We start from the raw sequence: 55903 nt of genomic DNA on the forward strand, positions 1-55903 counted from the left end.
CCTCCCTGCAGAGGTCACGCCAGCGACCTCTGCCATCGCCTCGGCAATGTTGGAATAGGCGCCGCAACGGCAGAGGTTGCCGCTCATGCGTTCGCGCATTTCCATGTTGGTGGCCCGGGGGCGTGCGCTGACATCCGCCTGCACATGGCTGGGCACACCCCGCTTGATCTCGTCCAGTACCGCCACCGCCGAACAGATCTGCCCCGGCGTGCAATACCCGCACTGGTAGCCATCATGCTTGATGAAGGCGGCCTGCATCGGATGCAGGTCATCGGGGGTTCCGAGGCCTTCGATGGTGGTGATGGCATCGCCCTGGTGCTGCACCGCCAGGCTGAGGCAGGCATTGATGCGCTCACCGTTGACCAGCACGGTACAGGCACCGCATTGACCGTGATCGCAGCCCTTCTTGGTCCCGGTCAGCTTCAGATGTTCGCGCAGGGCATCGAGCAGCGTGGTCCGGGTGTCGAGTTCAAGCTCCCGCCGCTTGCCGTTGACGGTGAAGGCCACCGTGCTGATGACCGGCGGCCTGGGCGGCGGGGGCGCGGCCAGTTCGGCGGCGAGCGATGATGCCCCCGGTGCGGCGGACATTGCCACGGTCGTGACGCCGCCGGCGATCACCTGGCGACGCGTCAACTTCATTCCTTCATCACAACTTGGCACAGTGACCTCCTGGCGTTCGGGGAAACCCCGTGGCTGGATGGACGCGCTCACACTACCGAAGGGCCACTATGCCCATCTGCGGGGTACAGATCTGTGAAGTCGGCGAAATGTACGACCCTACCGAGGCAGGCAACCAGCCTGAGTGCCAGAAGAACATGTTGTAGCAAGTCCGAAGAAATCGACTGCATCCAGCCCTTTCAAAGACACCCGGACTCATTCCCAGCCTGCAGGCCAACTACGGCGGGCTTGTCTGAGTTGCCACTTCCCATGGTCGAGCATGGCTCGACTCTACAGAGGCGAAGCCTGCGGGCCGACCCGCACATGCACCGCATGGCTGACGCCACGATGGAACATCTTGGCGTATGGGCAGACGCGTTCGGTGTTGCGAACGAGTTCGCAGGCCAGGTTCTCATCCATGCCGGGAAGATGTACCACGATCTCGGCCGACAGCAGGTACAGCCCATCTGCTGGATCACGGGCGAAGGTGACCGCCACTTCGATGCTGGGGTTGTGCAGCAGCAGGCCGGCGCGCGCGGCCACCAGCACCATGGCGCCGTGGAAGCAGCCGGCATAGCCCGCAGCCAGCAGCTGCTCGGGATTGGCGCCGCCGCCAGGCCCGCCGAGCTCCGGCGGCAGGCGCAGGTCCACCGCCAGTGCACCGTCGTCCGATCGCACGACGCCGGACGCCCGCCCATGCTGGGCCTGGCCTCCGCTCACCCGCACGCGGCCGGTGTACAGCGGCTTCACGTCGTCGCCCTGGTAGCGGTCCAGCATGGCAGGCGAAGGCGGCTTCAGCTCGGTCATTGCACGGCTCCATCAAACGCAGCTGCGGCAGGCGATCGATTCGCCGCTCAGGCAGGCTGCCGCTGCAACAGACCGGACTGCTGCAGCCAGGCTTCGAAATCGACCTGCCCCAGCCACGCGTGGCCCGCGGGCACCAGCGTCTCGGTCTGCAGCGGCGCGCCGAAGTACAGTGCATCGGCGTCCGCCACCACCTGCCGGGAATCACCCGTCAGTTGCAGATAGCGCCTGGCCAGATCCGCCATCGCGCTGCGCTGCGGCCCGGCGATCTCCAGCACTCCATTGGCTGGCGCCTGCTGCGCGATGCGTGCCACCGCTTCGGCAACATCCTCGGCGGCAATCGGCTGCACGTCGGCGGCCGGCAGCCGCACGGCCGTCCCGTCGCCGGCGGACTGGATGATGCCCGGCAGGAACTCGAAGAACTGCGTGGAATGGATGATGGTGTACGGCAGGCCCGAGTCGCGGATCAGCCGCTCCTGGGCGATCTTGCCGCGGAAGTAGCCACTGGCGGCAAGCTTGTCGGTGCCCACAACAGAAAGCGCGACATGGTGGCGCACGCCGGCACGGGTGGCGGCCGCAAGTATGTTGTGGCCGGCGGTCACGAAGAACGAAAGCACTGCTGCGTCTTCGAACGAGGGCGAGTTGGCCAGGTCCACCACCACGTCGACGCCGTCCATGGCGGCATCCAGGCCCTCGCCGGTCAGTACATCCACCCCGGTGGAGGGCGCTGCCACCACGACCGCATGCCCGGCGACACGCAGGCGCTCCACCACCTTGCTGCCGATGCGGCCGGTACCACCGATGACGAGGAACTTCATTGCGTGTCTCCTGGTATGTAGAGGGGCTGCCGGGTGTGGCCGGGCGCAGGCATCGTAGGTGGCGCGGGCGCGAGGCAGTAGGTCCGTGACCGGCCGCGCACTGTTGCCCGGCACGCACCAGTACGCTCAGGCCAAGGCAGGCTGTGCGCCTGGCTTCAGAGGGGTGGCCTGCTGGCGTGCTTCCCAGTGCGAGATCACATCCAGTTCGAGCGCGCGCACCCGCTGCGTGCTGAAGTCGATGAAGGCACGCACGCGCTTGGGCAGCTGGCGGCGGCTGAGGTAGCACAGGTAGTGGCCGCGATCGAGCGGCGCATGCCGATCCAGGCAGGTCACCACCCTGCCCGCCCACAGCGCTTCACGCACCTGATAGCTGGGCAGCTGGGCGATGCCCAGCCCGTCGATGACGGCCTGCAGGGCCAGGTCGGCATCGTTGAACACCAGTGCAGCAGGCGGCTGAAGGTGTACTTCGGCACCGTCGACACGGAATTCCCAGGGCTGCATGCGTCCGCCCGGCAGGCGCCGCCCGATGCAGGCATGCGTGGGCAGCGTGTCCACCGACGCGGGAAGGCCGTGCACCTGCGCGTACGCCGGTGATGCACATACGACCAGCTGCATCGGCACCAGCTGCTTGGCAATCACTTGGCTGTCTTCCAGTAGGCCGTCGCGAAACGCCACGTCGATGCGATCACCGGCCAGGTCGGGGGCCTGCTCGTCCAGCAGCAGCTCCACGGATACCTGCGGGTACTCGGCACGGAAGGCTGCCAGCAAGGGCGCAATCACCCGACGGCCGAAGCCGTGGCTGGCACTGATGCGCAGGTGCCCGCGCGGCGGGCCCTCGCGCAGGTCGCGCATTTCCTCCAGCGCCTGCAGGATGCAGGTCACGCCCGGGTTGCAGCCCTCCAGGAACAGCTCGCCTTCGCGGGTGAGCGTGGTCGAGCGCGTGGTGCGCAGGAACAACCGCACGCCCAGCTGGCTTTCCAGCTTCTGCACGCTGCGGCTGACGGCCGAGCGGCCGATGCCGAGGCGGTCGGCCGCGCGCGCGAAGCTGCCCTCGGACGCCACTGCAATGAAGGCCAGCACGCCGGCGTAGCTGGTGGAGAAGGACGCATTGAGCGCATCGTGGCCGTCGCTGGCCAGGCGGGGCGTTGAGGCGTTCATGGGTGGCCTGGCTCCGGGCGGGCACGTTGTGCGTGCAGGTGGCTCCGCGCCAGCTTCAACCGTTGCCTGCACGCGGCAAGATCGAGCCCCAGCAGGGGCACGATGTCCTCGAATCCGGCACCCAGCACGTCGTGCAGCAACAGTACCGCACGTGCATCGGGCGGCAGTTCGCGCAATGCGGTGAGGAAGGCCTGCCAGACCTGTTCGCTGGCAGGGCGCGATGCGGTGCGCAGGTGCGATGAGGTGTCCATGCCCGGCAGACGGCCGAGCATCGGCCGCTGTGACAGGACATTGGTGCTTTTCATGCAACAGCGTGCGGCCCGGCCCCCGCCTACCGGCATTGCGAATGCAGGCCTAGCCTCGCTGTGCCCTTCACACGCTACAGGAACACACCATGACCGCACGCCTGGATTACGCCGCGCAATCCCCCGAATTGTTCAAGAAGCTCGGCCTGTACTCGCATGCCGCCCACACCGCCTCGATCGAAGCGGCCATCATCGATCTGGTCAACATCCGTGCATCGCAGCTCAACGGCTGTGGCTTCTGCCTGGACATGCACGTGAAGGAAGCCACCCTGCGCGGCGAGCGTCCGCTGCGCCTGCATCACCTGGCGGCATGGCGTGAATCAACGCTGTTCAGCCCGCGCGAGCGCGCCTGCCTGGCCTGGACCGAAGTACTGACCCAGCTGCCGGCGCAGGGCGTGCCCGACGAGCTGTACGCACGCGTGCGCGGCCAGCTGTCCGATCAGGAAATTGTCGACCTGACCCACGCGGTGATGGCGATCAACGCCTGGAACCGCGCCAACGTTGCCTTCCGTACCACGCCCGGCACCCTGGACGCAGTCTTTGGCCTGGAGAAGGCCGGCCTGGCCTGATCCTTCCGCCGCTGCCCCATGCTGCGGCCCTGCTCTACCGCTTTGGAGACCTGCCATGCGTCGTTCTGTTCTGGCCCTGTTTGCGCTGCTGCCACTGTGCGGCGCTGCCGCCACCCCGCCCTCTGCTGCGCCCGAGCCCCTGGTGCGCGAGGTGATGACCCGCGCCCTGCCGGAGCAGCCCGGCAAGGAAGCGCTGATCCTTACCGTGGAGTATCCGCCGGGTGGCGCCGATCCTGTCCACCGCCACGATGCCCATGGCTTCGTCTATGTCCTGGAAGGGCGGATCGTGATGGGTGTGGCCGGCGGCAAGGAAGTCACCCTTGGCCCGGGCGAGGCCTTCCATGAAGGCCCGGCCGATCTGCACACCGTAGGCCGCAACGCCAGCGCCACCGAGCCGGCGAAGTTCGTGGTGTTCCTGATCAAGGACATCGGCAAGCCGGCGGTGCTGCCGCCGCACTGATCGCACGTCCGGCGCTGGCACCAACGACAGGTTCCCGGGTGTCACAATCCGGGGACCTGTCCCGTCTACGCTGGCATGGACGAATCCACTGCGCTGTTCTCACGCCTCCGCCCACGCCTGTTCGGCGTGGCCTACCGCATGCTTGGGTCTTCGCACGAAGCCGAAGACGTGGTGCAGGATGTCTGGCTGCGCTGGCATGGCACCGACCAGTCACAGATCGAGAATCCGGAAGCCTGGCTGGTGGCGACCACCACCCGTCGCGCCATTGATGGCCTGCGCCTGGCCCGGCATGCGCGCGAACACTATGTGGGCATGTGGTTGCCCGAGCCGCTGCTGACCGATGACACCGCCACGCCCGAGTACGTGCTGGAAACCGCCAGCGATCTGTCGGTCGCCTTCCTCAGTGTGCTGGAACGGTTGGCCCCGGATGCGCGTGCGGCTTTCCTGCTGCACGATGTGTTCGATCAGGATTACGCGGTGGTTGCGCGCACCCTGGACAAGACAGAGGCCGCCTGCCGGCAGATCGTGCATCGCGCGCGCCAGCAGCTCAGGCAGGAGCGCCCGCGCTACAACGTCCCGCAGGACGTGCACCAGAAACTGCTGCGCCGCTTCGCCGAGGCTGCATCCAGTGGCGATTTCCGCACGATGAAGGCGTTGATGGCCGAATCGGCCGAGCTGGTGGGTGACGGCGGCGGTATCGTCACCAGCTTCCCAGGGCCGATGGTCGGGGGCGCACGCATTGCCCAGCTGCTGTATGCCCCGCACCTGCGGCGCAGCGCGCAGTTGCGGATGGTACCGGCCATGCTCAACGGACGGCTGGGACTGCTGCGCTATTTCGATGGCGAGCTGGAGGCGGCGATGGCCTTCGAGACCGATGGCGAGCGGATCACGCAGGTTCTGGTGCAGCGCAACCCGCGCAAGCTGCAGCGGTTGGCTCGCCCTATCGCCATCCAGTAGTTCCACGCCAGCCAGGGATGGCGTCCGTTGCCGGCCGCCCTTGCGGGATTCGAGCGGGGCGCCGATGCGCCCCGTCGAAAACTTCTGCTTGCGCTGTATCCGCAGGATCCGATCAGAAGTCCCAGAACACCGGCACCCAGCGGAAAGTCTCGCCCTCCAGCGACACCCGGCCCACTGACGGGAACGGAAGATGCGTGGCCACCAGCATTTCACCGGTGCCGGCCAGTTCCTTCAGCAGAGCAATGCGAACGCGTGCGGATTCCTCCGGGTCGTGCTCGAAGCCGTTGTGCCAGTTCGGCTGGTCGAAGCCGACCGCGAACACCGCGTCACCGGCAAAGGTCAGGGCCTGCCCCGCGGACGCTACGCGCACCACGCAGTGGCCCGGGGTATGCCCACCGGTACGGCGGGCCGTCACGCCCGGCGCGATCTGCTGTTCGTCCTGGAAGGTGTGCACATAGCTGCTGTACTCGGCCCAGAAGTGCTTGGCCGTGGCGCGCAGTGCATCGGGGAAGCCCTGCGGCATGTTGGTACGGCTGAAGTCCGGCGACTTCCAGAACTCCACTTCCGCGGCTGCGACGTGGATTTTCAGGTCCGGGCGCAGCCGTTCCTTTACGCCTTCAACCAGCAGGCCGCCGACGTGGTCCATGTGCATGTGGGTAATCACCACGTCGGTGATTTCGCCCAGGTTGATGCCGGCGGCACCGAGGCGGCGGATCAGCTGGCCGGCGCGCGGCAGCTGCAGGTCCGGGTCCATGCCCAGGCCGGCATCGATGAGGATGGTGCGATCACCGCTGTGCACCACCATCACGTTCAATGCCCAGTCGAAGGCATCCTGCGGCAGGTACATCTCTTCGAACCATTCGGCACGGTCGGCGGCCGGCACGTTGTGGCCGAGCATCTGGGTGGGCAACGGCAGGACGCCATCGCTGATCACCAGCACCTCGACGTCGCCCACTTTCAGGGCGTAGCGCGAGGGCACCAGTTCATCGAGGGCGGGAGCAATGGGCGCGGCGGTGTTTTCCATACTGAACATGAGGGATCTCCACGAAGAGCCATTTGGCGGGCAGCAATGCAAGGCTGGCGCGAACGTATCCGGGCGCTTGCCCATGGCGCAGGCCGTGACATTGCCAGGGCACGGTTGCCTGGCAGGCCAGCGCTGCGGAGTTCATGGGAAGACGGGCCACTGCGCGGGCAATGGGCCCGGAACACGGCAGGTGCCGTGTGGGATCAGCCTAGGCAGCACGCCGCAGGTGCGGTAGCTCCGTGAAGGGGTACGTCATGTTGCGTTCCGGGAAGCAATGCAGAACCGGCTGCAATGTCACCATCGCAAGCGCCTCTGGCTCGTTCGGTAGTGCGCAGGTCCAGGTCGGGCAGCTTCGGATGATCATCCAGTCGACCCCACTGTGGGTCCGCGCAAGCAGGACGATCTATCAAGAAATTCGGACTTGTCATATCCCAGATGCCTGATTGCTGGCGCAAAGTACGTCTCACCACCCACCCATGAGAGTTCCCGCATGAACACCTTCGCCCGTACCCTGGCCGTTGCCACCCTCGCCCTCTCGGTCCAGGCCGGCCTGTCCGCGCAGGCCGCCGAACCGGCCACGCCGGCGGCAGTCACCAGCATCGCGCGCACCGCCAGCTACATCACCACCGCCGATGGCGTGCAGCTGTACTACAAGGACTGGGGCCCGAAGAACGGCCCGGTCGTGACCTTCAGCCACGGCTGGCCGTTGAACTCGGACAGCTGGGAATCGCAGATGATCTTCCTGGCCAACCACGGCTACCGCGTCATTGCCCATGACCGTCGCGGCCACGGCCGTTCCAGCCAGCCGTGGGATGGCAACGACATGGATCACTACGCCGATGACCTGGCCACGGTGATCAATACGCTGGACCTGCACGATGTGACCCTGGTGGGCTTCTCCACCGGTGGCGGCGAAGTGGCGCGCTACATCGGCCGGCATGGCACCGGGCGGGTGAAGAAGGCCGTGCTGATCAGCTCGGTGCCGCCGTTCATGCTGAAGACCGCCGACAACCCGAACGGCCTGCCGATCGAAGTGTTCGATGGCATCCGCAAGGCACAGATGGATAACCGCGCGCAGCTGTACAAGGACATTCCGTCGGGCCCGTTCTATGGCTTCAACCGCCCGGGCGCGAAGGTGTCGCAGGGGCTGATCGATGCGTGGTGGGCACAGGGCATGCAGGGCGGCCACAAGAACACCTACGACTCGATCGCCGCGTTCTCGGCCACCGATTTCCGCGCAGACCTGAAGAAATTCGATGTGCCCACCCTGGTCATCCACGGTGACGACGACCAGATCGTGCCGATCGATATCTCAGGCCGCCAATCGGCGAAGCTCATCAAGGGCGCAAAGCTGATTGTCTACCCGGGTGCGCCGCACGGCCTTACCGACACCCACAAGGACAAGGTCAACCAGGACCTGCTGACGTTCCTGCAGGAAAAGTGAGTGTACGGGGCTCCGTTGTGATGGCGGAGCCCTTCCTGCCCAGAGGCAGGGCCGGCACCGGACGAGCGCCGGCGTCCACGTCAGTGCACGATTGCAGCCGTGGGATTTCAGGCCAATCATGGCGCGCGGTGTGCACCTTGATGAAGGGTTAACCTCCAACAAAGCACACTGCGCTCTCACGGCTCTTCTCCGGCGCAGAATCCTTTGCTCCCGTGTCCAGCCCCAGACGACACGGCCATGCATCCTCCCAATGCCTTCCGGATCCACGCGATCCAGCCCCTTCTTGCGCGCAATGGCGCCATCGTTCGCCTCGATCAGTTGCGATCGACCTGCAAGAGCTGCGGCTTGCGCTCATTAATGACTCAGGACGAGGGCCTCAAGACGAGTCCATTGGGCACGACGCTCACGTGCCCCGCGTGCGGTGCCACGGGGCTGATGGACGAGGTGGAGATATGGCACCACTGGCTCGAACAGTGCCGGCGGGAACGGATGCTGGCGCTCTTCGATCCCGCACCTGACGAACCTCTGGAGCCTGATGGCCCCGAATGAGAGCGACACATGGACTGTCCGGCCGGCGCCCCAGCGCCGCGCCTCAACCGTCGCCGGGGTGACGCCCTGCCAGGCTACCCATCGTGAAGGCGTAGCCCGCCTCCTCCAGCAGCGCTCTCATGCGCAGCTCCACACGCCGGGGGGAAAGCAGGCTGTTGGGCGCGTACAGGGCATAGACGTAGCCTGCGCCGTCGATGATCTCGCGGCGCACGGCGCACTCATGGGATTCGGCAGCCTCGGACCAGACGGACATCAACCTGGCGGGACTGATGGATTGGCCGTTGCGAAGACGGAAGAACAGCCAGCGCACTCCCAGGGAACGCACCGGATTCAACCTAGCCACTGCGAACCCCCGATGCGCCGGAAAAGGTCCCTCAGGACCTCTGGATCCAAGCGTGGATGCTCGTCTTTCGAAGAGCGCGGAAGGTCGATACGTGCGGCGCCGTTCACCAGTGCGGGCAGATCGGACTGAAGGTCGATCCACCACCCCGTGGGCAGCCGGAGCCCCGTGCCCGTTCTATCGTAGATGCAGATCGGAAAAGTCATGGCGTGCTCCTGGATGACCCGAGCATACGCCTGCGCGATGTCAGGTCTGGATGCGACGCCTAGGAAGATGCCGCATCGGCACGCTTTGCGCATTCGAATACGTGTGCTTCGTCCTGCTGGACCCTGCGGAACGACTCCAGCCAGCCGAACGCTGCGCCACGATTGTGAATCGTTTCGCCAAGCCTTCCGGTCAGGCACCGTGCGCACTCCATCCCGCCAGGACTGGGCGCATCGCAGCAACGGCATTGCGCCATCGTCGTCGTTCTCTCCGGGCGGCACTGGTACATGATCTTGGTCATCAGGCTGATCGCCTGGCTTTGCGAGGACATGCGCGCTCCCTGTCTGCTGCGCGGAAGCAGCCGCGCGGCGCGCGGCTCCTCCTGTTATTCAGCGGCGCGTATCACCGCCGGGACCGCCTTTCTTTTCGTCCGTTGGATTCGAATCGCTACGATCCTTCTTGTCCTGCTGCTGTTGTTCGCCTTGCCGGCCAGGCTCCTCCGCGCTGGGCTCGCCCCCCTCGACCTGCCTCTGCTGCACGGGCTGTTCTGCTTCAGCGGAAGCGTTGGAGCGGTCATTCCTGTTCTGTTCGGCGACGCTGTTCATTTCGATTCTCTGTCGCAGCAAGTGTGCTGCCGATTGACTGTGGGCCCGTTGCCGTTACGGGAACGTGCCGGCAAGCGCGTTGTATGAATGGTTGTGATGAACAGGCTCCCGGCGGCGAGCGTGTACAGTGAGGTTTCGAACAGGGGTAGGCGCCGTGAGCCACGGAAGAAGCAAGCACGTTGTCGATGTGGAGCGCGAGCTGGCCCACTGGGAAACCGCGTTCAATCTGGGTGCGCTGCCCGCGATGAGTTTCCGGCACGAAGTGGCGCCGGTCATCCGGCTTGCCTGCGATATCTATGTGAGAGATCCGCACGGTTCCCGGTCAGCCTGGATGGACGACCTGCAGTGCCGCCTTGCGAAACGATCAAGCCTGCGCGGCCACCCTGGCGCGGCAGAGATTGCCGATCGTTGCTGGAAGCTGCTGTCCTGCGGCTAGGCGCCTCCTGCCGGACGATTCCGCTCGCGCACACCCTGCCCCAGCTCGGATGCCAGGAACGGCGCCGTCCTGCTGCCCTTGGCGCGGGCCACCTGCTGCGGCGTGCCCTTCGCCACGATGGTGCCGCCCGCGCTGCCAGCGCCCGGACCGACGTCGATCACCCAGTCGGCCTGTGCGACAGAACGCATGTCGTGCTCGATCATCACCACCGTGTTGCCTGCGTCCACCAGCCGCTGAAGCTGCACCAGCAGCCTGTCCGCGTCTGATGCATGCAGGCCGGTGGTGGGTTCGTCCAGCACGTACAGCGTGCGCCCGCGCTGGCTGCGCTGCAGCTCTGTGGCCAGCTTGATGCGTTGCGCCTCACCCCCTGAAAGCTCCGTTGCCGGCTGGCCCAGCCGCAGGTAGCCCAGGCCGATCTCCTGCAGCAACTGCAGCGGGCGGGCGATGGCCTCTTCTTCGGCGAAGAACGCATGGGCCTGGTCCACCGTCATCTGCAGGACCTCGGCAATGTTGCGGCCGTTCCACTGCACCTTCAGCGTGGCCTCGTTGTAGCGGGCGCCGTGACAGGTGGGGCACGGCGCATAGACGCTGGGCATGAACAGCAGTTCGACGCTGACGAAACCCTCGCCTTCGCAGGTCTCGCATCGCCCCTTGGCTACGTTGAACGAAAAGCGGCCCGCATCGAATCGGCGACGGCGCGCGTCGGGTGTCGCGGCGAACAGCATGCGCACGTGGTCGAACAGGCCCGTGTAGGTAGCCAGGTTGGAGCGTGGCGTGCGGCCGATGGGCTTCTGGTCCACCTGCACCACGCGCTGGATGGCGTCCACGTCGCCGGCCAGCTGGCCCCGCGTTGCTTCGATTACGGTGGGTCCTTCGGCAGGTGCGCTGTCGGCGCCGTCGTCTGCCGTCTCATGCCCGAGGTGCAGCAGCATCAGCTCGGGCAGCGCCTGCGCCATCAGGCTGGATTTGCCCGATCCGGAAATGCCGGTCACTGCAGTCAGCAACCCCAACGGCACCTGCGCATCCACGCCGTGCAGGTTGTGGCGGTGGATGCCTTTCAGCGCCAGCCAGCTGTTGGCACTGCGCTGCCGGCTGGCCGGTGCGGGCACCCGGTCGAACAGGTACTGCGCCGTGCGCGAATCCTGAACGTTGCGCAGGCCGTCGGGCTCGCCACTGTAGAGGACGCGTCCGCCATGCTCTCCTGCCTGCGGGCCCACATCCACCAGCCACTGCGCGCGGCGCATCAGCTCCAGATCATGTTCAACAACGAACACCGAGTTACCGCCGTCGCGCAGCCGTTCCAGTGCGTCGTACAGCGCCTGGCTGTCGGCCGGATGCAGGCCGGCCGAGGGTTCGTCGAGCACGTACAGCACGCCGAACAGCAACGAGCTGAGCTGCGTGGCCAGGCGCAGGCGCTGCAGTTCGCCGGCCGACAGTGTGGGTGTGGCGCGGTCCAGTGAGAGATAGCCCAGGCCGAGCTCGCGAAGTTGTCGTACCCGCGCCATGACCCCACCCGCCAGCCGTTGTGCCGCCAGGCGCTTTTCCTCAGACAAGGCTGAGGTCAGACGCACGTCGGGTGCGCCTTCGTGGGTCGCGCGGCCACTTGCTGCCCGCTTGGCGCGATCGCTGGGCGTTGCACGCCTGCTGGTACGCGCGCCGTGGCTGTGTGCACTGAAATCGCCCTGCGCGATGGGCTCGAGCAAGGCCGCCAGCTGGTCCAGCGGCAGCCGCATGAACTCGCCGATGTCCACGCCGGCGAAGGTGACCGAAAGCGCTTCCGGCTTCAGGCGCTTTCCCTGGCAAGCGGGGCACAGCCGGCCTTCCATGTAGCGGGAAACACGCTTGCGCATCAGGGCGCTCTGGGTGTTGGCAAAGGTGTGCAGCACGTAGCGGCGTGCGCCGGTGTACGTGCCCATGTAGCTGGGCTCCAGCTTGCGCTTGAGCGCGGCGCGGGTCTCGGCCGGCGTGAAGCCGGCATAGACCGGCACCGTGGGCGTTTCCTCGGTGAACAGGATCCAGTGCCGGTCCTTCTTCGGCAGCTTCTTCCACGGCACATCGACGTCATAGCCCAGCGTGACCAGGATGTCGCGCAGGTTCTGGCCATGCCATGCCGGTGGCCAGGAGGCGATGGCGCGCTCGCGGATGCTCAACGACGGGTCCGGCACCATCAGCGCTTCGGTCACCTCGTAGACGTGCCCCAGGCCGTGGCAGGTGCTGCAGGCACCCTGTGGGGTGTTGGGCGAGAAGTCTTCGGCGTACAGCATGGGCTGGTGGGCCGGGTAGGCCCCTGCCCGCGAGTACATCATGCGCACCAGGCTGGACAACGTCGTCACGCTGCCCACCGATGAGCGCGCATTGCTGGCACCGCGTTGCTGCTGCAGGGCGACCGCCGGTGGCAGGCCGTCGATGGCATCCACGTCGGGCACGCCGGCCTGATCGATCAGGCGACGCGCGTAGGGTGCGACGGATTCGAAGTGGCGCCGCTGCGCCTCGGCGAAGACCGTGCCGAAGGCCAGCGAGGACTTGCCGGACCCCGACACGCCGGAGAACACCACCAGTGCATTGCGTGGAATGGAGACATCGACATTCTTCAGGTTGTGCTCGCGCGCACCGCGGACCTCGATGCAGCCGCTGGCTGCGGCAGCACATGACGATTCGCCAAAGGGGGTGTTGGACATCTCAGCATTCCTGCATTCGGTGGGCGGATCGCGCATGGTGCGCCCGAGCGGCCATTGTCACCGGTCCGGAGTGAATGGCGCGAGGGCGCCGGAGGCGGGATGCTGTCTTCACCTCTCGTTCGTACGGCGTTGCCCAGCCAAGGGCTAGCGTGGGGCTGCCCACACACCGGAGGCCCTCATGCACCCCGACGTACTTGGCTGGGCCGCCACGGCGGTACTGATGGCAACCTTGATCCGGCAGATGGTGAAGCAGTGGCAGTCGTCCAACCCGGAAGCCGTATCCAGGTGGCTGTTCGCAGGCCAGATGACCGCATCTGCGCTGTTCACGGTGTACAGCGCGATGCTGGGCAGCGTGGTCTTCGTGGTGACCAATGCGATGCTGCTGTTGACGGGGTGATGGGCCAGGTGATGGCGTGGCGCCGCCGCGGCCGACGTCGGGCTCCCCCGCCCTGCTGATTGTTAATGCGCGTTGCCTGAAGGTTTGACATTACTTTCCCCCACCGTTGATGGGGCCGGACCGTCACACGGATGAGGAGGCCGCTGCATGCCGTACGGTTCTGGCGCACTCTCGTAAAGACCGTGCGCAGTAATCCTGCGGGCGCTCACATGCCGCCTTCACCTAGCCCCTGCCCGATCGCAACCGGGCAGGACCTACGCTGAGCACTCCACTCACTGCGGAGCCCAGTATGGCTATCAAGACGGCGGAAGACCTGTTCATCCACGAACTCTCGGATATCTACAGTGCCGAGAAGCAGCTGACCAAGGCCCTCCCGCGCCTGGCCCGTGCGGCCGAGAACCCGGACCTGGCGGCAGCGTTCGAAACGCACCTGGAAGAAACGCAGGGCCAGATCGAACGCATCGATCAGGTGGTGGAGGTGCTTGGCATTCGCCTGAAGCGCATCAAGTGTGCGGCGATGGAGGGCCTGGTGGAGGAAGGCAAGGAAGTGATCGACAGCATCGACAAGGGGCCGGTGCGGGATGCGGCCCTGATCGGCGGCGCGCAGAAGGTCGAGCATTACGAGATTGCGTCCTACGGCACCATCGCCGCGCTGGCCAAGCAACTGGGCTACAAGGATGCCCTTCCGCTGCTGCTGGAGACGCTGGAGGAAGAGAAGGCCACCGACGAGAAGCTGACCCTGCTGGCCAAGGGCGGCGGCAATGCCAAGGCTGCACAGGCCGCCTGATCGGCGCGCCGCGGAACCCGGCTGCCACGGACGGCAGCCTCAGGTCCCGTACAGTACCTGATCATTGGGACAGAAGAACGTGCGTCGCCGCGTGGTCCCCAGATAGAGCTTGCTGATCGGGCCACCACACAGGGGACAGACCTTTTTCGTGTGCACCTGCCAATGCTTCTTCAGCTCGAAACGGCGCTTCCACTCCAGGAAATCAAAGCTGTAGGCGGGGGCCTGCTCGATTATGGCGGTAAGCCTGCGTGGTGGCAGGTCGCCCAGCCGGGTGGCCGGATGCACGCCTATCCGGAACAGCACCTCGTTCTTGATGATGTTGCCCACGCCGGCGAAGACGGTCTGGTCCAGAAGCGCATCACAGACCATGACATCCGGCATGGCCTTCAGCTTGCGCCGGGCCAGCTTTGGATCCCAGGCCTCGTTCATCACGTCCGCACGCCAATCGTAGATGTCGTCCAGCGGCTGGTCGATCAGGCGCACGGACACGCGTAGAAGTTCAGCTCACCGTTGTCGAACACCAGCGATACCCGTGCCGGGCCTGGCTTCCGTCCGTCGATGCGCCAGCTGCCGAACATCATCAGGTGGATGCGCAGCGTGTGGCGGCTGAACTCCAGCAGGAAGTGCTTGCCCCAACTGCGGACCGCCTTGACCCTGCGGCCCTGCAGCGGTGACAGGTCGATGCGGCTGTTACCGGACACGGTGCGGACCACGTGCCCCTTGAAATGGCTTGCGGCTTCGCGCAACAGCACGATGGAAGGGCCTTCAGGCATGTGCGTTCTCCTGCAGCAGCGCCTGCAGGCGCAGCGCGTTGCCGGTGGCATGGCCCAGTGCGGTATTGTCCAGTACGCACCAGGCCGGCCATTGCGCATCGGCTTCGCGCCGCAGCGGCTGCACCAGCTCCGCCAGGCTCTGCTCGCTGTACGCACTGCGATACATCTGCGGCTGGCCGTGCCAGCGCCAGTAGCTCCACGTGCGGTCACCGCCGGGAATCGCTGCAACCGGCACACGTGCCGGATCCGCAGCGACCCGTGCCACGCCATGCGCACTCAGAAGTGCATCCACTTCCGGCGTGAACCAGCTCGGGTGGCGCGGCTCGCACGCCACATCGGCCTGGGTGCGTGAACGCAGGCCCCGCAGGAATTCCCTGGTCGTGGCCGCGTCGTACACCAGGCTTGGCGGCAACTGCAGCAGTAGCGGCCCCAGCTTTCCACCCAGCTCCAGCACGCCATCCAGGAACTGTTCGAACGGCTGCATCGCATCGCGCAGCCGGCGCTCATGGCTGATCTCCCGCGGCAGTTTCACCGCGAACCGGAAGCCCTCCGGAACGCTCACCGCCCATCGCGCGTAGGTGCTGGGCTGGTGCGGTCGATAGAAGGACGAGTTGATCTCCACCATCGGCAGGCGTGTGGCATAGCGCTGCAGTGCGCTGTCGCCCGCGCCGAACGCTTCGTGAACCGCCCGCGGCAGCGACCAGCCCGCACAACCGACGCGTGGTGGGGCGGGCGCAACCGGGGCGGCTGTGGCCTTCATCGTGCCAGCTGCCCGTCCGGTTCGGTGATGCCGCCCGCACCTGCCTCCGTGTGCGACTGCGAAATCGACAGCAGACGATCCAGTGCACTCTTGCCCGAGTCGAGCGCCGACGCGCTGCGCACGAAGCCGGTCCAGTCGGAGATGGCGATCTTTCCCAGCGCCAGCTCGTCCACCCGCACGCTACGCATCCGCCAGTGCGGAAACTGTCGGCGCCCCACCCTGCCCCGGTTCAGCTCGACGATCCCACTGTGGCTGCAGGCCGCGAGAATGCGCGTGTACGCCGCATTGATCCCGGCCTCCGGGCCCTCCAGATACTGCAGGAAGCGCGAGCCATCGAACAGCAGCGTGCCGGTGACATCGACGGATTCGTTGAACTGCACCGCTTCGGCCACAAGCTGCTGCAGCCGCGCTGCGGTCAGGTTGCGGGAGGCTTCACTCACGTAGGCAATCGCACGAAGAGGCATGGCACCACCGATGGTTGCGGACCGCTTTACCTTAGCGATGCCGGTCGTACGCGCGGTGAGTCCGGTGTGGAGGCTGCGTCGAGTTGCGGCGCGTCCACGCCGCTTGGGCATGACGCGCTGATCGGGCACAAGCCGCAGACCACCGCAATGTCCGGCGCGCCCGGTACGCAGCCACCTCAGCAGGGGACCGCCTCGTCGGGAGGTGTGAACCGCCCAAGGTGTGCGCTGCACGCAGCCCTGATGCAGCGATAGCATCTACGGACTTCGGGATGGCCCTGGTCTGCGCTCAGGGCATCGGGCTGGACAGTGCCGTGCCGCCGGCTCGACTTCGCAGGCTGCCAGCCGGAGCGCGCGGAGCGTCCGCTGCCACCAGCGCCTGTACCACACGATGTTGCATACGGTGAGCGCCGCCTTCCACGCCCACGACATACACGAAGCGCCCATCGAACTTGGCGTGCGCGTCCTCCAGGACATCGTCGGCCTGCAGCGCCCGCTTGAGCGACTTCATCCACGTCCGTTCAGGCATGCGGTCCAGTTCCACTACGACGGCCGTGCCACCGCAGTCCAGCGGCATGCACTCGACACGCAGCACGCGGGGGGAAGCAGAATCGGTTCCGGATAGCGGCATGAGAAAAGCTCCGATGCGGGGGACGGCGGCAGTATCCATGGCACGTGCCAAGGCGCCGTCAACAAACTCCATCCGGCCCTGCACGCTGCCTATACGGTGCTGGAAGCGCGCTTCACGGGCTTCGCGCCGGGCTGACAAGCCGCACGCACCGTATTGATGCTTCACAGCACAGACTGGCGTTCCCGAAGCAACACAGGCTGCACACATGCAATCCGGATTGAGCCAGCGCAGATGCAACCTGCTGCTGGTGGAAGACCAGCTCGACCTGGCAGCACTGATGGAACATGCACTTGAGGACGCTGGCGACCAGGTGACACACGCCTACAGCGTGTTCGACGCGCTGGGACTGCTGGATACCCAGCGGTTCGACGGCGCCGTGCTGGACGTCGAGCTTCGAGACGGCGTGGTATTTCCAGTCGCTGATCGCCTGGCGGAACTTGGCATCCCCTTTCTGTTCGTCTCTGCGGTCTATGACCAGCTGGTGCCACAGCGCCACCGCCGCGCCGCCTTCGTGACCAAGCCATTCCACATCGATCAGTTGCAGGACACTGTGCGGCGTGTGATCAGCTGCACAACATGCTAGCACCCGTCCCGCACTTCAGGCGGCGTTCGCGTAGGGCTCAACGACTGCAAGCAGCTTCTCCATCGCTTCGGCTTCGTCCTGGCTCGTTACCGCCCGCTGGATGAAACGGCTCCAGTCAGCAAGGGCGATCCTCTGCAGCTCGCCCGCGCTGACCGACAGGCAGCGCATCGGCCAGAACGGCAACCGCCGCTGCCCGACACGGCCACGCCCGAGTTCGGTCAGTTCGGTGTGGCTGCGGGCGCCGCTTACGCGGGAGAAGGCAACATCCAGCCCGTCCGCGGGGCCTTCCATGTATTGCAGGAAGCGCTGCCCGTCGAACAACAGGACCCCGGTCACGCCCGCTGATCGATTGAAGCGGGCCGCATCTTCCATCAGTGCCGCCAGGCGTTCCGGCGTGAACCCGGGGGCAGCCCGGCTGGCGTAGACAATCGCGCTGTTCGGCATCGGCCGCTCCTGCTCTCCGAGCCGATCAATCTAAGGTCGGCAGCGTTCACGCGCCGTAAACGCGTACAGGGAGCGCGTCACATATCGGCCGATGTGCTCGGGTTTCATGGGATTCGGCCTGAATCGGAGGCGCCTGACGGCGCGACCGTCTGCTGCGGTGCGGCGAAATGGCCGGTGTTTACGCAATGGCCGGCCCGGTCAGCACGGCAGGGGCACCCGCCGCCCCCATTTCCGCCAGATAGGCTGAAAATCCCCCTGCGGCGCGCCCTTCCAGACGCGCACTGGTGAAGACGACGGGAGCACCGGCCCAGCGTACATCCGCGCCGCAGGCCTGCAGCGCCCTCACCATCTGGACGTCTTCCCCGCAGCGCAAGGCAGGAAAACCGCCGACCGCACGATAGAAATGGGCAGAGACACCCAGGTTGGCACCATGGATGCGCCCGTGACCTTCCCCCCACTGCTGCCGCCCCTGGAATACTCTGCGCAGGCGATGTTCGGACGGGCAGCGCGCCGCAATGTCCACCAGTCCGCAGAAGGCGTCACACGGCTGCTCCAGTTGTCCAACCAACCAGTCGCCAGGGACCTCGCTATCAGCGTCGGTGCTGGCCAACCACCTGGCGCCGCGACCCAGCAGCTCGACGGCGGCCGCTGCGCGGGCAATCCCCACGCAGCGTGCATCCAGCCGCACAATGCCGACGCGCTGTTGGTGGCAGATGGACGCCGTCGCATCCGAGCAAGCGTCCAGTGCAACCACCACTTCGACCGCTTCGCCGCCCAGGCCCGGGTGCAGGGCCGCCCTTCGGATCGATTGCAGGCAGCGCGCCATGCTGGCTGCCTCGTTGTGCGCGGGGACCAGAACGCCTATCACCGCAGGCCCTCGTTGCGGGCCAGTGACAGCGTGCCGCGCGTCCAGCCCTGCAGCACGAAGTCCGCATCGCGATAGTGGAAGGCTTCGTGCAGGCCGTCGGCAAGGCAGCGATGCACGACTTCGGTCCGGCTCACCCGCCCGGGGAACGAGGGCAACCAATGGCAGGCGACCAGCAATCCGTCGTCACGAAGTGCTTGATCGATTCCGGCCCGCAGCTCGCGAAGGGCGCTCGTCCCCAGGTAGTAGCCCATCTCACCGCAGACGATCAGGTCGAAGCGCCCCGGCGGCCATTGCTCGGGGTGGCTGGCGCAGTGGACCTGCACGTGCGGCAGGTGGGCCAGGTTGCGGCGGGCCCGGAACGCTGCGCGCGGGCTGATATCGGTGGCCAGCAGGCGCTCACAGCGGGCCGCCAGGGCCTCGGTCAGCACGCCGTTGGAGCATCCCAGCTCCCAGCCACGATTGAACTGGCGCTGGCTCAGGCTGGCCAGCAGCAACGCACGCTTGCGTTCTTCATACCACCGACTGCGGTAGCCAAAAGGGTCTTCCTGCTCATGCAGTTCATCGAAGTACGGTTGCGCGCTCATGCCAGAAATACCTCGTAATCGCGGAAAAATCGGGCCAGTACATGGGAAGGCAGCACCGGCGGGCTGTTCAGGCCCGGCACGTTGCCCGTCTGCGTCCGGAACCGGGCGATCGCACTCCGTTTTACCGACGCTGCTGCGGAAATGTCGACAAGTCGCGGCAGCTCCCACGCCATGTGCGCGCAGGCCGGATCCAGCCAGTGCCAGCCCCATACCGGGTACTCCAGGCGACGGCAACCCACTGCGCGCGCGGCGCGGCAGGCTGCACGCCCTGCCGCTTCGTGATCGGGGTGCCCATCGAAGCGCCAGGGCGCCAGTACCAGATCGCCCGGCTGCAGGTGCTGCTGCAGCCAGTCCTGCAGGCCCTGTTCGTGCTTGCTGACCGCGCCATCGCCGATGCCGAGATGAAACGTCGCGTCGGCCGCAATCCCAAGTTCCGCCAATGCCGCAGCAAGCTCTGCCCGACGCGCCGACCGCAGGCGCTCCGGTGTCCACCACGGTTCACCCGGATAACACGCTTCACCATCGGTCACGGCAATGACGCCAACCTCCATGCCCTGTGCCGCGGCATGATGGAGCAGCCCACCACAGCCAAGAATCTCGTCGTCGGGATGCGGCGCAACGACCACAAGGCGGTCGTGGCCGGCGCACAGTGAACGGGCGGGCGTGGACGGTTGCTGCCAGAGCCAATCGCAGCGCAGCCAGGCCTGTTCCTGAGTTCCCTGTCCTTGCAGGGGTGTGCTGGCTACAGCGCCCATGCGGTCTCCTCGGCTGCCCGCTGCTCACCCAGCCACTGCCAATCGCGATCGGCATGGCACTGCCTGAGGAACACCGTCAGGTCCGCCCAGCGGCGGGCGTGACCGTCTTCCAGGCACATCGGCGCCGGACCGAGCGCCCGGCCTGCAAGGTCCAGGACGCGCGTCGCCGCCCGTTCGACCACGCAGCGCAGCCGCACTACGTCTTCCCGATGCGCCGATTGAGGCGCGTCGTCGATGCGTGCGGCCACTTCGCGAAGCAGCGCCGCAGCCGGCCCCAGCACAAGGTCCGCTGCACCCAGCAGCCGTGCGCGGTTGCCGTCGCTGCAGGCCGGCCGCATGCGTTCAGCCAGTGCCACCGCTGCGCCAAACCAGACCGCCGCGATACCGGCTCCGCCATGCCAGAAGCCCGGCCGTTGCAGGTAGGCGTCGCGCGGTCCCAGAATCGTCATCGGTGCGCCGTCGAAGCGCACCGTCGTGGACGGAATGCCGGCCATGCCAGCCGCCGGCCAGGGCTCACCCGAAAGCGTGCACCAATGCTCCGCCGGCACATGGCACAGCCACACGCCGTGTGTGTTCCGCACGGTTACCAGTGCCGCATCCACCCACGCGCTGCCTGAACACCAGGGCTTGTCACCATACAGTCCACCGCCGGCGTCGATGCGCAGGGTGTTGGCTGGGCCTTCTGCGGCCCACACCGCCAGCAGCTGCCCTTCAGCAACCCTAGGCGCGTTCAGCTCGGCAATGATCGCCTGGGCGTCGTAATGCGCTTCCAGTACCTTGGCCAAGCAGAGGTCCTCTGCCCCCCACGCCGCCAGCGCCCGCCAACGCTGCAGCGTGTGGCCACTTCCGGGCAAAGGCAGCGCGGGCTGCTGGGCGAGAACCTGGCGCGCGCGGTTGAACAGCGAAGAAGGCGACGTCACATCCTGCATGGCCGGTCTGCAATGAAGATAGGTCATGAACGTAGGCGCCCTGCGGTCACATCACTGTCTTGGCGATGTGGCGGCCACATGAATACCTGGCGCAGTGTTCCTCACGCGGTCACCGCTGGCGCTGTTCGCTTGCACGCACGCACTGGCGCAGTTCCCATAGCCACGGCAACACCACCAGGCCAAGCGCCGGCAGCAATACAAACCCCCACAGCGCCGGTGCTGCCGGTGCCACATTGACTGCCCAACGAGGCTCGGCCTGCCACGCCACTCCGCCCAGCAGCACCCAGGGAGCGGCGTCGAGCACACTGTGCACGTGCTGCTCGGCCGGGCTGATGCGTCGCCGCCCGTCCGCGCTGACGGTGTCGAGGTAGCCGGCGATTGCATGCGCGATGACCAGGACTGCCAGCAGCGTGACGAGCAACCACGTGCTTTCCAGCACGAGCCACGCCAGCACGCCGCTGCCGATGAGCAGCAGCTGCAGCCCATGCAGCAGGCTCTCGCGCATCGCGGACGTGTGCGGCAGATCGGTACGCCGGTGAAAGTGGAAGTCCAGCGCACCGGCGGTCAACCAGACTGCGTAGACACAGGCCATGACAATCCCGCTCATGACGGCTCGCTCAGGGTGTCAATACGATCTTGCGGCAGTCGTCGTCCTTGGCATCGAACATCGCATAGCCTTGCGCTGCATCGGCCAGGCGCATCCGGTGCGAGATGATGTCCCCCGGATCCAGCTTTCCTTCGATGATTGCGTCCAGCAGTTCCGGCATCAGTCCCTGCACGTGGGTCTGTCCCATCTTGAATGTCAGCCCCTTGTCGAACGCATCGCCCAGCAGGAACCCGTGGATGAAACCGGCATAGACACCGGGAATGCTGACCACGCCGCCGCGGCGGGCGGCTGCGATGCACTGACGGATGGCCACGCCGCTGCTGCCTTCCAGTTTCACGGCGGTCAGCGCTGACTCCAGGGCACTGCCCTCGGCCTCGAAACCGACGGCCTCGATGCAGGCATCCACGCCGCGCCCACTGGTCTGGGTCAGGATGTAGTCGGCTGGGTCCTCGATCTCCTTGAAGTCGATCGGCGTCACACCATAGGCACGGCGCGCGTAGTCCAGGCGGTAGCGAAGATGGTCGACCATGAAGATGGTCTCCGCACCCAGCAGCCGGCAGCAGGCCGCGCTCATCAGTCCCACCGGACCGGCACCGAAGATGGCTACTGTCGAGCCCGGCTTGACCCCAGCGTTCAGCGCGGCCTGATAGCCGGTGGGCAGAATGTCCGACAGGAACAGAACCTGTTCGTCGGCCACGCCTTCCGGAATGCGCAGTGGGCCCACATTCGCCTTGGGCACGCGCACGAATTCGGCCTGTCCGCCTGCCACGCCGCCATACAGATGGCTGTACCCGAACAACGCCGCCGGAGGCAGGAGGCCCTTCTGGTTCAGCGCAGCGCCCTTGCCCGGGTTGGTGGTCTCGCAGGCGGCATACTCGGCCAGCCGGCAGTGAAAGCACTCGCCACAGGCGATCACGAAGGGGATCACCACGCGATCACCCGGCCTCACCTGCGTTACGCCGCTGCCGACCTCTTCCACCACGCCCATGAATTCGTGGCCCAGCACATCGCCGTCGTGCAGATCGGGAATCTTGCCCCGATACAGGTGCAGGTCCGAACCACAGATGGCGGTGGCGGTAACCCTCAGGATCAGATCGTCCTCAGCCGCCAGCACCGGGTCCGGCACGGTCTCGACGCGCACATCCTTGCGGCCGTGATAGGTCAATGCCTGCATCGTGCTTCTCCAGAAGATCGGAACGACAGCATCGCAGGGACGTCCTCCCGCCCCGGTGACATCCAGGTGTGCACAGCGTTCATTCCGCGGCGTCGTAGCGTTAACCCCGACCGGGTCACGCTGCGAACACCCGCCACAGGAGCCCAGCATGAACGACGAGCTGCCTTTCAATCCAACAACAGACGTGGACGATCAATCGAAGGCGCACACCCCGGACGAGCGGCGCAATGATCGAGCGAAGTGGAAGGCGCACGACATGCCGGACGACGGCGATGGCCCCAAGGCCGTACCCGAGGACTACGAACGTCCCGACCCCGATCCGACGGGCAAGCGTTGAGGCCGCCTCACATCCTGGATGCGCCGGATTCACGCGTCATGGTGCGCTGCCGGCGCAAGCTGCATGCACGATTTCTGGTCGGCCTGAACGAGGTGTTGCATGTGGAAACGCAACGGTCTCTCGCTGGTACTGCTTGCACTCACTGTCGTCTTCATTGCCGGGCAGGCAGTTGCGGGACATCACGTGCACAATCAGGAGTTGACCCAGCACGGACGCGCGCCGGTCGACCTGTGGCACTACCTGGCGACCGGGCATTTTGTCAGCGCTACATTCGAAAACTGGGAGAGCGAGTTCCTGCAGATGGGGATGTACGTTCTTCTGACCGTCACCCTGCGCCAGCGTGGATCAGCCGAATCCCGGCCGCTGGACCCCGCGCAGGAGCAGAACCGCGTGGAGCCGGGACCTGCGCCGTGGCCGGTTCGTCGCGGCGGCGCATGGAAGGTGCTCTACGCTCACTCGCTTGCGATCGCCTTCGGGCTGTTGTTCCTGCTCAGTTTTACATTGCACGCCTTGGGTAGCTGGCGCGCCGATCAGGTCGAGCAGCAGTTGCAAGGGTTGCCGGTGCCGGGTTTCCTGGAGCATCTGGGCAGCAGCACGTTCTGGTTCGAGTCGATGCAGAACTGGCAGAGTGAGTTTCTTGCGGTGCTGTCCCTGGTTGTACTTACGATCTTCCTGCGGCAGAAGGACTCACCGCAATCCAAGCCGGTCGAAGCTCCGCACGCGCAGACAGGGGATTGAACCATGGGAAATGCTCCGTCAACCGCCTTGCTGATCATCGACATGTTCAGTCGCTTCGACTTCCCGGGCGCGCAGGCGCTGGCACCAGCAGCGGAGCGGGCGGCCGCACAGATCCGACGCTTGAGAGACCACTTTGATGGCCACGGATGGCCGGTCATCTACGCCAATGACAACTTCTCCGACTGGAAGCGTGACTTCCGCCAGCAGGTAGCACAGTGCCAGCGGGATGGAGGACCGGCCGGGCGGATTGCCGACCTCCTCTCTCCCCTGCCCGGCCACTACTTCGTGCTCAAGCCCAAGCATTCGGCGTTCCTGGCCAGCCCGTTGCCGATTCTGCTGGCGAAGCTTGGCGTGCGCAGCCTTTGGCTCGGTGGGATGACGGCCGATTCATGTGTCCTGGCTACCGCGCTGGACGCCAACGCCAGGGAATTCGACGTAGTGGTGGCACGGGAGGCTGTGGCGGGGACGCCGGCCCGGAAACAGCGTGCGATGGCGCTGCTCGCCGATTCGGGCGCGGCCCGGGTCGCGCGGCTCGCCTCGCTGGTCCCGGCATGACCGGCCGGAGCGGGCTCAGGCCCGGTCTGCGATTCCCTTTACACCGGCGTGACCGGCGCAATGTGCGCAGCAGAAGATCTGACCGTTTCCTTCAACGCCATGCCCGATGATCGCGCAGTCGCAATGTGCGCAGCGCGGTGCGAACGCATGGATGGCGCACTCGAACGAATCGAAGGTGCCGCTGCGTCCACCCTGCTGGAGGGTGAAGCTCTTGTCGTAGTCATTGCCGCAGACATCACAGGTAGCCATGGGGCACCTCATGCGGAGAAAGGAGCATGCAGTGTCGCGGGCGCGGGGGTCGGCGGTCGTGAATGCATCGTGTCGCCAGCGTGCAGAACACCGATGTGTTCATTACGCAGGCTGCAGCCCGCGTTGCCAACGCCCAGCCCACGCGTCTCAGCGTGCCTTGCCGGGCTCGGCACTGCCACCAGGCGATGTGCCGCGACCACAGGGAAACGCCGCGCGCAGCCCTTCGACAACCAGGGGAGACGCATCCTGTTGCAATCGCACGCGGGGCAGCTGCCGGAGATGGGAAGACACCTGATCGACCAGTTCATGCGGAAGGATCCGGCCCTGCCCACACCACTGACCGCGGCTGGCATCGGCGACACCCAGGATATAGCTGCTGGCCCGGGCGCTGGACAGCCCCCGGCAGTGTTCGCCATCGCAGAACCCGTCAGCGCCTTTGCCCTGCAGCAGCGTGATGAGCTCCGCACCACTGACAAACCAGGTGCGTTCCGGTTGCGTTGTGCCTGCCACGGCGGGTCCCACCAGGGCGCCTAGGCACAGTGTCAGGAGCCAACGCATGCGGCGGTGCGCGCGGCGGGCTTGATGTCCTTTCATATCGGGGTCCTGGCTGTCGTTTTTCTGGATTCCACGCGGCGCCGGTCAGAGTTGATCAAGCTGGTTGCGTGGTTGAAACGCCGGGTCGTCCTCAGCTTCCAGCATGGCATCCACCAAGGCGTCGAAGGGCGCGGCAGCGGTATCCAGGTCCGTGGAAGTAAGGAATCCGGATTCCCCCTGGCCGGCCAGGGCAATCGCGGCAACGGTCTCGCGCTCACCTTCCTCTGCCCAGAGATAGTCGTGGACCAGTGCCACCCCATGGTCGCCCGCCTTCAGGAAATCGGCCGCGCCCCGTGCCACAGCCAGAAACGCGATGAGATCGTAGAGGCTTTCCGAATACGTCAGCGATCCCGCAACAAAGTGCGTACCAGTGCGGTCATAGGCGGCAACCTGGATATTCTCGGCCTGCGCGGATGCAAGGAAGGCCTTCAATGCGGCGCGATTGTCGGGGTAGCGGGCCAGCAGGGCCTGGCAGTCTATGAGCAGTTCATCCAACGCCTCGTCGCTTGAAGACGCCAGGCATTCACCGTTGCCCAAGCGCCACGGCCCAGCGATGCATCGCCAGTCGGACCATCGGGATGGCGAAGGCAGGGGCGCCGCCAGCCATCTGGAGAGATCTTCGTGGCGCAACTGCAGGCGCAACAGCGCTGAATAAGGCTCTGACAAGGCGATGATCCATCCGGTCCGCGTGTCCAGATGGCTTTTAGCAGACAACGCGCGACCCGCCAACACCCCAGTGCCAGCCTCATGGACTGCGACTGCGACTGCGACTGCCGCAGGCGCGGCGCCGGACTATCGCGCAGCCGTTGACCCTCTCACCACGCACCTTCCCGTCATCACCAGTCTGCGTACCGGCAGCTGCGGCATGCGTAGGCGCTCCAGCAACAGCGACATCGCGGCTCGCCCCATCTCTTCAACCGGCTGCTCGACCACGGTAACCCCGGGTTCGACCAGTTCGGTCCATCGCTCATTGTCGAACCCTGCCAGCGCCAGCTCTCCTGGAATCGCAAGCCCAGCGCTGCGGGCCGCTTTCAATGCGCCCATGAGCAGCAGGCTGTTGCTGGCGACCAGCGCATCGGGACGCGAAGGACTGGTCAACCACTGCTCGACCGTTGCGATGGCGGCCTCGGCCGTGGGCTCTACCTCGCGGTAGTCCGGTTCCAGCCCGTGCCTGCGCATTGCAGCGATATAGCCGTCGCGGCGTTCGGCCGCCGTGGTACTGGTGCTGCCGAACAGGCCACCGATGCGGCAATAGCCGCGCTCGGCCAGGTGTTCGACCAGGCCCGCCATCGCCGCTGCGTTGTCGAGGACCACGCTGTCGATCGAGCCACCGGGTGCGGCACGATCGACCAGTACCGTCGGGTAATCCAGCGTGAGCCGGTCCAGCCGCCCCACCGTGGTCCGGGTGGGCGCGAAAATCAGCCCACTGATGCGTTCCTCATGCATCAACTGCAGATACAGCGCCTCGCGCTCGGGGTCCTCATCGGTGTTGCAGAGGGTGACTCGAAGGCCTTCCCGGTACGCGACTTCCTCCACGGCGCGGATCAGCGCGGTAAAGAACGGGTTGCGGATATCGGCCACGATCAGGCCGATGATGCCGGTATGCCGGGCGCGCAGGCGTCTTGCCTGCAGGTTGGGGTGATATCCGGTCTGGCGGATCGCCGCCTCCACCCGGCCGCGCACGGCCTCGCTGACCGGGCCGCCGCCGAGCACCCGCGACACCGTGGACTTGGATACCCCCGCCACGCGTGCGACGTCATTGATGCTGATGCTCACTGGTAACGTTCCCGGAATCGAGCGCTTTTCTGGGCCGGACGGCCCTCCAGCACCATGTTAACGCCAAAGGACTATTGGATTTTTGTGCACTGCACATTGAAATGGCGAGTGGGAACGTTCCCAATACGTCCCAGCCACCCCCTCCGCGGAGCCCCCTTTGTCGCCCCAGACCTCCCCTTCCCCGGCCACCCGGGAACTGATCCGCCTGGACGCGCGGGCGCAGGACAAGACCGATGCCATTGCGCAGGTCGCCCAGAGGCTGGTCGCGTCCGGCTGCGTGGCGCCGGGTTACGAAGCCAGCATGGGGCGGCGCGAAACGCTGGCGAACACCTTCCTTGGACACGGCGTAGCAATCCCGCACGGGCTTGGCGAGGACCGCCATCTGGTGCACCGCGATGGCATCGCCGTGCTGCAGTTGCCGCAAGGCGTGGAATGGAACCCGGGACAGATCACCCGTCTGGTGGTCGGCATCGCTGCCCAGTCGGATACCCACATCACGGTGCTGCGCCGCTTGACCCGGCTGATCCAGGACGAGTCCACGCTGCAGCGGCTGTTCACCACCACCGAGGCGGGCGAGATCGTGAACGCGCTGGCCGGCGATGTTGCGATTGCTGCCACCCACGCGCCAGCGGTGGATCTGGCCGAGCGCTTCGAATGGACCATCGCCTACCCCAACGGACTGCACGCCCGTCCTGCCACGCGCTGGGCCGAGACGGCGCGCGGCTTCGCAGCCCGCGCGCAGGTCCGCGCAGGCGATCAGGCGGCCGATGCCAAGAGTCTGGTAGCGCTGCTTCAGCTCGGGCTGCGTGAGGGCGATGCCGTGCGTGTTTCTGCCGAGGGCGCCGATGCCCCCGCGCTGCTGGCTGCGCTGCGCAAGGTCATGGATGGATTGGTCGCACAGGAAAGGGCTGATGCCGAGCGTGCAGCCCAGCGCAAGGCAGCAGCCCCTGTCGCCGGGTGGAAACCGCCCGAAGCGCAGGCGACGATCATTGGCATCGGCGCCAGCCCCGGATTGGCGATCGGCCCGGTGCATGTGCTGGCCAGCACGCAGGCGGAAGTCACCGACCGTCCTGCCCCGCTTGGCGAGGGCGGCGCACGCCTGCAGGATGCACTCGGCCGCACCCGCCAGCAGCTGGCCGCCCTGCAGGACGACACCCAGCGCCGCCTTGGCGCTTCGGATGCGGCGATCTTCAAGGCGCAGGCCGCGCTGCTCGACGACACCGACCTGATCACCCGCACCTGCCAACTGATGGTCGAAGGCCATGGTGTGGCGTGGTCATGGCACCAGGCCATCGAGCAGATCGCCTCCGGGCTGGCGGCGCTGGGCAATCCGGTGCTGGCCGGGCGCGCGGCGGACCTGCGTGATGTCGGCCGACGCGTGCTGGCGCAGCTTGACCCTTCTGCTGAAGGTGGTGGCCTGGCGGATCTGCCGTCGCAACCGTGCATCCTGATCGCCACAGATCTGTCGCCTTCGGATACCGCCAATCTCGACACCGGTCGCGTGCTCGGCCTGGCCACCGCGCAGGGCGGGCCGACCTCGCACACCGCCATCCTCTCGCGCACGCTGGGCCTGCCAGCGCTGGTGGCCGGCGGCGCCGGGCTGTTGGCGATCCAGCCAGGCCTCGAAGCGATCCTGGACGGCAGCAGCGGACGGCTCTACCTGTCCCCCTCCGAAGCCGATCTCGCCTCGGCACGCGAATGGATCGCCGAACAGCAGCAGATCCGCGAGCGCGAAGCCGCGCAACGCGCGCAACCCGCCCAGACCCTCGACGGCCACCGCATCGACATCGGCGCCAACGTCAACCTGCCCGACCAGGTGCCACTGGCACTGGAACAGGGTGCGGAAGGCGTCGGCCTGATGCGCACCGAGTTCCTGTTCCTCGAACGTGGCAGTACGCCCAGCGAGGAGGAGCAGTACACCACCTATCTGGCGATGGCCAAGGCACTCAACGGCCGCCCGCTGATCGTGCGCGCGCTCGACATCGGCGGCGACAAGCAGGTGGCGCACCTGGAACTGCCACGCGAGGAGAACCCGTTCCTCGGCGTGCGCGGCGCGCGCCTGCTGCTGCGCCGCCCTGACCTGCTGGAGCCGCAACTGCGTGCGCTGTATCGCGCCGCCAAGGACGGTGCACGCCTGTCCATCATGTTCCCGATGATCACGTCGGTGACCGAGCTGGTCGCACTGCGCGCCATCTGTGAGCGCCTGCGTGCCGAGCTGGAGGCGCCGGTGGTGCCGATCGGCATTATGATCGAAGTGCCGGCTGCCGCCGCTCAGAGCGACGTACTGGCGCGCCATGCCGACTTCTTCTCGATCGGCACCAATGATCTGACCCAGTACGTGCTGGCGATCGACCGCCAGAACCCGGAACTCGCCGCCGAGGCCGACAGCCTGCATCCGGCGGTGCTGCGCGCGGTCCGCGCCACGGTTGAAGGCGCACGGCTGCATGGGCGCTGGGTCGGCGTCTGTGGCGGCCTGGCCGGCGATCCCTTCGGCGCCATGTTGCTGGCTGGCCTGGGCGTGGACGAACTGTCGATGACCCCGAACGACATCCCGGCGGTGAAGGCGCGCCTGCGTGGCACCGCGATGACCGAACTGCAAGCGCTGGCCAGCACCGCACTGGGGTGCGAAACCGCCGAGCAGGTGCGCGGCCTCGATGGAGCGCGCGCATGACTGCCCGCGCCGTCACCGTGACCCTGAACCCGGCCATCGACCAGACCGTGCGCCTGGCCCGCCTGCAGCCAGGCCGCGTGCATCGCGCCGGCAGCTCCCGCGACGACGCAGGCGGCAAGGGCATCAACGTGGCGGCCTGCCTGGCCGACTGGGGCGTGCCGATCACCGCGCTGGGCGTGCTGGGCGACGGCAACGACGGCGTGTTCCGCACGCTGTTCCGTGAGCGGGGCATCATTGACGGCTGCCTGCGCGTTCCGGGCCATACCCGCACCAACATCAAGCTGGTCGAAGAGGCCAACGGCGAAACGACGGACATCAACCTGCCAGGCCTGGCCGTGGACGCTGCCGATCTGGACGCGGTGTCGCGCCAGCTCGGCGCCCTGCTCGCGCCCGGCCTGCCGGTCGTGCTGTCCGGCAGCCTGCCGCACGGACTACCGGCCGATGCATGGGCGCGGTTGCAGGCGCAGGCCGGAACGGCCGGTGCGCGCGTGCTGCTGGACACCAGCGGCGATGCGCTTGCAGCTGCGCTGGACGGCGCGCGGGGCGCGCTGCCCTACGCCATCAAGCCCAACCGCCACGAACTGGAGGCCTGGACCGGCACGTCGCTGCCGGATCGCAGCGCACTGCGCGCTGCAGGCCAGGCCTTGGTCGAACGCGGTGTCGCACTCGTCGCCATCTCCATGGGGACCGACGGCGCGCTGTTCATTGATCGCGCCGGCGCCCTGGTCGCGCGACCGCCGCGTCTGGCCCAGGGCAGCACGGTGGGCGCCGGTGATGCCATGGTCGCCGGCATCGCCGCCGCGCTGTTGGAGCGCTCCCTCGACCTGGCCGCCTGTGCACGACTGGCCACGGCGTTCTCGATGAGCCGGCTGGACAGCGGAGACGCGCGGCGGCTCGATCCGGCGCAGGTGCGCGCCGGGGCCGGCGATGTACTGATCGAGCGGTTGGATTGAAACACCTTCCGGAGGAGCAGCGGTTGGCTTCGGGCCACCCGCGATGCCTCCGGCAAGGACGAACCCGAAGCATTCCAGGAGTTCCCATGCACGCTTCCACCGTAGTCATCGCCGCTGGCGAACGCAGCATCGAGGCGGTACTTGCCGCCGAGGCCCTGCGTCGCGCGGCCCGCCAGCGCGGGCTTGAGCTGATGATCGAAATCCGCAGCGACCAGGGCGTGACCGGCGCGCTGCCCGCCTCGGACGCCGCCACCGCGACCCAACTGCTGCTGGTGGGCGATGGCGAGGCAGACATCGCACGCTTCGGCAATGCCCGGATCGTGCATGCCAGCCTGGGCGAGGTATTGGGCGATCCGGTCGCCGCGCTTGCACCGCTCGCAGCCGCGCCGGCCAGTGTCCCCGCCACCGGGGCTGGCAAGCGCATCGTTGCCGTCACCTCCTGCCCCACCGGCATCGCTCACACCTTCATGGCGGCAGAAGGCCTGCAACAGGCTGCCAAAGCGCTGGGCCATGCGATCCGGGTGGAAACACAGGGCTCGGTCGGCGCGCAGGATGCGTTGAGCGATGCGGAAATCGCCGCTGCCGATGTGGTGCTGATCGCCGCCGACCGCGAAGTCGATCTGGCGCGTTTCGCTGGCAAGCGCCTGTTCAAGAGTGGTACCAAGCCGGCGATCAATGACGGCCAGAACCTGATCCGCAAGGCGCTGGCCGAGGCCGGCGTGCACGCGGGGACAGCGGCTTCGGGCCGTACCGCAGAAAAGAACAAGAGCGCCGGCCCTTACAAGCACCTGATGACCGGGGTGTCGTTCATGCTGCCTTTCGTGACAGCCGGCGGCCTGTTGATCGCCCTGGCGTTCGCGCTCGGCGGCATCTATGCCTTCGACGATGCCCACAAGGGAACGCTGGCCTGGTCGCTGTTCCAGATCGGCGCCAAGTCCGGTTTCATGCTGATGGTGCCGGCGCTTGCCGGCTACATCGCCTACTCCATCGCCGACCGCCCCGGCATCGCGCCCGGCATGATCGGCGGGCTGGTTGCGGTCAACATGGACGCAGGTTTCATCGGCGGCATCCTGGCGGGCTTCATCGCCGGCTATGGCGTGCACTGGATCAACCGTGCGCTGCGCCTGCCGCGCAGCCTGGAAGGCCTCAAGCCGGTGCTGATCCTGCCGGTGCTGGGCACGCTGCTGGTCGGCCTGCTGATGATGTACGTGATCGGCACGCCGGTGGCCGCACTGCTGGCCTGGCTGACCGACTGGCTGCGCGGCATGGAGGGCAGCAGCGCGATCCTGCTCGGTTTGCTGCTGGGCGGCATGATGGCCGTTGACATGGGTGGACCGGTCAACAAGGCGTCCTACGCCTTCTCCACCGCCCTGATTTCCAGCCAGGTCTACACGCCGATGGCGGCGACCATGATCGGCGGCATGACGCCACCGCTGGGCATCGCGCTGGCGACGTGGTTGTTCAGCAACCGCTTCACTGCCGAGGAGCGCGGCACTGCCGGTGCCGCCGGCGTGCTCGGCCTGAGCTTCGTGACCGAGGGGGCTATTCCCTACGCGGCACGCGATCCGCTGCGCACCATTCCTGCGCTGATCCTCGGCTCGGCCGTGGCCGGTGCGATCTCGATGGCCGCAGGCGTCGAGTTGAAGGTGCCGCACGGCGGTGTGTTCGTGCTGCCGATCCCGAACGCGGTCACCCATCTTGGTGTCTACCTGCTGGCGCTGTTGGCCGGCGTGGCGGTCACCGCGATTGCACTGCGCATCCTCAAGAAGCCGGTCACGGCCCCCACCCTGTAAAAGGAACCCCGCCCATGACCTGCCCTTCCTGCCGCCTGGTGCCGGTAGCGATCCTGCTGACCCTGCCCTCACTGACCGTAGCTGCCAACGCGAGTGATGTCCTCACTCCCAAGCTGGCTTACACCGGCGAGGCGGCCGCCACGCTCGATGGCGGCAAGCACAGCGGCACCGCTTACGCCGGCCAGCTGATGTTCGGCGCCGATGTTGACCTCGACGCTGCGTTCGGCTGGCGGGGGGCCACGATCAAGGCCTATGGCATCAATCGCCACGGCACCAACCTCGCCAACAGCAGCACCGGCAACAGCACCTCGGTGCAGGAAATCTACGGCGGCCAGGGGACCCGCCTGGCCAACCTGACCCTGGAACAGAAGCTGTTCAACGACCGGCTGGTGCTGGAGGCCGGTCGCAGCGTCGCCAACATCCACCACCTCGGGTCGGAGCTGTGCCAGTACTTCCAGGGCAACTCGGCGTGCGGCAACCCGACCTACGTTTTCCGCACCAGCAACTTCACCTGGTGGCCGGGGTCGAGCTGGATGGCCGACGCCACGGCCTGGGTGACGCCCGATGTCTATGTCCGCATCGGTGCCTACCAGGTCGATCCCAGCCAGGCCGAGGATGGCCAGCATGGCCTGAAGTGGAATACGAACCAGGCCACCGGGTGGATCGTGCCCTACACGATCGGCTGGCGCAGCCCGGCTTCGGCACGACTGAATGCCCGCTACGAACTCGGTGGCTGGCAGGACAACTCGACCTATCGCGATCCGCTGCGCGATGCCAACGGCATTCCCGCGCTGCTCAGTGGCCAGGAGTACGCGGCACGCCACGGTCGCTCCGGTGCGTTCGCGCGCTTCGAGCAGCAGCTTACCGGCGATGGCAATGGTCGCGGCCTGACCCTTTTCGGCGCCGCGCTCAAGGGTACCTCCGGGCAGCTGATCGAGGATCACTTCCTGCAGGCCGGGCTTGTGCAGAAAGGCACGTTCGCCCGCCGGCCGCAGGACAGCATCGGCTTCGTCGTCACCCGGCAGAAGTACAGCGGCATCGCGCTGGAGAACCTCCGCCTGGCCCGCGCTGCCGCCGGCGGCAGCGGCACCCCGCACGGAAGCCAGGTGATGATGGAGCTGAGCTATGGCATCCAGCTCACCCCGCAGCTCAGGATTGCACCGAACCTGCACTACATCGTGCATCCGGACCCGTTCAACGAACCTGCGCGGCAGCGGGACCTGCCGAATGCACTGATCGCGGGCATGCGGGTTGACTGGAACCTGTAGCAGATCGCACGTGGTGGTGAGGCGCAGCCCGTGCCAGGCACCAGGGTCCACACCCGCTCCGGGCGGCGTACCGACACTCCGGCCGGGCTTCAGCTGCTGTCCGCCACCCACGCCAGTTCGAACGTCAACGCGAGGCGCTGGCCAGGCTCCAGCCGGTGCGGCGCCAGCGTGAAGCCGTCCGGCGGGCCACTCTGCGGTTCGACACAGGTGGCGTGCGGCGCAGCGTCGTAGACCACCCAGTGGTCGTGGTCCGACCTCAGCCGCAGGCGTTGGCCTTCGCGTACCAGCGTGATGTCACCGTCGGCAACGAAGCAGTCATCCCAGGGGCCGGTGGTGGGCTCCACGTGGGGCAGCGTGGCAATACCTTCCCTGTCCCGCGGATACATCGCGCGAGGATTGAACAGCAACCGGTCCGGCTTCCTGAACCAGGGGTGCCAGCCCAGCACCGCCGGCATCGCTTGCTCGCCGGCCTGGACCGAAAGGCGCAGCTGCAGGGTGTGCCCCTGCAACCGCAGTTCCAGCATGGCAATGCCACCGAAGGGCCAGTAGCTGTCGCGCGGCAGCTGCAGCGACACCTCGGCTGCGGCCGCATCGAGCCGGTCGATCTGCCAGGGTCGCGAGAAGCCCACCCCATGGATGGCATGCCCGTCGAAGTTGAGCGGCAGCCGATGCGGCCTGCCGTCAAAACGGAACTGTCCACGGCGGATGCGCCCGGCCCACGGCACCATCGGGTAGCAGCCCCAGGCGATCGCCGCCGCCCCGGTCTCCTGCGCGTCCACCAGCCATTCCACGCCCCGGTAACGCAGGTGCGCGATGCGCCCGCCCGCCGATGCGGCGAGCGCAACCTCCAGTTCGCCGCATCTCAGCCAGTGCAGCTGACCGGCCGGCAGCGGGGCCAGCGCATCATCCCTCGGCAACATGCGCTCAGGCCCCATAGGGATTGATCGTGCGGATGCTTCCGTCCGGCTCCATGTGCAGCGGCGTGCACTTGGCCGAGCGCAGGTGGGTAATGCCGCCGGACATCAGCGCATCGTGATAGAACAGGTACCACTGTCCCTGGAACTGGCAGATGGAGTGGTGGGTGGTCCAACCGACCACGGGGGTGAGGATCACGCCAGCATAGGTGAACGGCCCGTACGGGCTGTCTCCCACGGCGTAGCACAGCTGGTGGGTGTTGCCAGTGGAGTACGACAGGTAGTAGCGACCCTGGTACCTGTGCAGCCACGGGCCTTCGAAGAAGCGGCGCGCGTGGTCGTCCGCACGCAGCGGCTGGCCATGCTCATCCAGGATCTGCACTTCGCGGGTAGGCTCGGCCAGCTCGGTCATGCCGGCATCCAGGCGGCCCACGCGCGGCCCCAGGGCCGGCGCGCTGCCCTCGGGTTCCTCGTGCGCTTCGCTGTACTGGTTGTCACGATACTTCTGCAGCTGCCCGCCCCAGATGCCGCCGAAGTACAGGTAGTGGCTGCCATCGTCGTCCTCGAACACGGCCGGGTCGATCGAGTACGCGCCCTTGATCGGCTCCGGCTGGGGCACGAACGGGCCCTCCGGTCGCGCACCGATTGCCACGCCGATGCGGAACCGGCCCTCGGCGTCCTTGGCCGGGAAGTAGAGGTAGTAGCGGCCATCGCGGCAGGCAGCGTCGGGGGCCCACATCTGTTTCCGCGCCCAGGGCACGTCGCGCACGTGCAACGCCATGCCGCAATCGACGGCAGTGCCGTTGGGCGTATCCATCTTCAGCACATGGTAATCCTGCATGCCGAAATGGCCGCCTTCATCGTCGAAGGGCTGGCCACCGTCGATGTCGTGCGACGGATAGATGTACAGGCGTCCCTCGAACACGTGCGCCGAAGGGTCGGCCGTGTAGATGTGGGTCACCAGCGGTTGCGAAATGGCGTGTGCGCTGAGCTGCGCAAGACGGGCTTCGCTGGCCTGGCCGTCTTCACCGGCAGAGAGGTCGATCATGGTTGTCATTTTGGCGTTACGCGGAGGCGTCGGCGGAACGGCGACGCAGGTGGAGATCCTGCTCGATGCGCGTTTCCGCGCGCTTGTCGATCCGGTAGAAGAACAGCAGCGCCACGGCGAGCAGGAACGGAAGGGAGCAATAGACGCTTACGGTCAGGCGGATGCCCTGCACCACGGCCTCAGGCTGCTGCACCAGGCCTGCCTGGTAGCCGTAGTGGGCAAGGATCGCGGCGACCAGTGCGCCGCCCACGCTGAGGCCGATCTTCAGGCCACACAGCATCGCCGAGAAGATGATCGCAGTGGCCCGGCGATGGTTCTTCCACTCGGAGTAGTCCGCGACGTCGGCGATCATCGCCCACAGCAGCGGGATGGTGATGCCATAGCAGAAGCCATGCAGCATGAAGGCTGCGAACGCCACCGCCACCGCCGTGGGTGGGAACAGGTAGAAGGCCAGCAGGAACAGGGTCGAGACAGACAAGGCGCCACCGAAGACATCGCGCTTGCCGAAGCGATCCGCCAGCCGCCGTGATGCACCAATACCCAGGATCATGCAGAGGATGCCGCACGCGTTGAACAGGCTGAACGCCGAGGTGGCCGCGTCCTTCGGCCAGGTGAACGCCGCGAAACCGGCGCTGGCGAGGGCGCCATTCAATGCACGGATCAGGCCGTTGAAGCCTGAGTTTTCCAGAAAGCCGGCCAGCGCCGCTTCGCTCATGTAGTACTGGAAGTAATAGATGTAGGTGCCGCCTTTCAACGCCAGGTTGATGAACACCAGCACGGTCAGCGCCAGCATCACCTGCCACGGGCGGTTGTGCAGCAGGTCCGACAGGTCCTGCACTATGCCGCCGGTCTGCTCGCGCGTCGGTACGATGCGTTCGCGGGTGGTGGCGAAGGTGATCAGGAAGAACACTGTTCCGATCAGTGCGAAGGCGGTCATGACCTGTTCGAAGCCGCGCACCCGGTCGCCGTCACCCAGAATCAGCACCAGCGGCATCAGCAGCACCTGGATGATGAACTGCGCGATCATCACGGCCACGAAGCGGTAAGCCGAAAGGCTGTTGCGCTGGGCCATGCTGCCGGTCAGCACGCCGCTCAGCGCCGAGTACGGCAGGTTGTTCGCGGCGTAAACACAGACCAGCAGCGCGTAGGTGCCCAGTGCATAGATCACCTTTCCGCGCTCGCCCAGGTCCGGGGTGCTGAACGCCAGCAGGGACAGTACGCCAAAGGGGATGGCCGTCCACAGGATCCACGGGCGGAAGCGGCCCCAACGGGTGGACGTTCGGTCAGCCGCGATGCCGATCAACGGCGTGAACACGAACGCGCCCAGCAGGCCGACCACAAAGATGATCGTGGCCGCGGTCGCCGCTGGCAGGCGGTAGACGTCGGTGTAGAAGAATGCCAGGTAGGTGATCAGGGTCTGGAAGATCAGGTTGGCAGCGAGATCGCCCAGGCTGTAGCCGAGCTTCTCGCGAACCGACAGCGCGTGTTCAGTGCTTGCCATGCAGCGGACGTCCTGGAAAAGGGATCTGGTCGAAGGGGAATCGATGCCAACGAGGGCGATCAGTCATGCGCGGGCACCACGGTGAACCTGCCCTGCGCACGAATATCGGCACTGGACGCCCCTACCCTGACCTCGTAGGCACCGGGCTGCACCGCGTACGCCGCACGCGCTTGGTCATAGTGGCGCAGGGCCTGCGCTGCCTCCAGGGTGAACGTCACCGTGCGGCGTTCGCCCGGAGCCAGATGGACCCGCTGGAAGCCGCGCAGTTCCTGCACGGCATCACCGCCACCGGCGTGTTCGCGCCGCACGTACAGCTGTACCACTTCGTCACCGCTGCGCGTGCCTGCGTTGGCCACATCCACCGCCACGCCCAGGCGGCCATCGGCGCGGAGGCTGTCTGCATCGAGGCGCAGCGTTCCATAGTCGAATCGCGTATACGACAGACCGTGACCGAACGGATACAGCGGCGTACCGTGGAAGTAGCGGTAGGTGCGGCCCTCCATGGCGTAGTCTTCGAATGCCGGCATTGCTTCGCCGGCCTGGTAGAACGTGACCGGCAAACGGCCAGCGGGATTGACATCGCCGAACAGCGCCTGGCCGACGGCGGTGCCGCCGCGCTGCCCGGGGTACCAGCTCATCAGGATCGCCGGCAGATGCGCCTGCGCCCAGTCCACCGCGATGGCCGAGCCGCCGGTGAGTACCATCACCACCGGCTTGCCGGTAGCGTGCAGGGCCTCCAGCAGGGTGCGCTGCGGCGCGGGCAACCGCAGGTCGGTGCGGTCGCCACCGGCAAAGCCCGGATAGTTGACCGTCATTTCCTCGCCTTCGACATCGCCGGTGAGTCCACCGACGAACACCACCACATCGGCCTCGCGTGCAGCATCGAGCGCTTCATCGAACGGCGCCTTGGCACCGGGCATGCGCCACCCCAGGCGCACGCCGGCATCGCGCTGGTCATCGTAGTATTCCAGTTTCAGGTCATAGGCACGCCCCGCCTGCAGGTCGAGTTCGACACCCTCGGCATGCAGGCGATCCGTGTTCACCCAGTGATCGATCACACGCTTGCCGTCAAGGTACAGGCGGTAGCCATCATCGCCGGCCACCTCCAGCCGGTAGCGACCGGACACGGGGGGCAGCAGCTGGCCGCTCCAGCGGATGCTGAAGCGGTCGTTGGGAATCCCCTGCCCCGGTGCCGCTTCGCCGCGTGCCAGCAGGTTGTCGGTCGGCGAGCCCCGGTCCCAGCGGAAGCCGATCTGCGCGTCGGTACGCACCAGGGCCGGAGTGCCAGACAGGTCGGGCGTGCGGAAGTACTCGCCGCGCAGGCCGCGCTCGGGCGAGTCCGCCGAGGGCCGCAGGAAGGTCGGCTCGATCAACGGCGTTGCACCGGGATCGTCGCGCCCTTCCACCAGGTCCACACCACGCGCATACCGCACCTCAGCGCCCTTGGCCGCCTCGCGTATGCCCTGCAGGATCGTGACCGGCGCGGCCGGTGTGCCGAAGTAGTTGCCGAGCAGCGCCATGGTGTCGTCGGCGGTGGGTCCAACCACGGCAATGCGCTTGGTGTCGCGCGACAGCGGCAGGATGCCATCGTTCTTCAGCAGCACCAGCGAGGCCTGCGCGGCCTTGAGCGCGAGCGCATCATGGGCCGGCGCCTGGTTCACCGAGGCCGGAATGCGCGCCCAGCGCACCCGCTCCGGCGGATCGAACATGCCCAGGCGCATCCGTGCGGTGAACAGGCGGGTTACCGCATCGTCGATCTCCGCTTCGCTGATCAGCCCCTGGCGCACTGCCGCAGGCAGCGTTGCGTACTCCTGGCCGCATTCCAGCTCCGTGCCGTTCCTGACCGCCAGCGCCGCGGCGGCTTCGCGCGTGGTGACGATACGGTGGTGCTTCCAGATATCGACGATGGCCCAGCAGTCCGAGACCACGTAGCCCTTGAAGCCCCAGTCGCGTCGCAGCAGATCACGCAGCAGGAAGCGGCTGGCGCTGGCGGACTCGCCGAAAACGCGGTTGTAGGCGCCCATGATCGCATCCACTTCGCCTTCCTTCACCAGCGCCTCGAACGCCGGCAGGTAGGTGTCGTAGAGGTCGCGCCGGCTGGGGCGTGCATCGAAGTGATGGCGGTCGGCCTCCGGTCCGCTGTGCACGGCCAGGTGCTTGGCGGTGGCGTCCAGCTTGCGGTAGACGGGGTCGTCGCCCTGCAGGCCGCGTACGAAGGCCACGCCCATGCGCGCGGTGAGGTAGGGATCCTCGCCGTAGGTCTCCTGTCCGCGACCCCAGCGCGGGTCGCGGAAGATGTTGACGTTCGGCGACCAGAAGGTCAGGCCCTGGTAACGGCCATGCGCGCCTTCGCGGAGGAACTGGTGGTGCTTTGCGCGGGCCTCGTCGCTGATGGTCGTGGCCACCTGCCCCATCAACGGTACATCGAAGGTCGCGGCCAGGCCGATTGCCTGCGGAAACACCGTGGCCTGCCCTGCCCGTGCCACGCCATGCAACCCCTCATTCCACCAGTCGTAGGCGGGCACACCCAGCCGTTCGATTGCCGGCGCGGCATTCTGCATCTGCGCGGCCTTCTCTTCCAGGGTCATCTGCGCGACGAGTGCGGCGGCCCGTTGCTCGAAGCTTGCCGAGACATCCAGCCAGGGCCGTGGCGCGGCCGCGGATGCGGCGGCCGCCACGCAGCTCAGGACGAACACGGTGGCCCGTCCACGCCACGTACGGCGGCGGGCCCTGGACGAAATCGACAGTCTCATTTGCTTCTCCCGGTGCGCTCGTCGCGCGCGAAGGGACCCAGCAGTGCACCCACGAAGCCGCCTGCCCGGTCCGTACTCAGAACGGTGCCGTCCACGTCGCCTGCGAGCAGTTGCCAGCCCTGCCCGTCGCCGGTGTCGAACGAGAACGCGTAGTCGCCCTCGTTGCCGGCAATCTTCAGGCGCAGCGCTGCAGACGCCGGCACGTCATGGCTGGCCAGCGTCCGCGTGCTGCCACCCCCGTCACGCGCTTCGAGGAAGAGCGAGAGGCGCCCCCCGCCAAGGTCACGAACGCCGAGGAAGTACCAGTACGCCTCGCTCTGGAACGCCGCCAGACCGGCGGCGACACCGGGGGCTGGCGGGGTCATCGCGGTGCTCGCCTCAAAGCGCAGGTGCTGCTGGCGCCGGCCGAGAAATGCCGGATTGCGCAACGTGTCCAGATCCTCGGCAAGCGGGTGCACGGCCAGCATGCCGGGGCGCTTGTGCAGGTCAGCCCAGGCATGCCTGGGCACGCGCACGCGCAGCCACTGGCGATCGAGCGCTGGGCCATCAAAATTGTCGCGCGCCACGAAATTGCCGGTCGACGGGGCCTGCGATGCCTCGCCCTGCATCCATGACGGCGCCTCGGCCACGTAGGGAATGGCCTGGTCGGTCGGCAGGATCTGCGGCCAGCCATCCTGCCAGCGCACCGGCAACAGGTAGGTCTCGCGCCCGGTGTTGTAGTGGCGCTTCTGATAGTTGCGGCTGGCCAGGAACACCGCCCACCACGAGCCATCCGGGCCTTCGACCAGGTCGGCGTGGCCGGCATTGGTGATCGGAAGCGGACGGTCGTCCGGCAGTTCGCGCTGGGTCAGGATCGGATTGCCCGCATAGGCAACGTAGGGTCCCCACACCGTGCGGCTGCGCAGCACCACCTGCGAATGCTGCGGCCCGGTACCCCCTTCAGCGTCGGACAGGTAATACCAGCCCTCCCGCTTGTAGATGTGCGGTCCCTCGATCCAGATCGGATTCTTCGCTGGCTCCACGCCTCCATCAACCAGCACCCGGCGTGGCCCGACCGGCTTGAATGCCGCCAGATCGATCTGCTGCATCCAGATGGCGCGGTGCCCGTCGTAGCGCGGCGGACCGGGCGGTGCATCGTTGTTGATCAGGTACACCTTGCCGTCGTCGTCGAAAAACAGTGATGGATCGATGCCATCGATGCCGGGCAGCCAGTGCGGATCGGACCACGGCCCGGCCGGGTCGCGCGCAGTGGCAATGAAGTTGCCGCCGCTGTCGGTGGCCGTGGTCACCACGTAGAAGACCCCGTCGTGGTACTCGATTGTGGGGGCAAAGATGCCGCGCGAGACGCTCAGCCCGTCGAAATCCAGCTGCGTGGGGCGGTCAATCACATTGCCGATCTGCTTCCAGTGCACCAGGTCAGCACTCTCGAACACCGGAATGCCCGGGAAGTAGGTGAAGCTGGAATTGACCAGATAGAACCGGCCGTTCGCGCGCACGATGCTGGGATCGGCATGGAAGCCGGCCAGGACGGGATTGCGGTAATGGCCGGCCGGCAGCGGCACTTCAAACGCCTGGTCATCGCCGCGGTACTCGAACCAGTCGAAGTACACCGGCGGAGCGTCCGGCGGCGCGCTGGCCCGGGTGGCAGCGGCCGACAGCAGGAACAACGCCCCCAGCAGGCGGCGCGCCATCGACCTCAGGCCGGCCCTGTCGCGGGCCAGAGGGGACTGCGTGGACAACGTCATCATCGTCGGGCCTCGGCTTCGGCAATGGGAAGTTCGAACGGGCCGGCCGGCGCCCCGCTGCGATCGCGCAGCGTGCACACCGGGCCATCGGCCCAGCAGTAGCGGACGTGCGTTGCGTGCGTCGACCGTGGGCCGCGCAGCAGGATCCGGCGCGCATCCAGTTCGGCGTCGGCGTACTCGCAGTGGCGCGCATGGCCCTTGGCCTCGCACAGTTCAAAGCCGATCGGACGCAGCGAACCGCTTGCGGTGAGCGCGCCTTCGACATCCTCGAACGCAATGGCCACGGCCGTGGGCGTCCGCACGGCCGTTACCGCCCGCGGACCTGACGGTGCCAGATCCTGCTCGCCGTACACCACGTGGCGGGCCACGCGCGCCAGGCGGCGCCCGAGCTCCTGCTTGTTCGGCGGGTGGATGTCGTAGGCATCGCCGATGTCGATGGCGATGGCGAGCCCGCTCTGCGCATCCTCGGCTGCGACGCGCCGCTGCGCCTCGCGCACCTGCGCCCAACCGCTATCGGCGGGCGAAACCGGTGCCTGGCCATAGCTGGCCAGCTGCGCGAGCAGCAGTGGCGTGCGCGCACCGAACTGACGCCGCCAATCGTCGCGCAGCGCACGCAACCGCGCCGCGTACGCCGCGCCATCACCGGTGTTCGATTCACCCTGGTACCACAGCATGCCGCGCAGCCCGAAAGCGCCGAGCGGTGCGATCATTCCGTTGTACAGCGTCGACAACCCGGTGGCGGCCTGCCAGGGGGCGAATGGCGGCGCCTGTTGGCCCGGCGCCACCCGGTACTTCCACGGACCCTGCAGTGCCACCCGATCGCCGTTGTCGAACTGCAGGCCGTATGCCGTGGCGGGGCCAGCCAGGCCGCCTTCACCGTAGGTGTCGAGCACGTTGACCGCAATGCTGTTGGACCCTGCCTTCAGCAGGCCGCTGGGCAACGGGTAGCGCCTCTCGCCGGTGCCGTACTGGCTGCCCACGGAGACGCCGTTCACCCAGGTCACGTCCGCCTCGTCGGCCGATCCCAGCTCCAGGGTGGCGCCGCGTGCAGCCTGTTCAGCGCTCAGCACCACCTGCGTGCGATACCAGACCATACCGTTGTAATCGGCAAGCGCGGGCACGTTCCAACGCTCCCATGCGCCCAGTGTGGCCGGTGCGCGCGACCATCCTCGGTCATCGGCATCCGCGCGCCATGGGGCGTCGCCGGGCAGCGTGCCCTCGCGTGTGGCCCACCAGTGCTGCCAGTAGCGGCCCCAGGCTGCGCGTGCCTCCAGCGGATCACGCGCAGACCGCGCGAGGATATCGAGGGCCTCGTCCAGGCCGCCCTGCCCGCGCAGCGCACCAACGCTGGTCCAGGCCTCGATCCGCGAGCCACCCCACGCTGCCTCGATCAGCCCCATCGGCACGTCGACCGTGCGCTGCAGTTCGCGCGCGAAGTAGAAGCAGGTGGCGGAGAAATCGCGCGCCGTATCAGGCGTTGCCGATGTCCAGGCAGTGCTGCCGTTGAAGCTCTCCTGTGCCTGCACGGCGGCGTGCTGCGGCACGGTGAACAGCCGGATCCGTGGCATCGTGGCTGCGGCGATCTCGCTGGCTGCGTTGAGCGAGCGCCACACCGGCAACTCCATGTTCGACTGGCCCGAACACAGCCATACGTCGCCGACCAGCACATCGCGCGCCATCTCCCGACGTGTCCCGGCGCTTACTTCCAGCGTGTGCGGACCGCCCGCGGCCACCGGGGGCAGCGTTGCCTGCCAGCCGCCTGCGGCGTCCGCCCGGGTGCTTACCGCCTGCCCGGCAAACGTCACGGAAACCGGCTGCCGAGGGCCTGCGTGCCCCCAGACCACAATGGGCCGGTCACGCTGCAGGACGGCGTGATCGCTGAACAGCGGATGCAGCAATCCCGTCGTTTCCCGCGCCGCGGCCGGCATCGCCACCACTGCCGCAGCCATCATCAACAGCGCACACCCGACTGCTCCGAACCTGCTCATCGGCCATCCCCCGGTGCGGACGGAAACTGCAAGGCCTGGTAGTACGACAATGGCTGCGGCGGTGGCTGTTCGCCGGCGGGCAGCGGGCGGCCACTGAGCGACTGGAAGTACGCCACGCTGGCGTCACGCCACCATTGCGCTTCATCGTGCTGGATCTGCAGGAACGCCGCGACGTGCCGATGCCGCTGCGGATCGATCCGGTCGCGCAGGGCTGCCCAGGTGTCCTGCATCGAGCGCACCTGGCGCACACCGCGCGAATAGCGCCCGACCAGCTCATCCCAGAGCGTCCTGCCCGAGCGCATGCGGCGGTCCCACGGCACATGATGGAACCACAGCAGCAGCGACTCGGGCACCCGCGCGGAATCGCCGTAGATCTCGGCGACCTGCGGGGCGTACTGGCCTACTGCGTTGCTTCCGCCGGCGCTGCGGTCAAAACCGATGCCCTGGCTGTCTGCGCGGTGGTAGTACACCGACGTCCAGTCCGCACGTGGGCCTCCGTCCACCCAGGGGCCGGGGCCGTAGTGATGGCCGCGTGCCATCAGGTGGTGCAGGCCCAGCGGCGTCATGTAATCCACTGCCGCCTCGCGCGAGTCCATCATCATCCGCACGATCGGGCCGGTCACCTGCGGGTCGGGCGAGAACGTCAACGCTGCCCAGTCTTCGGCAATCGCGCGCGCGGATTGCTGCGGGTTCCAGGCCAGCCGGCCGAAGGCGTACCAGTTGGCCTGGTCGAAGTGCGAGCCACTCCAGGTACGGTCCACGCCGATGTTGGCGACGCCGGCAATACCGGTCAGTGCGTGGCCCTCCAGCGAGCCATCGATCACGCGGGCAACCGTGGAGCCCTCGCCGCGGGCATGGGTGTCGGCCTGCAGCACTTCCTCGTAGAGCGTTCCCAGGTAGACCAGGTGCGTCGCAAAACCCAGGTATTCCTTGGTGATCTGCAGTTCCATCATCAGCGGCGTGCGTGGCATCGCGCCGAACAGCGGATGGAACGGCTCGCGCGGCTGGAAGTCGATGGGGCCGTTCTTCACCTGCACGATCACGTTGGGGCGGAAGGCACCGTCCAGCCCGACAAACTCGCTGTACGCCTGCTTGGCGCGATCTTCGGGAACCTCGTGCGAATACACGAAGGCCCGCCACATCACCACGCCGTTGTAGGGCGCCAGCGCGTCGGCCAGCAGGTTGGCGCCGTCGGCATGGGAACGACCGTAATCCTGCGGGCCGGGTTGCCCCTCCGAGTTCGCCTTGACCAGGAATCCGCCGAAATCCGGAATGCGCGCATGGATCTCATCGACCTTGTCGCGCCACCAGCGCCGCACAGCCGGATCCAGGGGATCGGCCGTTGCCAGGCCGCCGAGCTCGATGGGCGCACTGAAGCGCGCGCTCAGGTAGACCCGGATGCCATAGGGGCGGAACAGGTCGGCCAGCGCTGCGGCCTTGGCCAGATAGGCCGGCGACAGGCTCATCGCACTGGCATTGACGTTGTTGAGGACGGTGCCGTTGATGCCGAGCGAGGCGTTGGCACGGGCGTAGTCGGTGTAGCGCGGGTCACGCCATTGCGGCAACGTCTGCCAGTCCCATAGCGAGCTGCCCGCATAGCCACGCTCGACGTAGCGGTCCAGGTTGTCCCAATGGTCGAGCACGCGCAGTGCGACCCGCGGCGACTCCCGCACGTCCAGGCCCTGCAGCGGCATGCCACGCTGCAACAGGCGCAGCAGGTGGAACATGCCATACAGCACGCCGACATCCCGGCGTGCCGCCACCAGCAGCACATCGCGCCCCCCGGTCCGGACCTGCCGGATCAGGAAGCCCTCGTCGCCCAACGTGGCGATCTCGTTGCCGAACGCGGCAACCAGCGCCGAAGACTGCGGCGTACCCAGCACCAGGGCATGGTCAGTAGTGATTGCCGTTCGCATTGGCGGGGCCGTTTCCAGCAATCCAGAAAGGCCCCGCGCAAGCTCGTCGCGGGTGGCGCGCTGCATCGGCGTGCCATCCGGCGCCACCACTTCGGCCAGCTGCCGCCGGTAGACGGCAGCGACCGTTGTGGCAACCGGCTGGTAGCGCATCCACAGCCTGTAGCCATCCTCCGCCCCTGCCCCGCCAGCACAGGCCAGCAGTGCGAGCACGGCGCACAGGCGCGTGCCGACAGCACGCAACAACGGCGTTAACATGCGCCTTTGTAAACTACGTCCGGGCCCGGGGCGGCGCATCATCGTCCTTCGAACCCGCGCGGCAGCGCCACCAAGAACAAAGGGATCGTGCATTGGACAAGCCGAAGAAATCGGTTCGCCGCAGAACCGCAGGCGTGACGATCGACGAGGTTGCGGCCCTTGCCGGCGTTTCGCCGATGACCGTGTCGCGGGTGATCAACCAGGGCAAGGTGCGCGACGTCACCCGCGAGCGCGTGCTGCGCGCCGTGCGTGAGCTCGGCTATACACCCAATCTTGCCGCCAGTTCGCTGGCCGCCGCACAGCACACGCGCATTGCGCTGATCTACACCAACCCCAGCGGCGCCTACCTGCGCGAACTGCTGGTGGGCCTGCTGCGCGTCGCCTCCAGTTCCGCCATCCAGCTGGTCATCGACTACTGGGACAACCTGGATGCCGAATCCGAACGCAAGGCGGCGCGTGCGCTCGCCGGACGCGTCGACGGGGTGATCCTGCCGCCACCCCTGTGCGAATCGCAGGCCGCCGTAAGCGAACTGGTCAAGGCAGGCATTCCGGTCGTGGCCATCGCATCGGGGCGCCTGAGCGAGGCCCTGTCCTGCGTCCGCATCGACGATTTCAGTGCCGGCAAGGAAATGACCGATCACCTGCTTCGGCAGGGACACACCCGCATCGGTTTCATCCGTGGGCGCGATGACCTGAGCGCAAGTGCGCTCCGCTACGACGGCTTCGTCACCGCCCTGCGCGAGGCCGGGCTGGCGGTGGAGCCTGGCCTGGTCCAGCACGGTGACTACACCTACCGGTCCGGCCTGGCTGCCGCCGAAAAGCTGTTGTCCCAACGCCGCCCACCGACCGCGATTTTCGCCAGCAACGACGACATGGGCGCTGCCGCCATCTCCGTCGCGCACCGGCGCGGGCTGGAAGTGCCGCGCGACCTGTCGGTCGTGGGTTTCGATGACACCTCGGCCGCCACCACCGTGTGGCCGGAACTGACCACGATCCACCAGCCCATCGCCTCGATGGCCAACGCGGCCGTCGACATCCTGCTGCGCACCATCCGCCGTCCGGCGGCGGACGCAACGGTGCTGCGCGATCATGTGATGCCGCATCGGCTGATCGCACGCGATTCGGTCGCCGCGCCGCCCCGGCGGCGGTAGCGCAGGCATCATGCTCCGCATCCGAGGGTGACCTCGGCTTCGTTCAGCGCACCCAGCGCGACGCGTGACACGGAGATCGTCATCGCATCGCCCGTCACCACCGACCACGGTCGGTCGATCGCGTCCATCCTTGCACCCGCCCTGGCCAGGCACTTCAGCGGCACGCCGACACGCTTCCACTGGCCCTGTGGAAGCGCCGCCAACGCCGGCCCGATGGCGACGCGCGCCGAGCAGCCCGCACTGCAGCCCACCGACAGCCACGCCTCACCCTTCGGGGCTGCGTCCACCCGTAGCGTGGTCAGCAGCATCAGGTCGCCGTTGGATTCGCGCTGCAGGTCCAGCGCCGTGTGCGACTGCAGTGCAGCGACGGCCTCGCCCTTGCCCGACCAGGCCAGGCGTCGCCCGTCCTCCTGCGCCAGATGATCCACGCCGGTGATCTTCAGCCGGTCATCGGGCAATGCGTCCGGTACGCGGGTCACGGTCAGGCCCTGGCCAGCGGCATCCTCGAGCCGCAGTGCCATGCCAGGGCCTGCGTCACCACGCGCGAAGAAGACGCCGGTCGCGCCTTCGTTGCCGGTCACGCCCGATGCCTCCGGCAGCGCGGCCAGGTCGCCGTTGTCGGCGTAGGTCAGGCCGAAGCCGAACGCAAACAACGGATCGTAGTCCTTCTGGCCCACGTTGTTGGCGTACTGGGTGGCAGTGCGCGGCCAGCTGAAACTGAGCTTGCCCTTGAAATCGTGCTGCACGCGGCCATCGCTTCCGCGCAGCAGCACATCGGCAATGCCGGCGCCTTCCGAGCCCGGCAGCCATGCAGCCACGAAGGCATCGGCGGCATTGATTTCCCGGTTCACCCAGAGCGGTCGCCCGCTCAGGAAAACCGCAACAACCGGTATGCCTTCGGCCTTGAGCCGCTTGAGCAGCGCCAGGTCCGTTTCGTTGCCGGGCTTGTAGGCCAGCGTCGGCCGGTCTCCCTGGAACTCGGCATAGGGGTCTTCGCCAAACACCACCACCGCCACGTCGGGCTTCACTGCATAGCGTCCGTCGACGGCAAGCACGGCTTCACCACCCGCCGCGCTGGCCTGGCGCGCGATGCCCTCGTAGATCGTGTCCGCATTGGGGAAGTCCTTGCGGGTGGTGCCGGTGCCCTGCCAGTTGAGCGTCCAGCCGCCGGCCTGCTTGCCGACATCGTCGGCACCGTCGCCGGCCACGAGGATCCGCTGCTTCGGCGACAGCGGCAGGAGGCCGTTCTGGTTCTTCAGCAGGACCAGCGACTCGCGCACGGCCTGCCGGGCAACCGCGCGATGGGCCGGCGCGCCGATCAGTGCGAACTGCCCGCCGACGGCCCGCGTGGATGGCCTGCCGGCCTCGAACAGCCCAAGGCGGAACTTGACCCGCAGGATCCGGCGCACCGCATCGTCCAGGCGTTGCGGCGTGATCCGCCCATCCTTCACCGCAGCCAGCGTCGTATCGTAGAACCCTTTCCAGCTGTCCGAGGCCATCGCCATGTCCAGGCCCGCGTTGATCGTGGCCGGGCAGTCTGTGGTGGTGCAGCCCTTGACCTGTCCATGACCATTCCAGTCACCCACCACGAAGCCACCGAAGTTCATGCGGCCCTTGAGCACATCGGTGAGGTAATGCCGGTGCCCATGCATCTTTTCGCCGTTGACACTGTTGAACGACGCCATCGCGGTCTGCGCGCCGGCGGCGATTGCCGGCGGATATCCGGCGGCGTGGATGCGCACCAGATCTGACTCGCTGATGCGGGTGTCGCCCTGGTCCTTGCCGTCAGTGGTGCCCCCATCGCCCAGGAAGTGCTTCACCGAGGCGATCACATGGCGGCCATCGAGGAACTCCGGCGTTCCCACCCTGCCCTGCAATCCCTCCACCATGGCGGCGGCATAGCTGGCCACCACGTCCGGCGATTCGGAGTAGCCTTCGTAGGTGCGTCCCCAGCGATCATCCTGGGGTACGGCAACGGTCGGCGCGAACGTCCATTCCATGCCGGTGACGCGGGTCTCCAGCGCGGTGATGCCACCGATCTGCCGCAGCAGCCCCGGATTGCGCGTGGCGCCCAGCCCGATGTTGTGCGGGAACAACGTGGCGCCAATGATGTTGCTCTGCCCGTGCACGGCATCGATGCCGAACAGCAGCGGAATGGCCTTGCCGCCTTTCGAAGTGTCCATCGAGGCGTCGTAGAAGGCGTCGGCCAGCGCCAGCCATTCGGCCGGCGACGCGTCATAGCGGCCACCGGGATCGGAGTTGCCACCGGCCAGGATCGAGCCGAGCCGGTAGCGGCGCACATCGTCGGGGGTGACGCTGGCGATGTCACCCTGCACCAGCTGGCCGACCTTGTCCTCCACCGTCATGCCGGCCATCAGGTCGGTGATGCGCTTCTCCAGTGCCGGGTCCGCAGCCAGCGGCCAGGTGACCTCCGGCCAGGGATCGTTGTCGTTGGCTGCGGCGGCGGCAGCCCGGTCCTGGCCGCGGCAGCCGAGCAATCCCAGCATCAGTGCGGCGACCAGCGCGCCGCTGCGGTTTACGAAGGTCTGCGATGTCATGGCGCTCATCCTTCCATCTGCTCCAGTTCCTTGCCCTTGGTCTCGTGCACATGCCGGACGACGAAGATCACCGAGATCACGGCAGCGGCCAGGTAGATGCCGTAGGTGGCTGCCAGCCCTGCCGCGGCCAGCAGCATCGGGAACGTCACCGTGACCACGAAGTTGGAGGTCCACTGCGCCGCGCCGGCGACCGCCAGTGCCGAACCCCGGATCTGGTTCGGGAACATCTCGCCCAGCATCACCCACATCACCGGCCCCCAGGACAGATTGAAGAACACGACGTAGGCATTGGCCGCCACCAGCGCCAGCGTGCCCATGCGGCCGGGCAGCTGCAGATGCCCGTCGGCCAGCGAACCGCTGGCAAACGCCACCACCACCAGTGCAAGCGACAGCGACATCCCGGCCGAGCCGAACCACAGCAGGGGCTTGCGGCCGATCCGGTCAATCAGCAGCACGGTGACCACGCAGGCGCCGATGCTCAGTGCGCCGGACAGCACGTTGATCAGCAGTGCGTCGTTCTCGGAAAAGCCGACCGCCTGCCACAGCACGGCGCCGTAATAGAACACCACGTTGATGCCGACCAGCTGCTGGAAGCAGGCCAGCCCGACGCCGACCCACACGATCGGGCGGATCCGCCCGGTCAGCGTGCTCTTCAGGTCCGACAGTCGCGGGCGATGATGGTCGTTGGACAGCGAGGCATCGATCTCCTCGAGCGTGGCCCTGGCCTTGTCGCTGCCCAGCAGCCGGGTCAGTACCCGCAGGGCGTCGTCCTTGCGTCGTTTCACCACCAGGTAGCGCGGGCTCTCCGGAATGGTCAGCAACAGCAGCAGGAACACCAGTGATGGCGCGGCCTGCATCCAGAACATCCAGCGCCAGGCGGCCTGCCCGCCCCACAGCGGTTCGGTCGACGCGCCCGCTGCGGCCGCCAGCAGGTAGTTGGACAGGAACGCGGCGGTGAGGCCGGTGATGATCGCGATCTGCTGCACGGTAGCCAGGCGTCCGCGGTAACGGGCCGGAGCGACCTCCGCAATGTAGGCCGGCGAGATCACGCTGGCCGCGCCGACCGCGAATCCACCCACCACCCGCGCGGCAATGAACCAGGCCGACGAGACCGCCGCCCCGGCACCGAGTGCCGACAGCAGGAACATCACTGCCGACAGGATCAGCACGTTGCGGCGGCCCAGGCGATCGGCCAGCCGGCCTGCACTGAACGCGCCCACCGCACAGCCCAGCAGCATCGACGCGATCTCGAACCCCTGCATCCATTCACCGGACCGGAACGCCTGGTGCAGGCCATCCTGGGTACCGTTGATCACGCCGCTGTCGAAGCCGAACAGAAAACCGCCAATCGTCGCCACCACGCTGATCAGTACGATCAGCCGCGTGTTCTCACCGCTGCCTGCTGCCTGGTTCATCCCCATCCCCTTGAGTGCACCGTGGCCGCGCTCAGCGCAGCAGGTACTGGTTGAGCAGGTTTTCGTAACGCTCCTGCTTGCCGCTGGCCTGGCGCGGTTCGCCGAGGCGGGCGGCCAGTGCCGCAAGGTCCGGCAGGCTGAGCGTGCCACGCTCGAAATCCTGGCCGGCGCCGGAATCGAAGCTTGCGTAGCGCTGCGCACGCCATTGCTCCCACGGCGACTCGGTCAGCAGTGCATGGGCAACCTCCAGCCCGCGTGCGAACGCATCCATGCCGCCGATATGGGCAATGAACAGATCCTCCAGGTCGGTCGACTCACGGCGCACCTTCGCATCGAAGTTCAACCCGCCCTCCAGCCCGCCCTGGCGCAGCACGACCAGCATTGCGCCCACGGTGTCGTACAGATCGCTGGGGAACTGGTCGGTGTCCCAGCCGTTCTGGGCGTTGCCGCGGTTGGCATCGATGCTGCCGAGCAGGCCATGATCGGACGCGACCTGCAGGTCGTGCTCGAAGGTATGGCCGGACAACGTGGCGTGGTTGGCCTCGATGTTGAGCTTGAAGTCCTTGTCCAGCCCGTGTTCCTTCAGGAAGCCCACCACCGTGGCACTGTCGAAGTCGTACTGGTGCTTCATCGGCTCCATCGGCTTGGGCTCGATCAGGAAGTTGCCCTTCAACCCGATGCTGCGGCCATAGTCGCGTGCCATGGTCAGGAAGCGCGCGAAATGCTCGATCTCCCGCTTCATCTGGGTATTGGCCAGCGACGCATAGCCTTCGCGCCCGCCCCAGAACACGTAGTGCTCGCCACCGAGTTCGACCGTGGCCTCCAGGGCGGCCTTGACCTGCACGGCTGCACGCGCGACCACCGCGAAGTCGGGATTGGTCGATGCGCCGTTCATGTAGCGCGGGTGCGAGAACAGGTTGGCCGTGCCCCACAGCAGCTTGACGCCGGTGGCCTCCTGGCGTGCCTTGGCCAGGCCCACCATATGCGAGAGGTTCTTCTGGTACTGGCCGATGTCGTCGGCATCCGGCGCCAGGTCGATATCGTGGAAGCACCAGTACGGCACGCCCAGCTTGGTGAAGAACTCGAACGCCGCGTCCACCTTTGCTTCGGCCGTGGCCAGTGGCGAGGCGGCCTCCCACGGGAACTGGCGGGTGCCCGGGCCGAACGGATCGTGCCCGGCATTGCAGAAGGTGTGCCAGTAGCACACGGCGAAGCGCAGATGCTCCTGCATGGACTTGCCACCGATGACCCGGTTGGCATCGTAGACCTTGAAGGCAAGCGGATTGTCCGAGCCCTTGCCCTCGAACGGAATGCGGCCGACGCCGGGGAAGTATTCCTTGGCGCCGATGAAGGGCTGCGTGCTCATGGTGCGTGCTCCTGTCGTTGTACGGGGTGTCGTGGAGGAGCCATCAGCCGCGCTGCAGTGGCGTGATGGCATCAAGATGGCTGAGGAAGCGTGCGTAGGCCCGTGCATAGGCATCGCTGCGGGCCGGATCCGGCCGTGCGGACAGCGCGGGATCGACGGTGACGTGGCGCGCGGTGATGTCGCTGATCGAGGTGGCGTCTCCCTGCGCCCGGGCGAGCGCCCACAGCGCCTGCAGTGCCGCACCAAACGCCGCGCCTTCGGCCTGCATCGGGACCTCCACCGGCAGGCCGAACACATCAGCCACCAGCTGACGCCAGGCAGCGCTGTTGCTGCCACCGCCGGTGAGCACGATGCGATCGAACTGCATGCCCGCGCGGACGAAGGCGTCGTAGCCGTACTTCAGGCTGTAGGTCGCGCCCTCCATGGCGGCGCGGTAGAGATGCGCCGGGGTGAAATTGGCGGTATCCAGGCCAGCCAGCACACCCTTGCCGAGCGGCAGGTCAGGGGTACGTTCGCCATTGAGGAACGGCAGCATCACCAGGCCCCCTGCCCCCGGCGGCGTTGCGCGAAGATGCGCGTCGCCGTCGCGGCTGCTGAAACCGAAGGCGCTGGCCACGCGTTCGGTGGCCACGGTGCAGTTCATGGTGCAGATCAGCGGCAGCCAGCCCCCCGTGGACGAGCAGAACGCCGCCCACGCGCCATCCGGATCGATCACCGGCGAGCCGGAATACGCAAACAGCGTTCCGGAGGTTCCCAGGCTCATCGCCAGCCGCCCTTCCGTGACGCAGCCGGTGCCGATCGCCGCCATCATGTTGTCGCCGCCGCCAACGGCCACCTTCACCGCCGCCGGCAGCCCGAGCGCGGCTGCGGCCTTCGGCGCGATATCGAACAGGGCATCGGGCGCAGCGATCGGCGGCAGGCAGGCAGCAAGATCACGATCAGGATCGGTTGCGCGCAGCAGTTCCTGCGACCATGTGCGTGTGCGCACGTCCAACCAGCCGGTGCCGGACGCATCGCCAAGCTCGCAGAACCGCTGCCCGGTCAACACGAAATTCAGGTAGTCGTGTGGCAGCAGGATGGTCGCCAGCCGCGCATAGGCGTCGGCACGGTGGGTCCGGGTCCAGGGCAGCTTGGAGGCCGTGTAGCCGGCCAGGATCGGATTGCCCGCCAGCGCGATGGTCCGCTGGAACCCGCCCACGGCCTCCATGATCTGGATGCATTCGACCGAGGTGCTGGTGTCGCACCACAGCTTGGCCGGCGCCAGTACCTGGCCATCATCGCCAACTGGCACGAACCCATGCTGCTGGCCCGATACCGCCAGCGCAACGATGCGTGCGCGCAGCGAGGGATCGATCCGGGCAAAGCAGTCGCGCAGGGCCGACACCCAGTCGGCCGGCGCCTGTTCGCGGCTGCCGTCGGCACCGCTGTCCAGCGCGAGCGGCGCGCTGGCCGAGGCCACCACCGCCTGCTTCAGCGGGTCATAGACCAGCACCTTCAGGCTCTGCGTCCCTGCATCGATCCCTGCAACCAGACCCATCGAAACCGCCTCCGATCAACAAAAAGGTAGCGCTAACATTCCGTGGACTCAAAAAGGGGGCGTGGTGTCCGGCCCCCTCGTTGCCACCGCGCGCGTCATCGCCCGCGGTGTTGCCGCACTGTAACCAGCTGCAGCGGAAAAAGCGTGCTGCAACGCAAAAGCCTGCTACGCGCTTGCTGCCGTCGAACGCCACACGTCCACGCCGGACCTGCAGTACTGCGCGATGAACTCCGCCTGCGCCGGCATCTGCGCGGCGGCCTGCTGCACAGGCCGTTGGATGCCCTTCAACAAGGTGCGCAGATCGACATCACTCACGGCCTGCGCCAGCGGGTGCGCAGGACCGGGCGCGATGCCCTGCCCGAGCAGCACGCTGGTCCAGGATTCGACGCGGAACAGCTCGCCGGGGTCCTGCCACGCATGCGCACGCTCGCGCCACGCCTGCAGCCGCTGCTGCAGGGACTCGGGCACGCGCATCTCGCGACAGGCCTTCCACATCGGTTCGCTGCGCTGCGTGGCGTGGTAGTGCAGGATGATGAAGTCGCGCACGTGCTCCATTTCCTGGCGGCTGACATCGTTGTACAGCTGCACCAGCGACGCACTGATGCCGTCGAACGGGAACAGCTGGATCAGGCGCACTACCGCGCTGATCGTCAGATGGATGCTGGTCGACTCCAGCGGTTCGATAAAGCCGCTGGCCAGCCCGAGCGACACCACGTTCCTGTTCCAGGCCTTCAGCCGGCGTCCACTGCGGAACGGCACCTTCCATGGATCGCGCAAGGGTGGAGCCCCGGCATCGCGCAACAGTTTCGCGGCGGCCTCGTCATCGGACAGATGGCGGCTGTCATACACCAGCCCGCAGCCAACGCGGTGCTGCAGCGCGATGTGCCAGCGCCACCCCGCCTCGTGGGCGATCGCCCGGGTATAGGGTACCGGCGGCGCCACCGCTTCGGTCTGCACCGCCACGGCCCGGTCGCATGGCAGCCATTCGTGCCAGTCCTCGTAGCCGGTGCCCAGTGCCTGCTCGATCAGCAGGCCGCGGAAGCCGGTGCAGTCGATGAACAGATCGCCCTCGATCACCTGGCCGTCGTCCAGCACCAGCGCCTGCACCGACCCGTCGTGCGCGTGCTGCCTGACCTGGGCGATCCGGCCTTCGATCCGGCGCAGGCCGTGTGCCTCGGCCCTACCGCGCAGGAACCTCGCATACAGCCCGGCATCGAAGTGATACGCATAGCTGGCCTGCGGCTGGGTGTGCAGCGAGAAGCGGTCGCCACGCGAGGCGATGCTCTCCAGGCAGAAGTCGCCCAGGTCCGAGGGCATGCCGCGGCGCAGGCTGTCCAGCCAGAAGTGATGGAAGGGGGCCGCCCAGGTGCCATGGCCGATGGTGCCGAACGGATGGAAGAAGCGATCGCCCGGCAGGCGCCAGTTCTCGAACGAGATCGACAGCTTGAAGGTGCCGGCCACCGCACGCAGGAACTCCTGCTCGTCGATCTGCAGGAAGCGGTGGAAGGTGCGGATCGGCGGCACAGTGGACTCACCGACACCGACCGTGCCGATCTGCTCGGACTCGACCAGCGTGATCTCCAGCTGGTCACGGAACTGGTGCGCAAGCGCGCAGCCGGCCAGCCAACCCGCCGTACCGCCACCGGCAATGACCACCTTGCGGATGCGCCCTGAAGGCGTGCTCTGGGTATCCAACATGGTGCCCTCTCTCAACGGTTGAGCCTGCCCAGCAGCATCGCGCGCATGCGGCGGGCGCGCTGCTCGTCGAACGGTGCCAGATCCCCTCGCGCGGCGTCAGGCAGGTGCTGCCCCGCGCGCTCGCCAGGGCCGAATGCGTAGTAGCGGAAGAGCCCTTCCCAGGCCTGCTTTTCGCGCGCCGGCAGATCACGCACGGCCCACATCGCGTGGTGCAGCGCCGCCAGCGCGGATCCCAGCCAGGCCGGCGAGCTTCGCCACCAGTAGTTCACCAGCACGTTGAACGGTTCCAGGCTGCGTACATGGTGCCACCACATGCTGGGAATGAAGATCGCATCGCCGGGCCCAAGCACCGCACTGCGCGCC

Annotated in this window: 54 protein-coding genes and 1 pseudogene (2 of these 55 only partly in view); 17 read left to right on the forward strand and 38 right to left on the reverse strand. The window is 67.0% G+C overall.

Annotated elements, in window-relative coordinates:
- From paoA to N5E02_RS00540, 5 genes are all read right to left on the reverse strand, one after another.
- On the reverse strand, window positions 1-639 hold the 5' portion of the coding sequence (gene paoA, locus N5E02_RS00520) for an aldehyde dehydrogenase iron-sulfur subunit PaoA (RefSeq protein WP_188238594.1). Its footprint begins 9 nt before the window's first position; only the first 639 of its 648 coding nucleotides appear in the window; it begins with the start codon at window positions 637-639; its stop codon lies off the left edge, out of view.
- A 309-nt stretch (window positions 640-948) separates the two neighbouring features.
- On the reverse strand, window positions 949-1464 hold the full coding sequence (locus N5E02_RS00525) for an Ohr family peroxiredoxin (RefSeq protein WP_065186733.1): 516 nt from the start codon (window positions 1462-1464) through the stop codon (window positions 949-951).
- A gap of 47 nt (window positions 1465-1511) precedes the next feature.
- Window positions 1512-2279: an SDR family oxidoreductase gene (locus tag N5E02_RS00530; RefSeq protein ID WP_005416551.1), complete on the reverse strand. Its 768-nt coding sequence runs from the start codon at window positions 2277-2279 to the stop codon at window positions 1512-1514.
- Window positions 2280-2405: 126 nt separating this feature from the next.
- Window positions 2406-3437 carry a LysR family transcriptional regulator gene (locus tag N5E02_RS00535; RefSeq protein WP_065186735.1) on the reverse strand — a complete coding sequence of 344 codons (1032 nt, stop codon included), beginning with the start codon at window positions 3435-3437 and terminating at the stop codon, window positions 2406-2408.
- Complete coding sequence (locus N5E02_RS00540; protein ID WP_065186736.1) at window positions 3434-3742, reverse strand: sigma factor-like helix-turn-helix DNA-binding protein; 309 nt, start codon at window positions 3740-3742, stop codon at window positions 3434-3436. The genes N5E02_RS00535 and N5E02_RS00540 overlap by 4 nt, the downstream gene beginning before the upstream one ends.
- Before the next feature lie 89 nt (window positions 3743-3831).
- Here N5E02_RS00540 and N5E02_RS00545 point away from each other — a divergent pair, with 89 nt between their 5' ends.
- The 3 genes from N5E02_RS00545 (at window position 3832) to N5E02_RS00555 (ending at window position 5728) form a co-directional block, all read left to right on the forward strand.
- Window positions 3832-4311, forward strand: a complete 480-nt coding sequence (locus N5E02_RS00545) for a carboxymuconolactone decarboxylase family protein (RefSeq protein WP_065196282.1) — start codon at window positions 3832-3834, stop codon at window positions 4309-4311.
- A 55-nt stretch (window positions 4312-4366) separates the two neighbouring features.
- Window positions 4367-4771 carry a cupin domain-containing protein gene (locus N5E02_RS00550; RefSeq protein WP_065186737.1) on the forward strand — a complete coding sequence of 135 codons (405 nt, stop codon included), beginning with the start codon at window positions 4367-4369 and terminating at the stop codon, window positions 4769-4771.
- Window positions 4772-4846: 75 nt separating this feature from the next.
- Window positions 4847-5728 (forward strand): RNA polymerase sigma-70 factor, encoded by an 882-nt coding sequence (locus tag N5E02_RS00555; protein ID WP_065186738.1) that lies wholly within the window; start codon window positions 4847-4849, stop codon window positions 5726-5728.
- A gap of 112 nt (window positions 5729-5840) precedes the next feature.
- Here N5E02_RS00555 and N5E02_RS00560 read toward each other — a convergent pair whose 3' ends face one another.
- Complete coding sequence (locus tag N5E02_RS00560) at window positions 5841-6761, reverse strand: MBL fold metallo-hydrolase (RefSeq protein WP_065186739.1); 921 nt, start codon at window positions 6759-6761, stop codon at window positions 5841-5843.
- Between the two features lie 481 nt (window positions 6762-7242).
- Between N5E02_RS00560 and N5E02_RS00565 the strand changes: the two genes are divergently transcribed.
- Together N5E02_RS00565 and N5E02_RS00570 are read left to right on the forward strand one after the other, a co-directional pair.
- Window positions 7243-8196 carry an alpha/beta hydrolase gene (locus N5E02_RS00565; protein WP_065186740.1) on the forward strand — a complete coding sequence of 318 codons (954 nt, stop codon included), beginning with the start codon at window positions 7243-7245 and terminating at the stop codon, window positions 8194-8196.
- 237 nt (window positions 8197-8433) lie between these two features.
- Window positions 8434-8745, forward strand: a complete 312-nt coding sequence (locus N5E02_RS00570; RefSeq protein WP_065186741.1) for a hypothetical protein — start codon at window positions 8434-8436, stop codon at window positions 8743-8745.
- Window positions 8746-8788: 43 nt separating this feature from the next.
- On the opposite strand, the gene N5E02_RS00575 is transcribed toward N5E02_RS00570, so the two are convergent.
- From N5E02_RS00575 to N5E02_RS00585, 3 genes are all read right to left on the reverse strand, one after another.
- Entirely contained in the window at window positions 8789-9070 is a 282-nt protein-coding gene (locus N5E02_RS00575) for a hypothetical protein (protein ID WP_065186742.1), read from the reverse strand.
- Between the two features lie 280 nt (window positions 9071-9350).
- Complete coding sequence (locus N5E02_RS00580) at window positions 9351-9620, reverse strand: hypothetical protein (protein WP_005416562.1); 270 nt, start codon at window positions 9618-9620, stop codon at window positions 9351-9353.
- A 58-nt stretch (window positions 9621-9678) separates the two neighbouring features.
- Entirely contained in the window at window positions 9679-9894 is a 216-nt protein-coding gene (locus N5E02_RS00585; RefSeq protein ID WP_164230085.1) for a hypothetical protein, read from the reverse strand.
- Window positions 9895-10081: 187 nt separating this feature from the next.
- On the opposite strand from N5E02_RS00585, the gene N5E02_RS00590 reads away from it, so the two are divergent.
- Window positions 10082-10330: a hypothetical protein gene (locus N5E02_RS00590; RefSeq protein WP_231114027.1), complete on the forward strand. Its 249-nt coding sequence runs from the start codon at window positions 10082-10084 to the stop codon at window positions 10328-10330.
- Here the strand turns inward: N5E02_RS00590 and N5E02_RS00595 are convergent.
- Window positions 10327-13008 carry an excinuclease ABC subunit UvrA gene (locus N5E02_RS00595; protein WP_279945695.1) on the reverse strand — a complete coding sequence of 894 codons (2682 nt, stop codon included), beginning with the start codon at window positions 13006-13008 and terminating at the stop codon, window positions 10327-10329. The two genes, N5E02_RS00590 and N5E02_RS00595, sit on opposite strands and share 4 nt — an antisense overlap.
- A gap of 178 nt (window positions 13009-13186) precedes the next feature.
- On the opposite strand from N5E02_RS00595, the gene N5E02_RS00600 reads away from it, so the two are divergent.
- Window positions 13187-13405 carry a hypothetical protein gene (locus N5E02_RS00600; RefSeq protein WP_188238591.1) on the forward strand — a complete coding sequence of 73 codons (219 nt, stop codon included), beginning with the start codon at window positions 13187-13189 and terminating at the stop codon, window positions 13403-13405.
- 289 nt (window positions 13406-13694) lie between these two features.
- Window positions 13695-14192, forward strand: a complete 498-nt coding sequence (locus tag N5E02_RS00605) for a DUF892 family protein (protein WP_005416567.1) — start codon at window positions 13695-13697, stop codon at window positions 14190-14192.
- Window positions 14193-14231: 39 nt separating this feature from the next.
- Here the strand turns inward: N5E02_RS00605 and N5E02_RS00610 are convergent.
- The 4 genes and pseudogenes from N5E02_RS00610 to N5E02_RS00625 form a co-directional block, all read right to left on the reverse strand.
- Window positions 14232-14965: pseudogene (locus tag N5E02_RS00610) on the reverse strand (DNA-formamidopyrimidine glycosylase family protein).
- The gene (locus tag N5E02_RS00615; protein WP_279945697.1) at window positions 14958-15725 is read right to left on the reverse strand and encodes a DUF72 domain-containing protein; all 768 of its coding nucleotides are present in this window, start codon (window positions 15723-15725) and stop codon (window positions 14958-14960) included. Before N5E02_RS00615 ends, N5E02_RS00610 begins: the two are co-directional and overlap by 8 nt.
- Window positions 15722-16189 carry a BLUF domain-containing protein gene (locus N5E02_RS00620; RefSeq protein ID WP_005416570.1) on the reverse strand — a complete coding sequence of 156 codons (468 nt, stop codon included), beginning with the start codon at window positions 16187-16189 and terminating at the stop codon, window positions 15722-15724. Before N5E02_RS00620 ends, N5E02_RS00615 begins: the two co-directional genes overlap by 4 nt.
- Window positions 16190-16475: 286 nt before the next feature.
- Window positions 16476-16817: a hypothetical protein gene (locus N5E02_RS00625; protein ID WP_080104320.1), complete on the reverse strand. Its 342-nt coding sequence runs from the start codon at window positions 16815-16817 to the stop codon at window positions 16476-16478.
- Between the two features lie 205 nt (window positions 16818-17022).
- On the opposite strand from N5E02_RS00625, the gene N5E02_RS00630 reads away from it, so the two are divergent.
- The gene (locus N5E02_RS00630; RefSeq protein WP_032954170.1) at window positions 17023-17400 is read left to right on the forward strand and encodes a response regulator; all 378 of its coding nucleotides are present in this window, start codon (window positions 17023-17025) and stop codon (window positions 17398-17400) included.
- A gap of 15 nt (window positions 17401-17415) precedes the next feature.
- Here the strand turns inward: N5E02_RS00630 and N5E02_RS00635 are convergent, their stop codons facing one another.
- The 7 genes from N5E02_RS00635 to N5E02_RS00665 all read right to left on the reverse strand — a co-directional run bounded on the left by N5E02_RS00635 (window position 17416) and on the right by N5E02_RS00665 (window position 22761).
- Window positions 17416-17844 carry a BLUF domain-containing protein gene (locus N5E02_RS00635; protein WP_005416573.1) on the reverse strand — a complete coding sequence of 143 codons (429 nt, stop codon included), beginning with the start codon at window positions 17842-17844 and terminating at the stop codon, window positions 17416-17418.
- Window positions 17845-18022: 178 nt separating this feature from the next.
- Window positions 18023-18712: a glycosyltransferase family 2 protein gene (locus tag N5E02_RS00640; protein ID WP_005416574.1), complete on the reverse strand. Its 690-nt coding sequence runs from the start codon at window positions 18710-18712 to the stop codon at window positions 18023-18025.
- Window positions 18709-19296, reverse strand: a complete 588-nt coding sequence (locus tag N5E02_RS00645) for an SAM-dependent methyltransferase (RefSeq protein ID WP_111128460.1) — start codon at window positions 19294-19296, stop codon at window positions 18709-18711. The genes N5E02_RS00640 and N5E02_RS00645 overlap by 4 nt, the downstream gene beginning before the upstream one ends.
- A complete protein-coding gene (locus N5E02_RS00650) occupies window positions 19293-20051 on the reverse strand; it encodes a PIG-L family deacetylase (RefSeq protein ID WP_032954171.1) in 759 nt (252 codons plus the stop codon). Before N5E02_RS00650 ends, N5E02_RS00645 begins: the two co-directional genes overlap by 4 nt.
- Window positions 20039-20980, reverse strand: a complete 942-nt coding sequence (locus N5E02_RS00655; protein WP_065186751.1) for an acyl-CoA dehydrogenase — start codon at window positions 20978-20980, stop codon at window positions 20039-20041. Before N5E02_RS00655 ends, N5E02_RS00650 begins: the two co-directional genes overlap by 13 nt.
- Before the next feature lie 109 nt (window positions 20981-21089).
- The gene (locus N5E02_RS00660) at window positions 21090-21587 is read right to left on the reverse strand and encodes a hypothetical protein (protein WP_065186752.1); all 498 of its coding nucleotides are present in this window, start codon (window positions 21585-21587) and stop codon (window positions 21090-21092) included.
- 10 nt (window positions 21588-21597) lie between these two features.
- Window positions 21598-22761, reverse strand: coding sequence for a zinc-dependent alcohol dehydrogenase (locus N5E02_RS00665; RefSeq protein ID WP_065186753.1), 1164 nt, complete (start codon window positions 22759-22761; stop codon window positions 21598-21600).
- A gap of 148 nt (window positions 22762-22909) precedes the next feature.
- Here N5E02_RS00665 and N5E02_RS00670 point away from each other — a divergent pair, with 148 nt between their 5' ends.
- The 3 genes from N5E02_RS00670 (at window position 22910) to N5E02_RS00680 (ending at window position 24391) form a co-directional block, all read left to right on the forward strand.
- Window positions 22910-23098: a hypothetical protein gene (locus tag N5E02_RS00670; RefSeq protein WP_065196297.1), complete on the forward strand. Its 189-nt coding sequence runs from the start codon at window positions 22910-22912 to the stop codon at window positions 23096-23098.
- A 99-nt stretch (window positions 23099-23197) separates the two neighbouring features.
- Window positions 23198-23836 (forward strand): DUF6766 family protein, encoded by a 639-nt coding sequence (locus N5E02_RS00675; RefSeq protein WP_065196298.1) that lies wholly within the window; start codon window positions 23198-23200, stop codon window positions 23834-23836.
- Between the two features lie 3 nt (window positions 23837-23839).
- Entirely contained in the window at window positions 23840-24391 is a 552-nt protein-coding gene (locus N5E02_RS00680) for a cysteine hydrolase (RefSeq protein WP_164093098.1), read from the forward strand.
- Between the two features lie 15 nt (window positions 24392-24406).
- Here N5E02_RS00680 and N5E02_RS00685 read toward each other — a convergent pair whose 3' ends face one another.
- The 4 genes from N5E02_RS00685 to N5E02_RS00700 all read right to left on the reverse strand — a co-directional run bounded on the left by N5E02_RS00685 (window position 24407) and on the right by N5E02_RS00700 (window position 27010).
- Window positions 24407-24640 carry a hypothetical protein gene (locus N5E02_RS00685; protein ID WP_111007731.1) on the reverse strand — a complete coding sequence of 78 codons (234 nt, stop codon included), beginning with the start codon at window positions 24638-24640 and terminating at the stop codon, window positions 24407-24409.
- Window positions 24641-24787: 147 nt separating this feature from the next.
- On the reverse strand, window positions 24788-25234 hold the full coding sequence (locus tag N5E02_RS00690) for a Rap1a/Tai family immunity protein (RefSeq protein ID WP_235646763.1): 447 nt from the start codon (window positions 25232-25234) through the stop codon (window positions 24788-24790).
- A 45-nt stretch (window positions 25235-25279) separates the two neighbouring features.
- A complete protein-coding gene (locus N5E02_RS00695; protein ID WP_242014722.1) occupies window positions 25280-25900 on the reverse strand; it encodes a hypothetical protein in 621 nt (206 codons plus the stop codon).
- A gap of 126 nt (window positions 25901-26026) precedes the next feature.
- A complete protein-coding gene (locus tag N5E02_RS00700; RefSeq protein WP_065186758.1) occupies window positions 26027-27010 on the reverse strand; it encodes a LacI family DNA-binding transcriptional regulator in 984 nt (327 codons plus the stop codon).
- Between the two features lie 157 nt (window positions 27011-27167).
- Between N5E02_RS00700 and ptsP the strand changes: the two genes are divergently transcribed.
- The 4 genes from ptsP (at window position 27168) to N5E02_RS00720 (ending at window position 33695) form a co-directional block, all read left to right on the forward strand.
- Window positions 27168-29681, forward strand: coding sequence for a phosphoenolpyruvate--protein phosphotransferase (ptsP, locus tag N5E02_RS00705; protein ID WP_279945698.1), 2514 nt, complete (start codon window positions 27168-27170; stop codon window positions 29679-29681).
- On the forward strand, window positions 29678-30634 hold the full coding sequence (locus N5E02_RS00710) for a 1-phosphofructokinase family hexose kinase (RefSeq protein ID WP_065186396.1): 957 nt from the start codon (window positions 29678-29680) through the stop codon (window positions 30632-30634). Before ptsP ends, N5E02_RS00710 begins: the two co-directional genes overlap by 4 nt.
- Before the next feature lie 86 nt (window positions 30635-30720).
- Entirely contained in the window at window positions 30721-32427 is a 1707-nt protein-coding gene (locus N5E02_RS00715; protein ID WP_279945699.1) for a fructose-specific PTS transporter subunit EIIC, read from the forward strand.
- Between the two features lie 14 nt (window positions 32428-32441).
- Window positions 32442-33695: a carbohydrate porin gene (locus tag N5E02_RS00720; protein ID WP_279945700.1), complete on the forward strand. Its 1254-nt coding sequence runs from the start codon at window positions 32442-32444 to the stop codon at window positions 33693-33695.
- Window positions 33696-33784: 89 nt separating this feature from the next.
- Here the strand turns inward: N5E02_RS00720 and N5E02_RS00725 are convergent, their stop codons facing one another.
- Genes N5E02_RS00725 through N5E02_RS00755 form a run of 7 tightly spaced genes read right to left on the reverse strand, consistent with a single transcriptional unit; the run spans window position 33785 to window position 45800 of the window.
- Window positions 33785-34630 (reverse strand): aldose epimerase, encoded by an 846-nt coding sequence (locus N5E02_RS00725; protein ID WP_329953185.1) that lies wholly within the window; start codon window positions 34628-34630, stop codon window positions 33785-33787.
- Window positions 34620-35657 carry a glycoside hydrolase family 43 protein gene (locus N5E02_RS00730; RefSeq protein ID WP_262090641.1) on the reverse strand — a complete coding sequence of 346 codons (1038 nt, stop codon included), beginning with the start codon at window positions 35655-35657 and terminating at the stop codon, window positions 34620-34622. The genes N5E02_RS00725 and N5E02_RS00730 overlap by 11 nt, the downstream gene beginning before the upstream one ends.
- A gap of 16 nt (window positions 35658-35673) precedes the next feature.
- The gene (locus tag N5E02_RS00735) at window positions 35674-37158 is read right to left on the reverse strand and encodes an MFS transporter (protein ID WP_279945702.1); all 1485 of its coding nucleotides are present in this window, start codon (window positions 37156-37158) and stop codon (window positions 35674-35676) included.
- A gap of 59 nt (window positions 37159-37217) precedes the next feature.
- A complete protein-coding gene (locus tag N5E02_RS00740; protein WP_279945703.1) occupies window positions 37218-39911 on the reverse strand; it encodes a glycoside hydrolase family 3 protein in 2694 nt (897 codons plus the stop codon).
- Window positions 39908-41602 carry a glycoside hydrolase family 43 protein gene (locus N5E02_RS00745; RefSeq protein WP_171956130.1) on the reverse strand — a complete coding sequence of 565 codons (1695 nt, stop codon included), beginning with the start codon at window positions 41600-41602 and terminating at the stop codon, window positions 39908-39910. The genes N5E02_RS00740 and N5E02_RS00745 overlap by 4 nt, the downstream gene beginning before the upstream one ends.
- A gap of 53 nt (window positions 41603-41655) precedes the next feature.
- Window positions 41656-43608 (reverse strand): sialate O-acetylesterase, encoded by a 1953-nt coding sequence (locus tag N5E02_RS00750; protein ID WP_235646174.1) that lies wholly within the window; start codon window positions 43606-43608, stop codon window positions 41656-41658.
- A 32-nt stretch (window positions 43609-43640) separates the two neighbouring features.
- The gene (locus N5E02_RS00755; protein WP_235646352.1) at window positions 43641-45800 is read right to left on the reverse strand and encodes an alpha-glucuronidase family glycosyl hydrolase; all 2160 of its coding nucleotides are present in this window, start codon (window positions 45798-45800) and stop codon (window positions 43641-43643) included.
- A gap of 107 nt (window positions 45801-45907) precedes the next feature.
- Between N5E02_RS00755 and N5E02_RS00760 the strand changes: the two genes are divergently transcribed.
- Complete coding sequence (locus tag N5E02_RS00760; RefSeq protein WP_032954175.1) at window positions 45908-46966, forward strand: LacI family DNA-binding transcriptional regulator; 1059 nt, start codon at window positions 45908-45910, stop codon at window positions 46964-46966.
- An 8-nt stretch (window positions 46967-46974) separates the two neighbouring features.
- On the opposite strand, the gene N5E02_RS00765 is transcribed toward N5E02_RS00760, so the two are convergent.
- From N5E02_RS00765 to N5E02_RS00790, 6 genes are all read right to left on the reverse strand, one after another.
- Complete coding sequence (locus tag N5E02_RS00765; protein WP_262220013.1) at window positions 46975-49533, reverse strand: exo 1,3/1,4-beta-D-glucan glucohydrolase; 2559 nt, start codon at window positions 49531-49533, stop codon at window positions 46975-46977.
- Window positions 49530-50939, reverse strand: a complete 1410-nt coding sequence (locus N5E02_RS00770; protein WP_005416600.1) for a sugar porter family MFS transporter — start codon at window positions 50937-50939, stop codon at window positions 49530-49532. Before N5E02_RS00770 ends, N5E02_RS00765 begins: the two co-directional genes overlap by 4 nt.
- A 31-nt stretch (window positions 50940-50970) precedes the next feature.
- Window positions 50971-52305: a xylose isomerase gene (gene xylA / locus N5E02_RS00775; RefSeq protein WP_134955665.1), complete on the reverse strand. Its 1335-nt coding sequence runs from the start codon at window positions 52303-52305 to the stop codon at window positions 50971-50973.
- Between the two features lie 43 nt (window positions 52306-52348).
- Window positions 52349-53842: a xylulokinase gene (gene xylB, locus N5E02_RS00780; protein ID WP_197598990.1), complete on the reverse strand. Its 1494-nt coding sequence runs from the start codon at window positions 53840-53842 to the stop codon at window positions 52349-52351.
- 165 nt (window positions 53843-54007) lie between these two features.
- The gene (locus tag N5E02_RS00785; RefSeq protein WP_188247440.1) at window positions 54008-55540 is read right to left on the reverse strand and encodes a tryptophan halogenase family protein; all 1533 of its coding nucleotides are present in this window, start codon (window positions 55538-55540) and stop codon (window positions 54008-54010) included.
- 11 nt (window positions 55541-55551) lie between these two features.
- Window positions 55552-55903 carry the 3' portion of a cupin-like domain-containing protein gene (locus N5E02_RS00790; RefSeq protein WP_235649615.1) on the reverse strand. 671 nt of this gene lie beyond the right edge of the window, so 352 of the gene's 1023 nt are visible here — the last part of the coding sequence; its start codon lies off the right edge, out of view; its stop codon occupies window positions 55552-55554.

Origin of the sequence: Stenotrophomonas sp. GD03777, from assembly GCF_029842485.1 — a bacterium.
Classification (GTDB): Bacteria; Pseudomonadota; Gammaproteobacteria; order Xanthomonadales; family Xanthomonadaceae; genus Stenotrophomonas; species Stenotrophomonas sepilia.

Excerpts from the sequence above, each read along its gene's own strand:
- N5E02_RS00735 (WP_279945702.1), bottom strand. The coding sequence starts at position 37,158 with ATGGCAAGCACTGAACACGCGCTGTCGGTTCGCGAGAAGCTCGGCTAC.
- N5E02_RS00720 (WP_279945700.1), top strand. The coding sequence starts at position 32,442 with ATGACCTGCCCTTCCTGCCGCCTGGTGCCGGTAGCGATCCTGCTGACC.
- N5E02_RS00750 (WP_235646174.1), bottom strand. The coding sequence starts at position 43,608 with ATGATGGCTGCGGCAGTGGTGGCGATGCCGGCCGCGGCGCGGGAAACG.
- N5E02_RS00655 (WP_065186751.1), bottom strand. The coding sequence starts at position 20,980 with ATGCAGGATGTGACGTCGCCTTCTTCGCTGTTCAACCGCGCGCGCCAG.
- N5E02_RS00635 (WP_005416573.1), bottom strand. The coding sequence starts at position 17,844 with ATGCCGAACAGCGCGATTGTCTACGCCAGCCGGGCTGCCCCCGGGTTC.
- N5E02_RS00565 (WP_065186740.1), top strand. The coding sequence starts at position 7,243 with ATGAACACCTTCGCCCGTACCCTGGCCGTTGCCACCCTCGCCCTCTCG.
- N5E02_RS00630 (WP_032954170.1), top strand. The coding sequence starts at position 17,023 with ATGCAATCCGGATTGAGCCAGCGCAGATGCAACCTGCTGCTGGTGGAA.
- N5E02_RS00530 (WP_005416551.1), bottom strand. The coding sequence starts at position 2,279 with ATGAAGTTCCTCGTCATCGGTGGTACCGGCCGCATCGGCAGCAAGGTG.
- N5E02_RS00645 (WP_111128460.1), bottom strand. The coding sequence starts at position 19,296 with ATGAGCGCGCAACCGTACTTCGATGAACTGCATGAGCAGGAAGACCCT.
- N5E02_RS00535 (WP_065186735.1), bottom strand. The coding sequence starts at position 3,437 with ATGAACGCCTCAACGCCCCGCCTGGCCAGCGACGGCCACGATGCGCTC.
- N5E02_RS00710 (WP_065186396.1), top strand. The coding sequence starts at position 29,678 with ATGACTGCCCGCGCCGTCACCGTGACCCTGAACCCGGCCATCGACCAG.
- N5E02_RS00615 (WP_279945697.1), bottom strand. The coding sequence starts at position 15,725 with ATGAAGGCCACAGCCGCCCCGGTTGCGCCCGCCCCACCACGCGTCGGT.
- N5E02_RS00685 (WP_111007731.1), bottom strand. The coding sequence starts at position 24,640 with ATGGCTACCTGTGATGTCTGCGGCAATGACTACGACAAGAGCTTCACC.
- N5E02_RS00605 (WP_005416567.1), top strand. The coding sequence starts at position 13,695 with ATGGCTATCAAGACGGCGGAAGACCTGTTCATCCACGAACTCTCGGAT.
- N5E02_RS00715 (WP_279945699.1), top strand. The coding sequence starts at position 30,721 with ATGCACGCTTCCACCGTAGTCATCGCCGCTGGCGAACGCAGCATCGAG.
- xylA (WP_134955665.1), bottom strand. The coding sequence starts at position 52,305 with ATGAGCACGCAGCCCTTCATCGGCGCCAAGGAATACTTCCCCGGCGTC.
- N5E02_RS00675 (WP_065196298.1), top strand. The coding sequence starts at position 23,198 with ATGTGGAAACGCAACGGTCTCTCGCTGGTACTGCTTGCACTCACTGTC.
- N5E02_RS00540 (WP_065186736.1), bottom strand. The coding sequence starts at position 3,742 with ATGAAAAGCACCAATGTCCTGTCACAGCGGCCGATGCTCGGCCGTCTG.
- N5E02_RS00545 (WP_065196282.1), top strand. The coding sequence starts at position 3,832 with ATGACCGCACGCCTGGATTACGCCGCGCAATCCCCCGAATTGTTCAAG.
- xylB (WP_197598990.1), bottom strand. The coding sequence starts at position 53,842 with ATGGGTCTGGTTGCAGGGATCGATGCAGGGACGCAGAGCCTGAAGGTG.
- N5E02_RS00570 (WP_065186741.1), top strand. The coding sequence starts at position 8,434 with ATGCATCCTCCCAATGCCTTCCGGATCCACGCGATCCAGCCCCTTCTT.
- N5E02_RS00625 (WP_080104320.1), bottom strand. The coding sequence starts at position 16,817 with ATGCCGCTATCCGGAACCGATTCTGCTTCCCCCCGCGTGCTGCGTGTC.
- N5E02_RS00585 (WP_164230085.1), bottom strand. The coding sequence starts at position 9,894 with ATGAACAGCGTCGCCGAACAGAACAGGAATGACCGCTCCAACGCTTCC.
- N5E02_RS00650 (WP_032954171.1), bottom strand. The coding sequence starts at position 20,051 with ATGGGCGCTGTAGCCAGCACACCCCTGCAAGGACAGGGAACTCAGGAA.
- N5E02_RS00560 (WP_065186739.1), bottom strand. The coding sequence starts at position 6,761 with ATGTTCAGTATGGAAAACACCGCCGCGCCCATTGCTCCCGCCCTCGAT.
- N5E02_RS00525 (WP_065186733.1), bottom strand. The coding sequence starts at position 1,464 with ATGACCGAGCTGAAGCCGCCTTCGCCTGCCATGCTGGACCGCTACCAG.
- N5E02_RS00680 (WP_164093098.1), top strand. The coding sequence starts at position 23,840 with ATGGGAAATGCTCCGTCAACCGCCTTGCTGATCATCGACATGTTCAGT.
- N5E02_RS00550 (WP_065186737.1), top strand. The coding sequence starts at position 4,367 with ATGCGTCGTTCTGTTCTGGCCCTGTTTGCGCTGCTGCCACTGTGCGGC.
- N5E02_RS00785 (WP_188247440.1), bottom strand. The coding sequence starts at position 55,540 with ATGTTGGATACCCAGAGCACGCCTTCAGGGCGCATCCGCAAGGTGGTC.
- N5E02_RS00690 (WP_235646763.1), bottom strand. The coding sequence starts at position 25,234 with ATGAAAGGACATCAAGCCCGCCGCGCGCACCGCCGCATGCGTTGGCTC.
- N5E02_RS00595 (WP_279945695.1), bottom strand. The coding sequence starts at position 13,008 with ATGTCCAACACCCCCTTTGGCGAATCGTCATGTGCTGCCGCAGCCAGC.
- N5E02_RS00730 (WP_262090641.1), bottom strand. The coding sequence starts at position 35,657 with ATGATCGACCTCTCTGCCGGTGAAGACGGCCAGGCCAGCGAAGCCCGT.
- N5E02_RS00665 (WP_065186753.1), bottom strand. The coding sequence starts at position 22,761 with ATGCAGGCATTGACCTATCACGGCCGCAAGGATGTGCGCGTCGAGACC.
- N5E02_RS00745 (WP_171956130.1), bottom strand. The coding sequence starts at position 41,602 with ATGGCGCGCCGCCTGCTGGGGGCGTTGTTCCTGCTGTCGGCCGCTGCC.
- N5E02_RS00620 (WP_005416570.1), bottom strand. The coding sequence starts at position 16,189 with ATGCCTCTTCGTGCGATTGCCTACGTGAGTGAAGCCTCCCGCAACCTG.
- N5E02_RS00670 (WP_065196297.1), top strand. The coding sequence starts at position 22,910 with ATGAACGACGAGCTGCCTTTCAATCCAACAACAGACGTGGACGATCAA.
- N5E02_RS00580 (WP_005416562.1), bottom strand. The coding sequence starts at position 9,620 with ATGTCCTCGCAAAGCCAGGCGATCAGCCTGATGACCAAGATCATGTAC.
- N5E02_RS00740 (WP_279945703.1), bottom strand. The coding sequence starts at position 39,911 with ATGAGACTGTCGATTTCGTCCAGGGCCCGCCGCCGTACGTGGCGTGGA.
- N5E02_RS00770 (WP_005416600.1), bottom strand. The coding sequence starts at position 50,939 with ATGAACCAGGCAGCAGGCAGCGGTGAGAACACGCGGCTGATCGTACTG.
- N5E02_RS00555 (WP_065186738.1), top strand. The coding sequence starts at position 4,847 with ATGGACGAATCCACTGCGCTGTTCTCACGCCTCCGCCCACGCCTGTTC.
- N5E02_RS00600 (WP_188238591.1), top strand. The coding sequence starts at position 13,187 with ATGCACCCCGACGTACTTGGCTGGGCCGCCACGGCGGTACTGATGGCA.
- N5E02_RS00765 (WP_262220013.1), bottom strand. The coding sequence starts at position 49,533 with ATGAGCGCCATGACATCGCAGACCTTCGTAAACCGCAGCGGCGCGCTG.
- N5E02_RS00725 (WP_329953185.1), bottom strand. The coding sequence starts at position 34,630 with ATGGGGCCTGAGCGCATGTTGCCGAGGGATGATGCGCTGGCCCCGCTG.
- N5E02_RS00660 (WP_065186752.1), bottom strand. The coding sequence starts at position 21,587 with ATGAGCGGGATTGTCATGGCCTGTGTCTACGCAGTCTGGTTGACCGCC.